Raw genomic sequence first — 55,092 nt, forward strand, 5'->3', positions numbered from 1 at the left:
CAAGCGGCCCGCCGCGGCAGCCGCATGCTCGCGAACGCCGGAATTCCGATCTCCCGGACGCCGGCGGGCTCAGCGGGCGCAGCCCTCGCCCGGCCGCGCCAGACGATAATGTCCTGCATAAATTGATATCACATCTGCGCGGGACGACATCCCAAGTCGTGCCAACCGGCCCGGCAAGCCCGCTATATCGGATGCGTGCATGCTGATCCGGCCTCTCGCGCCGCCCGAACGGCCGCGGAGACGGGAGCCGCCCCTCCGACCCTCCTGCCATTTCGGTGATGCAAGACGATGGCCATCCCCCACCAAGCTGCCGCGGCCGGCCAGCGCGTCACGACATCCGGCGCGATGCTGTATGAAGGGGGTGTCGACTATTTCCGGTCGCAGTTCTGCCATCCGCTGCTGCACGCGGACTTCGTGCCGACCACCGATGCGCCGTTCCGGGTCACGGCCAAGCTCGGCATCGTCGAAGACCATCGATCCCTGCGCCTTTACTGCACGCCGGGCATCCTCCGCCGCCGCAGCGGGCTCGGCTCCCCTGCCGCCGCGCACTCCCTGGTCATCGCCACCGGCAACAGCTGCGCGCTGCTGATCAAGGACCAGACCGTCCGGCTGAAACCGGGCGCGGCCGTCGTCATCGACGGCGGCTGCGATTTCGATCTGGTCCTGGAGAGGGATTCGGGCCGCTCCTGTCTCCTGGACTGGCTCCACATCGCCCAGGGCGCCTCGGCCGTCTTTCCCGGCCTGGAAACCTTCGCGGTGATCAGCAGCGAGGCGATCACGACCTATATCCGCTTCCACAACGAGCTGATGACCAGCGATCAGGGGACGGAGCTGACATCCATCCCGGAGGTTCCATCGTTCAACCACCTGGTCGAGATCATCCGCGCCTATCTGCTCGGGATGGCCCCGCCGAGGCCGCATGACAAGGACCGGCTGCTGCATGAGCGGATCAAGCGGCACATCACCGAGAACCTGAGCAGCCGGGACCTCTCACCGGATTCCATCGCCCGGCATTTCGAGATCTCGCCGCGAAAGCTCTACGGCCTGTTCGAGCGGATGGGCGCGTCCCTGCGCGAAACCATCACCACCCTGCGGCTGGAAGCCGCGCATCGCGATCTCGAGCTGGGCACCAGGAAGGTGGCGACCATCCTGCTCGACTACGGTTTCGGCAACGCGTCGACCTTCTACCGGCTGTACAAGAAGCATTTCGGCCGGCCGCCACGGTCCGGCCGCGGCACGGCGGCGTCGGGCCAGCGGGCCCAGCCTTAGGCCCAGAGCAGCGCGACCGTCAGCACCACGGGCAGCCAGAATAGGCTGGCCAGGCACACGCCGACCACGATCGGCTCCGGCCGCATGATCTCGTCGCTCTGGCGGCGAGAGCGCAGCTCGCCCACGCACCGGCGGAGCAAGGTGCTCTCGTTCGTCGTGTCGAGCGGCCAGGGCGCCTCGGCCTCGGCCAGGAAGGATTCCGCGATGTCGGTGACCTCCTTGCCGCCGATCCACCATTGGGCGCGCCGCACGCCGCCGTCCTTCGTCCACTCGATGACGGCGGGCCCGCTGGTCCGGTGCCGGCGGTGATGCAGGTACCAGTGCTCGATGCGGCTGCCATCCCGGTTGTGGCGGACATAGGCAGGCCCATCGATGCGATGGGCGCCGTCCGCGCTGAACCACCATTCGGATTTCAGCGTTCCGTCGGGGCGATACACGGTCAGCGGCGGATCGAGAGGGTTGCCGGACACGTACCGGTCTTCCTGCGGGCCGGCGCCGCATGCATCGCCCGCCACGCCCCGCATGCCCTCCCGATGCGGAAAATACAGGACATTGTCGTTGCCGGCTTCGCCGTATCGCTTCCGGTCTGAAATCTGCTCGGCGTCTCGATCCATGGTTCCCCGAACTCCACGCCGCCGGAATATGCGATGATTATTCCTATCCACCGGCGTCGGGAGCCAAAGAGAACGATGTCCTGATCTCTGCAGATTGATTCATATTCCGCGCACCCGACCGATCACCGCCGGTTGATGTGATGGTCGATCAACTGGCGCAGCGCCGCCGCGTCGCGGGCGCGGATGGCGGCGACCATGGCGTGGTGCTCCTGCGCGCTCAGGCGCAGTCCGGCCAGGGTGAACCAGCGGCCGGTGGTGCCGGACTGGCCGCGCTCGCGCATGTCGTGGATCAGCGCCGCCAGAACCGGGTTGCCGGCGATGTCGTAGAGCCGGCGGTGGAAGGCGTAGTTCAGCTCGGTCCGGGTCGGCGGGTCGGCGGTCTCGATCGCCTGCTCGAAGCGCCCGGCGATGCCGTCGAGCTCGACCAGGTCGGCCGCCGTCGCCCGCGCCACCACCGGCTCCGCCGCGCCGGTTTCCAGGATCGTCCGCACCGCCTTCAGATGCAGCAGCTCCTCCGGGTCCGGCGCCGCCACCCGGAAGCCGCTGTTGACCTTGTGCTCGACCAGCCGGCGATTCTTCAGCTCGACCAGCGCCTGCCGCACCTCGAAGCGGTTGGCTTCGTAGCGCTCCTGCAGGTCGATCTGCTTCAGCCACTCCCCGGCCCGGTAGACGCCGTAGAGGATGTCGTCCCGGATCGCCTCGACCAGCGTCCCGACCCGCCCGTTATCCGTGTCCTGCCGCTTCATCGTTCTTCGTCGTTCCCCGTCCGCGCTTGAGGCCCTTGTAGCATGCCCGGTTGCCGTCCGCGATTTTGACGTCTATCGTCGCGGAAAAATTGGCGCCAATTTTGGAGCAAGCCGGATGGCGGATGGCGGCGTGGCGAAGACCGGTGTCGAGACGGGCCCGGCGGCGGCCCCCGAAGCGATGGTGCGGCAGGCATCGGCGGGTCCGCTGCGCACCGGCGTCACGCCGCTGCTGTCCTGCCGGGCCGATCCGCGTTTCGGCTACAGCCTCTTCGTCCCGCCGCGGCTGCGCGGCGGCAACCGGGTGCCGCTGCTGGTGGCGGTGCATGGCAGCCTGCGGGGCGTGGACTCTTGCCGCGACGCCTTTGCCGATTTCGTCCGCTGGCACGGCGCCGTGGTGCTGGCGCCGCTGTTCCCGGCCGATCCGCTCGGCGACGGCAACGAGGATGGCTACAAATACATGGTCGAGGGCGACATCCGGTACGACCGGCTGCTGCTGGCCATGGTGGCGGAGGCCGAGGCGCGCATCGGCCTGGGCTTCGACCGCTTCTGCCTGTTCGGCTTCTCCGGCGGCGCCCATTTCGCCCATCGCTTCCTGTACCTGCACCCGGAGCGGCTGCGGGCCGTCTCGGTCGGCGCCCCCGGGTCGGTCACGCTGATCGACCCGAAGCGGGACTGGTGGGTCGGCACCCGGGACATCGAGCGGATCTTCGGCCAGGCCCCGGACCTGGAGGCGATGCGTCGCGTGCCGGTGCATCTGGCGATCGGCGACAGCGACCTGGAGACGGCGTCGATCACCCATCGCCCGGGCAGCCGGCACTGGATGGCCGACGCCAACCGCGCCGGGGCCAACCGCATCGCCCGGCTGACCAGCCTGCGCCGCAACCTGCAGGCGCAGGGGCTGGCGGTGCGGCACGACATCATCCCCGGAGCCGCCCATGATCTCGCGGCGGTGGCGGAACGGGCGCGCGACTTCTTCCACGACGTGCTCGGCCCCGGCCGGGCAACCGCTTTCGGCGCATAGCCACAAAAGGACAGGGGGCAGAATGAACCGGCTCATGCTTCTGGCCGCGGCGGCGGCGCTGGCGGCGGTCCCCGCCGCGGCCGAGACGCCGCGCGGCGGCACCATCAGCACCGTGCTGTCGGCCGATATCCGCAGCATCAATCCCGGCGTCGACCGCGACGGCGCCACCGACATCGTGCACCAGCACATCGTCGAGGGGCTGGTCGGGTTCCGCGAGGACCTGGAGGTCGGGCCGATGCTGGCCGAACGCTGGGACCTGTCGGACGACGGCAGGACCTACACCTTCCACCTGCGCCGCGGGGTGAAGTTCCAGAACGGCGCGACCATGACCTCGGCCGAGGTGAAATGGTCCTGGGACCGGCTGATGGATCCGGCGACCAAATGGCGCTGCCGCGACGTCTACACCGGCGACAACGGGCTGAAGGTCGAGAGCGTGACGGCGCCGGATGCGGACACCGTGGTCTATGTGCTGGACCGGCCGAGCGCCGGCTTCCTATACAACCTGGCGCGGATGGATTGCGGCGGCACGCCGGCGCTGCACCCGTCCTCGGTCAAGCCGGACGGCAGCTGGGACAAGCCGGTCGGCACCGGCCCCTTCATCCTGTCGGACTGGCGGCCCGGCCAGTATATCGAGCTGACCCGCTTCGACGGCTACACCCCGCGCGACGACGCCATGAGCGGCTATATCGGCCGCAAGGAGGTGTTCGTCGACAAGGTCCGCTTCAACATCATGCCGGATGCGGCGGCGAAGCTGACGGCGCTGCAGGCCGGCGCGCTGGACACCGCGCCGCTGGAATCGCAGGACCGGATCCAGATCCAGGACAACCCGGACTTCGCGGTACAGTCCAGCATCACCCCGGGCTGGGAGGCGATGATCCTGCACTCCGAGGACCCGGTGCTGCAGGACAAGCGGGTGCGGCAGGCGATCGTGATGGCGCTGGACCGCGCCGCCATCGCCGAGGCCGTCACCTTCGGCGGCTCGAAATTCTCGGCGACGCCGGTGCCGGAGTTCAGCCCCTACCACTCCCAGGCCCAGACCGACGCCCTGCCCTACGATCCGGAGAAGGCCAAGGCCCTGCTGGCCGAGGCCGGCTACAAGGGCCAGCGCATCGTCCTGACCGCGAACAAACGCTACGCCGAGATGTATGATTGCGGCGTGCTGATGCAGGACATGCTGCGCAGCGTCGGGCTGAATGTCGAGCTCGAGGTGCTGGAATGGACGGCGCAGCTGGACGCCTACCAGACCGGCAAGTTCCAGACCCAGTCCTTCTCCTACTCGCCGCGGCTGGACCCGCTGGGCCAGTGGGAGCGGATCATCGGGCCGCAGCCGCGCAAGATCTGGAAGGATCCCCGCGCCATCGACCTGCTGGCCCAGGCCAACGCCACCACCGACCGGGCGCAGATGCAGGCGGTGCTGGACCAGATCGGCCGGCTGTTCACCGAGGAGGCGCCGGCCGCCAGCCTGTACCTGCACGCCTCCGACTACGCCGTGGCCAAGCGGATCCAGGGCTTCAAGGTGTGGCCGGCCGACGCGCCGCGCTACTGGAACGTCTGGGTGACGAAATGACCGTGATCCGGGCCGCCTGCATCCAGTTGAACGTCGGCCCGGAGGTCGGCCCCAACCTCGCCGCCGCCGGCGCCCTGATCCGCGACGCCGCTTCGCGCGGGGCGACACTGATCGCCCTGCCGGAGGTGGCGGATGCGATCATCGAGGATCCGAGGCTGCTGCGGGAGTGGGCACAGCCCGAGGAGCGGCACGAGGCGCTGGCCGGCTATCGCGCCCTGGCGCTGGAAACCGGGACGGCGCTGCTGCTCGGCTCTGTCGTCGTGCGCGCCGAGGGGCCGCGCTTCGCCAACCGGTCCTATCTGCTGGGCCCCGACGGCGCGGTGCTGGCGCGCTACGACAAGATCCACCTCTACGACGCCGATTTGCCGGACGGCGAGGTGCATCGCGAGAGCGCGCAGTTCGCGCCCGGCGGCACCGGGGTGGTGGCGCGGCTGCCCGGCGGCGGCCGGCTGGGGCTGACCATCTGCTACGACCTGCGCTTCCCGCAGCTGCACCGCGCTTTGGCCAAGGCGGGGGCGGAGATCCTGGCGGTGCCATCAGCCTTCGCCTGCGCCACCGGCGCCGCCCATTGGCAGGTGCTGCTGCAGGCCCGAGCGATCGAGACCGGCTGCTTCGTCCTGGCCCCGGCCCAGACCGGCACGCACCATTTGGGCCGCCGCACCTGGGGCCATTCGCTGATCGTGTCGCCCTGGGGCGAGGTGCTGGCCGATGCCGGGACCGAGGTCGGGCTGGTGCTGGCCGATCTCGACCTCGACCAGGTCCGCGCCGCCCGCGCGGCCCTGCCGACGTTGAGCCATGACCGACTGTTCGAGGTGATGGAGGCCTGAGCGTTTCCTCGCTGCAGACAGGCGGTCACGGGCTCGCTTTCAGGTCGGCCAGTGCGACCATGAGCGTCATTGGATCGAGCGGCGAAGGCTCGAAGCCGAGACGCTCATAGAACACCCTAACCTCGTCCGACAATGCGTGCACGATCATGCCGCGGATCCCGATGATGTCGGCCGCCTGGATCACGCGCAGGCCCGCATCCCTGACCAGGGCGCGGCCAAGGCCTCCGCCCTGCAGGGACCGATCGACGGCGAGTCGACCGAGGACGACCACCGGGATCGGGTCCGGCATATTGCGGCGGAAGCCGCCGCGCGCGACGTCGAGGGCGATCGCGCTCGAGGCCAGGGCGTAATAGGCCAGCACGCGACGGCCGTCGCAGGCGACGAAGGTACGAGATGCACCGGTCGCCTGGTTCTTCAGGGCCCGGCGCTTCAGCCAGCTATCCAGGCTCTCGACTCCCGATCTGAACCCCTCGATGTCGTGATGCGGCGCCAGCGGCTCGGGCGCCGAAACCGTCATTCCTTATCCCACGGAGCTTTGGTCCGCATCATCCGGCGCAGCCGCTCATTGGGCTGGGGCGGCATGTCCAGCCGGGCCAGGAATGCAGCATAGGCCTCGGGGCTGACCACGATGACGGTCTGGTCAAGAAGGGCCTCTTCGGCGGCTGCGCGCGCCGCGTCCAGCACGAAGTCCGTACGATTCTTCCCTCGTGCCTTCGCCGCCCGGTCGATCAGGCTGCGTTCTTCGGGCTTGATGCGGATGTTCAACGTTTCACGCTTGCCGGATGCGGCGCTTGGCGTGGGCATGGCTCGACCTCCTACAGGTCAAGCCATCATAGCACAGCCGTAGTGTCAACGTCATTACGTTGCGTGCGGCGCCCTACCCCGCCGCGCGCCGGGACTCCTCGACCACGACGCGGCCGGGCTTGCCGAGTGCCTTGGCCACGGCGTCGAGGCGGCGGTCGACGGCGAGGCCGGTCAGCGCCTCCTCGTCGGCCGGCAGGGTCAGCACCACAGATTCGCCCGAGACCGAGAGGCTGGTGCGCTCGAGCAGCGAGGTGGCGCCGCCGGTCAGGGTGTGGGCCAGGCGCAGGGCCTGGCCGAGCAGCAGGACCCGGCTGCGCATCGCCTCGGTCAGCAGCTCAAGCACCGGGCCGGTCAGCGTGTCGCCGAGCGAGCCGCCGTAGCGGACATAGACCGCAGCGGCCAGGAACACGCGCTCGGCATGGTCGAGCCCGGCTACCGGCATGCGCAGCACCCGGAGCCAGGCATGCTCGGCCCGGTAGTCGGGATGCTCGAACCAGCCGATGTCGGAGAGCAGGCTGGCCGCCTGCCGCAGCCGCGCGTCGTCCGCCGTCTCCTCCGGGAACACCGACCGGGTCCATTCCGCCACCACCTCGGCATGGCCGAAGCGGTCGAGCCGGTGCGCCAGCTCGGCCGCGGCGTAGATCAGCGGGTCGCGCGCCTGGTCCTCCGGCGGCAGCAGGTCGAACAGATGGCCCTCGCGCAGGCCGAGGGCGGAGAACACCACCCGCGCCGGCTTCAGCGTCTTCAGCACGCCTTCCAGCACCAGCGCCGCCATCGGCAGCATCTCGACCCGGCGGCGCGAGATCGCGGCGCCGGACAGCGCCCCCTTGCTCTGCTTCGCCACCAGGCCGACGAACTCGGCGAGCGGCCCGGTTGGCACCGTGTACTGGTGGATGATGTGCAGCGGGTGGTTCTCGCGCTCCATGAACAGCTTGGCGATGGCGCGCCAGGCGCCGCCGACCGGGTAGAAGCTGCGGCCGGCATAGACCGGCAGCCAGTCCTGCTGACCCAGCGTGTCGAGCACGACGCTGCGCGCCTCCTTGCGCGCGCCGGTCTCGTCCATCAGCCGGAAGGGCCCGAGCGGCAAGGTCACCTGCTCGTCGATCTCGCCGCGGTCGAGCCCGACCAGCTCGAGCGAGCCGCCGCCGAGATCGCCCATCACGCCGTCGACGTCGCGGATGCCGGAGATGACGCCGAGGGCGGACAGCCGCGCCTCCTCGACCCCGCTGATCACGGTGACCGGCAGGCCGCAGCGGCGCTCGACCTCGGCGACGAAATCGGCGCCGTCGTCGGCCTCGCGCACCGCCGCGGTGGCCAGCACGTCGACCCGGTCGACGCCCATGCCTTCCAGGAGGCGGGTGAAGCGCGAGAGGTTGTCGAGCGCCTGGACCACGCCCTCGGGCGACAGCCGGCCGGCCTGGCCGAGCCCCCGGCCCAGGCCGCACATCACCTTCTCGTTGAACACCGGCACGGGCGACCGGGTGATCCGGTCATAGACGACGAGACGGATCGAATTCGAGCCGATGTCGATGACGCCCACCCGCCCCGGCCGGGACGGCACGATCGGTCCGATACGGAACACCGAGCCTCGATCCTTATTCCGCGGGCTTGACCAGGCGGCGCGGCGCCCGTTTCGCATCCTTCAAGGCGCTGCCCCGGCCGGACAGGCTGGGGTTGGTCATGAAGTACATATGCGCGCTGAAGGCATCATCCGGCGCGTCGTGCCGATGATAGCGGCCATCGGGGGCGAGCATCCAGGTGTTCGATTCATCCTTCAGATTGGCCAGCATGATCTGCTCCATCACCTGCTGGCGGACCGTGGCGTTCTCGAGCGGCACCAGGCTTTCGATCCGGCCGTCGAGGTTGCGCGGCATCCAGTCGGCCGAGGACAGGTACACCTTGGCCTGGCGCGAGGGCAGCTTCTGGCCGTTGCCGAAGCACAGGATGCGGGCATGCTCGAGGAAGCGGCCGACGATCGAATGCACCCGGATGTTGTCCGACAGGCCAGGCACGCCGGGGCGCAGGCAGCAGATGCCACGGATCACCAGGTCGATTTCCACCCCGGCCTGGGAGGCCTGGTACAGCTTGTCGATGATGCTGGCATCGACCAGGGCGTTCAGCTTGACCCAGATCTGGGCCGGCTTGCCGGCCTTGGCGTTGTCGATCTCGGCCTCGATCAGCTCCATGATCCGGCTGCGCAGGAACAGGGGCGCGATCGACAGCTTCTCCAGCTTCGCCGGCCTGGCGTAGCCGGTCATGTAGTTGAACACCGCCGCCGCGTCGCGGCCGAGGCCCGGATCGCAGGTGAAGAAGCTGAGGTCGGTGTAGATCTTGGCGGTGATGGGGTGGTAGTTGCCGGTCCCGAAATGGGTGTAGGTGCGCAGGCCGCCCTGCTCGCGCCGCACCACCATCGAGATCTTGGCGTGGGTCTTCAGATGGATGATGCCGTAGACCACCTGCGCGCCCGCCCGCTCCAGGTCGCGGGCCCAGCGGATATTGGCCTCCTCGTCGAAGCGGGCCTTCAGCTCGACCATCGCGGTGACCGACTTGCCGGCCTCCGCCGCCTCGACCAGGGCCTGGACGATCGGCGAATCCTTCGAGGTGCGGTACAGGGTCTGCTTGATCGCCACGACGTCGGGGTCGCGCGCCGCCTGGCGCAGGAACTGCACGACGATGTCGAAGCTCTCATAGGGGTGGTGGACGACGATGTCCTTGGCCCGGATCGAGGCGAAGCTGTCGCCGCCGAAATCCCGCACCCGCTCCGGGAAGCGGGCGTTGTAGGGCGAGAACAGCAGCTCCGGCCGCTCGTCGACGATCAGCTTCCTGGTGTCGCTGAGGCCGAGCAGCCGGTCCATGGCGAAGACGTCGTCTTCCTTCACCTTCAGCTTCTCGCAGACGAAGCGGCGCAGCGCGTCCGGCACGTCGGCGGAGACGGCGAGGCGGATGACGACGCCCTTGCGCCGGCGCTTCAGCGCGCTTTCGAAGGTCTTGACCAGATCCTCCGCTTCCTCGTCGATCTCCATCTCGCTGTCGCGGATCACCCGGAACACGCCGCTGGCGATCGGCGTGTAGCCGGGGAAGAGCCGGTCGAGGAACAGCTTGACCACGTCCTCGAGCAGCACGAAGCGGATCGGCGATCCGGGCAGGCGGGTGAAGCGGTCGAGCTGCGGCGGCAGCGGCACGATCGCGTCCATCTCGTCCTGCGTCTCCTCCCCGGCGTTGACCAGGGTCAGGGCCAGGCACAGGCCGAGATTGGGGATGAAGGGGAAGGGATGGGCCGGGTCGATGGCGAGCGGCGTCAGCACCGGGAACATCTCGTTGAGGAACCGCTCCTCCAGCCAGGCCTTCTCCGGCTTGGTCAGCTCGTCTCGCCCGACCACGGCGATGCCGGCGGCGCGCAGCTCCTCGCTCAGGGCGCGCCAGCAATGCTGCTGGTCGCGCATCAGCTCCTGCACCCGAGTGGTGATCTCGCCGAGCTGCTGCGCCGGGCTGAGCCCGTCCTGGCTGGGCGAGACGACGCCGAGCGCCACCTGCGCCTTCAGCCCGGCGACGCGGACCATGTAGAATTCGTCCAGGTTGGAGGCCGAGATCGACAGGAAGCGCAGCCGCTCCAGCAGCGGGTAGCCGGTGTTGTAGGCCTCCTCCAGGACGCGCTGGTTGAAGGCCAGCCAGGACAGCTCGCGGTTGATGAAGCGGTCGGGCGAATCCGCGGGGATCGTGGGCAGGGCGGGAGCGCGAACGACCTCCGGCGCCTCGGCGGAAATGGCCTCGGCGGTGCTCTGCAACATGGTCACGGGTCGCCTCCGAACCTTCATCATCGCAACAAAACTGTAATATCAAACCCTTACCGGGCTCGATTTCACCGCCACTATACACAAGCCCGAACCGGAAGCGCCATGTCCGGGCGATGAAATCACGGCTGGTACATTTTCCTGCGCGGCCGTGCCTTTCCGGGCTCTCCGCTCCCCCATCCCCGGGTCGGCGGCAAGCCGCATCAGGTCATCGCGAAGACGGGCATGCGGTCGCCGATGCCCCGGAGCGTCAGTGCCTGGGGCCGGGTGTCCACTCCTCTCGACGAGAGCAGCCGGGCCGACTCCGCGTCCCGGACGATCGCCTGGGTGGCGAAGATGCTGTCCTCGGTGGCCAGCGCCTGCACCCGCGACGCGATGTTGACGGTCTGGCCGAAATAATCCTGGCGGTCGTTGAGGTTGACCGCGAGGCACGGCCCTTCGTGGATCCCGATCTTCAGGATCAGCTCCTCCGCCCCGCGCCGCGCGTTCAGATGCCGCATGGAGTCGCGCATGCGAAGGGCGGCGGACACGGCGCGGTGCGGCACCGGGAACGTCGCCATCACGGCATCGCCGATGGTCTTGACGACGGCGCCGGATTCGGAGGCCACGATCTCGTTCAGGATCTGGAAGTGGGAGCGCACCAGGTCGTAGGCGACGAGGTCGCCGACCCGCTCATACAGGTCGGTCGATCCCTTCAGGTCGGTGAACAGGAAGGTGAGGCTCATGATCTTGAGCCTCTGCTCGACGTCGAGCGTCTCGGTCCGGTAGAGGTCGCGGAAGGTCTGGTTTGTCAGCAGCCGCTTCGCGGTCAGGAACGGCCGGCGGCGGCCCAGCATCTGGTTCAGCTCCGCGCCCGCCACGTAGACGCCCACCAGGACCCGGCCCTCCGTGCGGTTGTCCAGCGACAGGCGGAGCGGACCGGGCGACAGGGTGCTGCGGCCGACCCCCGGATGGGCGCTGGTGAAGATCATGGAGAGGTCGCGGCGCTCCGCCGTCGGCTCGCCCCCGGTCTCGACCAGATGGGCCGTATGGGTCACGGGATCGAAGATGATGACGGTTTGCGCGGGAAGCTGCAGGGCCAGGATCATCCGTTCGCCGGCCTGCAGCTCGACTGTCTCCAGCATGACCTTGCGGCTGAACTCGTCGAAGGCGCCCGGCTCGGGGAACGCCAGGCCGGAGCCGAAGAAGACCTGCCGGTGATAGTCCCAGAAGCCGAGGCTGTCCGGATCGTGGGCGGCGATGCGGCGGATCCGGGGGCTGACGGTGAAGCTGACCTCCACCGTGTCGTCCAGCGTCGGCTCGCTGGTCAGCGCGCAGAAGGCGCAATGATAGTCCTGCTGCCGCACGCTCTTCAGGGTGGCGTTGGCGTCGAGGACGCCGCCGCAGCTCGGGCAGAGGATGTTCCAAGACATCTCGAACAGGCCCAGCCGCGACGCGTGCAGCAGGGCCGCGATCACCTTCTCCTCGTCCAGGCCGCTTCCGGTCGCCACGGCCACGGCGTTGATGCGCGCGAGATCCCCGTCACGGCCGTTGTGGACGAGATCCGCGATGGCATCGACCACGCCGGGATCGGCCGAGCGGCGCAAGGCGTCGAAGAGGGCGTCGTTGTCCTGCATGCGCGGAGCATACCCCAGCCCCCCGGTCGCGGACAGGGGCGCTGCGCCCTGCGATTGGGCCCTGTTCGTTGCCTCTCCCGCTTGCGGGAGAGGTCGGGCTCGCGCAGCGAGACCGGGTGAGGGCAGATGGGCAGCTACGCTAGGATCAGCGTTTCAGGACGGAATGGAATCATGCGCTCGCCCGCTGCAAAGCAGCGCTTTCGGCGAGGCCGCTATCCCCTCACCCGGACATCCTTCGGATGTCCGGCCTCTCCCGCAAGCGGGAGAGGCAAAGGGCTCACACACCCGCCATTGGCATCGCTGATCGATATGTGCGCCGTAGCTCTGACGACCGGCCCCGCCGGCGCGCCTCAGCGCCTGCCGCCGAAGATCGAGCCGAGGATGCCGCGGACCACGGCGCGGCCGATGCTGCCGCCGATGGTGCTGGCGCCGGAGCCGCCGACGCTGCGCCCGAGGCTGCGGCCGAGCTGGGTGCCGACCGTGCTGCCGGTGTTGCGGATCACGTCCCGGAAGATGGTCTCGGCCATGCTGGGGCCTTCCTTGGCCTCGGCCTTCGCCTGGGCCTTGGCCTCGGCGGCGGCTGTCGCCTGCTGCTGCGCTTCGGCCGCCTTGACGCTCAGCTTCTCATAGGCGGACTCGCGGTCGATCGAGGCGGTGTATTTCGCATCCATGCCGCCGGCGGCGATCGCCGCCTTGCGCTCGGCATCGGTGATCGGGCCGAGGCGCGAGACCGGCGGGCAGACCAGCGCCCGCTCGACCACCTCGGGGATGCCCTTGGCGTCGAGGAAGGAGACCAGGGCCTCGCCCACCGCCAGTTCCTGCAGCGCGCGGGCGACGTCCAGACCGGCCTCGGTGCGGAAGGTGTCGGCGCTGGCCTTCAGCGCCTTCTGGTCGCGCGGGGTGAAGGCGCGCAGCGCGTGCTGCGCCCGGTTGCCGAGTTGAGCCAGCACCTTGTCCGGCACGTCGATCGGGTTCTGCGAGACGAAGTAGACGCCGACGCCCTTGGAGCGGATCAGCCGCACCACCTGCTCGACCTTCTCGACCAGCGCCTTGGGCGCGTCGTCGAACAGCAGATGGGCCTCGTCGAAGAAGAACACCAGCTTCGGCTTGTCCGGATCGCCGAGCTCGGGCAGGCGCTCGAACAGCTCGGACAGCAGCCAGAGCAGGAAGGTGGCGTAGAGCCGCGGCGCCTGGATCAGCGTCTCCGCCGCCAGCACGTTGATGACGCCGCGCCCGTCCGCGCCGATGCGGATCAGATCCATCAGGTCCAGCGCCGGCTCGCCGAAGAAGGCCTCCGCCCCCTGCTGCTCCAGCACCAGCAACTGGCGCTGGATGCTGCCGACCGAGGCCTTGGAGACGTTGCCGTAGACGCCGGTGAACTTCGAGGCGTTCTCGGCCATATGGGCCAGCAGCGCCTGCAGGTCCTTGAGGTCGAGCAGCAGCAGCCCTTCCTCGTCCGCCGCCTTGAAGGCGATGTTGAGCACGCCCTCCTGCGTGTCGTTGAGCTGCAGCAGGCGCGACAGCAGCAGCGGCCCCATCTCCGCCACCGTGGCGCGGACCGGCGTGCCCCCCTTGCCGTACAGGTCCCAGAACACGGTCGGGAAGCCCTGGTAGGCCGGCGCGCCGAGGCCCAGCGCCTTGGCGCGCTCCTCGATCTTCGGGTTGGCCGCGCCGGGCTGGCTGATGCCGGCGATGTCGCCCTTCACATCGGCGACGAAGACCGGCACGCCGGCCTGGCTGAAGCCTTCGGCCAGGACCTTGAGCGACACGGTCTTGCCGGTGCCGGTGGCGCCGGCGATCAGCCCGTGGCGGTTGCCGAGGCCGAGCAGCAGCCGGTGCTCGCGCTGGCCCTTGGCGAAATAGAGTCCGTCGGTCATGTCCGTCTCCTCGGCCCGCGGCCCCGTTAGCAGGCATCTCGGGCGCATGGTGCCTCGCGGCTGGACGGGACGCCAGATGTTGCGCAGGGTAGATCCGCAAGGAGATGCGATGAAGACCCTGATCCTGCTGCGGCATGCGAAATCCGACTGGGCCGACCCGGAGCTGACCGACCATGACCGGCCGCTGGCGGCGCGCGGCCGCGAGGCGGCGCCCCGCATGGGCGCCTGGCTGAAGGCGCATGGCCCGATGCCGGAGCTGGTGCTGTGCTCGACCGCCATCCGCGCCCGGCAGACCCTGGCGCTGGCGCTGGAGGCGCTGGGCGCCGTCCCCGAGACCCGCTTCGACCGCGGCCTCTATCTGGCCGGCGGCGCCGGAGTGCTGGCCCGGCTGCGCCAGGCGCCGGACGCGGCCGCGACTTTGCTGCTGGTTGGCCACAACCCGGACCTGGAGCAGCTGGCGCGCCGGCTGGCGACGACGGGCGACAAGGCGGCGCTGGGCCGGCTGGCGGAGAAGTATCCGACCGCCGGGCTGGCCGTGATCGAGCTGCCGGTCGAACGCTGGTCCGACACGGGTCCGGGCGGCCGGCTGTTCGCCTTCGAGACACCGAAGACAGTCGGAGGCTGAACCCGCCTGGATGTCGTGGGAGGTCAATCTTGGGCCGACAGATCGCCATAGTCATGAACGACCAGGATGAACAGAATTTCCTGACCTTCCTGCGGTCGACGTGCAACATTGCCCTATTCGAGTATTTTGCTCCGACCGAGGATGCACTGAGGGTCGAAGACTTTCACCCTGAACGTACGGGGCACTGGACCTATCGCATCTGGAATCGCAGCTACCCCTGGCATCCCACCTTTGGACAGACAGGCCCTAAGTCGCACAATCCGGATCAAGTGGGCTGGGCTTACATTTCAAATGCCCAGGCTGCGCCTGTGCTCGAATTCACGAGATCCAACCCTGCGGGGCGACCGGGACGCATCTACTGGGCTAGGACGTTCTCCGCGACCGCGCCCCTCCGATACGACGACGCGTCGTTCTCGCGCTGGGTCGACCGGGTGTGGCAGTGGGTCCGCAACAACGGGGTGAAGGCCGACAAGGGGAATCCGTCGAGCCCTTATATCCTGCCGGGAGCTGCGGCCGATTGAGCGTTCGATCCCGGTCCGGGCGGCCTGCTGGTCGCGTTCGAGACACCGAAGGCGGCCGAGCCCCAGCGCCTTGATTTTGCCCAGATCAGAGGCAGGCCATTCGAGAAAGTCACCGAAACAATCAAAGACCGCAACCGTTCCTTTCTTTAAAATTATTCATTGATCTCAGATTCCATGATGGCCTATCGGCCACACCGCAACAGCAATCCTTTCGATGAACTTATCGTAAGCTGACAGAGACTGGCGACGGAGCAATATCCGTGGGGCGTGGAAACGGCACCGCGCCCGATCGGGGCGCGGATATCAGCAGAGGATGTCCGCCATGTCGCGTCTCTCCGCCCGCCTGCTCAAGACCGGTGCGGCCCTGATCGCAGCCGCCTCGCTGGCCGGGTGCGTCGTCTATCCCGCCTATTCGCGCCCGGTCTACTACCATCCGTACTACCACCCGTACTACCGCGGCTGGTGAGCAAAGCCCCACCCGACCGTGAAGACGGCGCTCAGCGGATGCCGGCGAGGTAACCCAGCAGCGCATCCGCGTCGTCGAACACGGCGTCGAGCGGCACCGCCAGCATCGGGTTCAGCTTGGCGCCGAGAAAGGCGGCGCGGGCATCGGTGTGCAGCCCGACCAGCCGGCGCCCGGGCTTGGCCAGCTGGCGATGGGCGTAGGCCATGCCGAGCTCGAGCGCCGCGCCCTCGTCCGGCACCCGGCCGTCGAGCACGAACAGCAGCACGTCGCAGGCGAAAACCTGGTCGCGGTCAAGCTCGAAAAGGGCGCGGCGCCGCTGCTCCGGCGCCATCGACGCCCAGGGCTCGCGGCGGCTCTCGACCCCGTCGCGCTGCGGCAGGAACACCTCGAAGCCCAGCGCCTCGATCCGCTCCGCCAGCACCGCGTTGAACACCAGCTCGGCGGCCGAGAACAGCGGCCCGGCGAAGTACAGGCGCGGCATCAGCCGCGGCCGATCACGTCCAGCGCCGCCCGGTGCAGGGCCGGGGTGGCGGCGGCCAGGACCTCGCCCGAGGAGTCGAGCCCGAGCGGCTGGCCCTGCCAGTCGGTGACGACGCCGCCGGCGCCTTCGATCACCGGTACCAGCGACATGTAGTCATAGGGCTGCAGGCCGCGCTCCATCACCAGGTCGATGCAGCCCAGCGCGACCAGGGCGTAGCCGTAGCAGTCCAGGCCGTAGCGGCGATGCTTCACCGCCCCGGCCAGCCGCTCGAAGGTCTTCAGGGAGTCGCCCGAGAACACCTCCGGCGAGGTGGTGGTGAGGATGGCGTTGCCGAGGCCGCCGCAGTCGCGGGTGCGGCAGGGCTTGCCGTCGGCCAGCGACGGATGGCCGATATGGCCGACGAAGCGTTCGCCCAGCGCCGGCATCTCGATCACCCCGACCCGCGGCTTCCCCTTCTCGACCAGGGCGATCAGCGAGCCGAACAGGGGCACGCCGGCGATGAAGGCGCGGGTGCCGTCGATCGGGTCCAGCACCCAGACCAGGTCGCGGTCGATGCCCTCGCGACCATGCTCCTCGCCGAGGATGCCATGGTCGGGGTAGCGGCCGTTGATCATCTGCCGCATCAGCTGCTCGACCGATCGGTCGGCCATGGTCACCGGCGAGTCGTCGGCCTTGTCCTCGACCGCGAGGCCGGTGCGGAACCAGCGCATCGCCGCCGGACGGGCGGCATCGGCGAGGCTTTCGGCGAAGGCGACGAAGGGATCGGCGGTCATGGCGCGGACTCTGGGCTTCAAGCGGAGGGCCGCAGCCTCGCCGGAAACGAGCCGGCAGGCAAGCCTACGCGCGGAGAGCTTCCGCCAGGGCCGCGATCTCCTCCGCCCCCTTCGTGCTCGGCGCGGTTTCGACCAAAGTGCGGCCGGACAGCATCGCGGCGGCGAAGCCGGTGCGGTTGCCGATCCGGGCCGGCAGCACCGGGATGCCGAGCCGGCCGATCTCGACCTCCAGCGCGTCGGCGACCTTCGAGCGCGGCGGCACCCGGTTCAGCACGATCCGGGCCGGCACCTTCTCCTCCGCCGCCAGGTCCAGGGTCGGCTGCGTCGCCCACAGGTCCATCGGGCTGGGCTGGATCGGCACCAGGACCAACTGCGCCGCCCGCACCGCGATGCGGGCGTCGGAGGCGGCGTGCGGCGGGCTGTCGATCAGCACCAGGTCATGCGCCGCCCGGGCGCGGTCGACCTCCGCCGGCACGCGCCAGCCGGTGATCCTGAGATGGGTGAAGCCGGGGTCGGCGCCACGCGCGTCGACCCAGCGGCTGAGGCTGCCCTGCGGGTCGATGTCGACGGTGGCGACCGTGAGGCCCAGGCGGGCGAAGGCGGCGGCGAGATGCGCGACCAGCGTGGTCTTGCCCGCCCCGCCCTTCTGCTGTGCCACGGTGATCGTCCGACCGGCCATTCGCACCCTCCGTTTTGCCGAAGTGTCGCGCGGCTTTTGCTGCAGCGCAACATGAGATGTCCGCCCCAGGGATGGCGGCCTTCCCCCGAGCGCATGGCGCCGCGGCGGCGGATCGGGCTATAGAGCGGGCATGGAGAGCACCGATCAGATCAAGACCGAGATCGTCGACGACGGCCCGGCCGGCATTGCCCGCGCCGCGGCGCTGCTGCGCGAGGGCCGCCTGGTCGCCTTCCCGACCGAGACGGTGTACGGCCTGGGCGGCGACGCCACGAACGACCGCGCCGTGGCCGCGATCTTCGAGGCCAAGCGGCGGCCGAGCTTCAACCCGCTGATCTGCCACCTGGCCGATGCCGAGCAGGCCGAGGATCTGGTGCTGTTCGACGACCGCGCCCGGCGGGTGGCCGAGACGCTGTGGCCCGGGCCGCTGACCCTGGTGCTGAAGCGGCGCGAGGGCGGGCCGGTCTCGCTGCTGGCCTCGGCCGGGCTGGACAGCCTGGCGATCCGGGTGCCGGCGCATCCGGCGGCGCGGCGCCTGCTGGCCGCGGTCGGCCGGCCGGTGGCGGCGCCCAGCGCCAATGTTTCCGGCGCCGTCAGCCCGACCACTCCACACCATGTTTTGGACGGGCTGTCCGGCCGGGTGTCGCTGGTGGTGGCCGGCGGGCGCTGCGCCGTCGGGCTGGAATCGACCGTGCTGGACCTGACCGGCGACCAGCCGGTGCTGCTGCGCCCCGGCGGGGTGACGCTCGAGGAGCTGACCGCCCTGCTGGGCCCCATCGCCCTGCCGGAGAAGGATCCGGAGCGGCCGGCCTCGCCCGGCCAGCTGGCCAGTCATTACGCGCCGCGGGCGCAGGTGCGGCTGAACGCCGGCGCGATCGGGCCGGACGAGGTGCTGCTGACCTTCGGCCCCGACCTGCGCAGCGGGCCGAAGGTGATGAACCTCAGCGACAAGGGCAACCTGGCCGAGGCGGCGGCGAACCTGTTCGCCATGCTGCGGGCGCTGGACAAGACCGGCGCCGGCACCATCGCCGTGGCGCCGATCCCCGAATCCGGCCTGGGTGCCGCGATCAACGACCGGCTGCGCCGTGCCGCGGCCCCGCGATCCTAGGGAGCGACCCATGACCGACGCCGCGCTGCTGGACGCCCTGATCGCCATCGCCGGCCCGCAGGGCGTGCTGCACGAGGCGGCGGATCTCGCGCCCTATCTGAAGGAATGGCGCGGCAAGTACCAGGGCACGGCCGGGATCGTGGTGCGCCCGGCATCGACCGCCGAGGTGGCGGCGGTGGTCGCGCTGTGCGCCGGGCGCGGCATCGCCGTGGTGCCGCAGGGCGGCAACACCGGCCTGTGCGGCGGCGCCGTGGCCGAGGCCGGACAGATCCTGCTGGCCACCGACCGGCTGACCCGGATCCGCGAGGTCGATGCCGAGGGCGACCACATCACGGTCGAGGCCGGGGTGATCCTGGCCCAGGTGCAGGCGGCGGCGGAGGCGGCCGATCGGCTGTTCCCGCTGAGCCTGGGCGCGGAGGGCAGCTGCCGCATCGGCGGGAACCTGTCGACCAATGCCGGCGGCACCGCGGTGCTGCGCTACGGCAACATGCGCGACCTGGTGCTGGGCCTCGAGGTGGTGCTGCCCGACGGCCGGGTCTGGGACGGCCTTCGCGCCCTGCGCAAGGACAACACCGGCTACGACCTGAAGCAGATCTTCATCGGCGCCGAGGGCACGCTGGGCGTGATCACCGCCGCGGTGCTGAAGCTGTTCCCGCGGCCGCGCACGGTGGCGGCGGCGCTGGTCGCGGTGCCGGACCCGGCCGCCGCCGTCGCCCTGTTCGGCCGCGCCCGGGCCGAGGCCGGCGGGTCGGTCACCGGGGTCGAGCTGATGCCGCGCCTGGCGATCGACTTCGCCCTGCGCCACGTCGCCGGCACCGTCGACCCGGTGGCCGAGCCGCATCCCTGGTACGTGCTGCTGGAGCTGTCCTCCCCCGCCGCCGACGCGCCGCTGGCGGAGCAGCTGGAGACGATCCTGGCCGGCGGCTTCGAGGCCGGTCTGGTGGCGGACGCCGCGATCGCGTCGAGCGAGGCGCAACGCAAATCCTTCTGGCGTCTGCGCGAGGCGATCGTCGAAGGCCAGCGCTTCGAGGGCGGAGCGATCAAGCACGACATCGCCGTGCCGGTGGCGAAGGTGCCGGAGTTCCTGGAGCGGGCGACGGCGCTGGCGGAAACGATGGTGCCGGGCGTGCGGGTGGTGGGCTTCGGCCATCTCGGCGACGGCAACATCCATTTCAACCTGAACCAGCCGGTGGGTGCCGACCGCGCCGCCTTCATGGCGCGCTGGGAGGAGATCAGCCACCGGGTGCACGACATCGTCGCCGCCCTGGACGGGTCGATCAGCGCCGAGCACGGCGTCGGCCTGATGAAGCGCGACGAGATCGCCGAGCGGAAATCGGCGGTCGAGATCGACCTGATGCGCCGGATCAAGCGGGCGATCGACCCGGCCGGGATCATGAACCCGGGCAAGGTGGTCAAGGCGTAGGCGGCACCACCGGCCATCCCGATCGGTTTTAGAGTCATCCGCTGTCGATTCCGGCACCTCGCCGGCGACCAGGTGCGTCGACCCCATGAGGAGGACCGCCCGATGGCCAAGAGCGACACCCTGACCCCCGCGGCCGAGCTGGCCCGCGCCACCACCGTCCGGATTCCCAACGAGAGCGCCGAGTACCGCGCCGCCCGCACCGCGCTGCTGGCCGAGGAGATCGAGCTGCGGCGCCACATCGAGCGCGTCGCCGCCCAGCGCCGGGCCCTGCCGCCCGGCGGCCCGGTGACCGGCGATTACCGCTTCGAGGGGCCGGACGGCCCGACCGACCTCGCCGGCCTGTTCGGCGACAAGCAGACGCTGGTGGTCTACAGTTACATGTTCGGGCCGCAGCGCGAGCGCCCCTGCCCGATGTGCACCAACCTGCTGGATGCTTGGGATGCCAACGCCGCCGATATCGGCCAGCGCGCCGCGCTTGCCGTCGTCGCGCGCTCGCCCTTCGCCCGCCTTGCCGACTGGAAACGCGAGCGCGGCTGGCGCGACCTGCGGCTGGTCAGCGACGCCGACGGCGCCTTTTCGCGCGACTATTTCGCCATCGGGCCCGACGGGTCGGACCTTCCGGCGCTGCACGTGTTCACCCGGCGCGACGGCAGCATCCGGCACTTCTGGGCCGAGGAGATGACCGGCGACACCGCCGATCCCGGCCAGGACCCGCGCGGCGCCCCCGACCCGTCGCCATTGTGGATGGTGCTGGACTGCACCCCGGAAGGCCGGGGCACGGACTGGTATCCCAAGCTGAGCTACTGAGGGAAGCGGCCGGGCGCGGTCATCCCGGCCGCGCCCGCCTCACCAGTGGCCGCGACGCCCCCAGCCGCCGCCATGATAGTGGTGGTGCCCGCCATCATCATCGGCCAGGGCCGCGCCGAGGGCGATGCCGCCGACCGCCAGCAGGCCGGCCGCCACCGCGGCGTTGGTGTCCTGCTGCTGCCGCTCCGCCTGGGCCTGGTAGGAGAGCGGGCCCACGGAGTCGCAGGCATAGGGATCGCCATAGGAGCATTGCTGCGAGGCGTAGTTCAGCTGCATCTCGCCCGGAGTCGGCCCGCAGGCCGCCAGAGCGGCCAAGATGCCGACGATACCAACCCGCGAGAGCCGAGACCCCAACGATCCGGCAACCATACTCATCTCCAGCCGATCGGACGTCTTCCAGTCGGCACGCCGTTTTCAAATTGAGGCAATTCCATGGCAACTTCACGGCGAACCCTGGAACTGCCCACAGGGCGGCGGGATGACTTACCGGATCCGGCGCCCCTTCCGTCTCAATACACGGATGGCATAGACCATTCCGTCGATCGACTTCGCGAAGGGGTGGGAAACTACAGCGCCCGCCGCGGCGCCAGGCGCAGCCGGGCCATGGCCGGGGCCGGCATCGGCGCGGTCCGCGCCGGGCGGATGCGGAAGGCCGGAGCGGGCTTGGCCGGCGGGTTGCGGCCCTGCCTCCAGGGCTGGCCGTTGAACCAGGCGGCGCCGCGGGCCCAGGCCCACAGCAGCGCGATGCCGCCGAGATTGACCGCGAGATGCGGCAGCAGGCCCTGGCCCGCCTGGTCGAGGACGATGCCGCCGATAAAGGACAGGGCCATGCCGAGCAGGAACACCGACAGCGAGTGCCGGCCCATCACGGCCACCGGCTCCGCCCCCCGCGGGGTGATCAGGCCCGGCGCGGCGCGCAGCAGCGACATCACCACATAGGACAGAGCGAAGAAGTGCAGCAGGCGCAGCGGGCCGACATCGGTCTTCCGCGCCATCGGCTCGAGGATGTCGCGCATGCCGGCGAACAGGCCGCCGTCCAGCCGCACCAGCGACAGCGCCAGCGCCGCGCAGAAGACGAGATAGACCAGCGCCACGGTGATGCGGCCGCGCGCCGCCTGCGGCACCTCGAACCAGCCGGCGCCGTAGCCGTAGCCGGCGACGAACAGGGTCTGCCAGGCGAAGGGGTTGAAGAACCAGCCGCGGCCGGTGGTGGAATCGGCGATCAGGTTCCAGTCGCCCACGATCGCGCCGACATAGAGCACCGCCGAGGTCGCGACCACGAGGGCCGGCGAGATCCGCGCCAGCAGCACCATGGCCGGGATCGCCGCCAGCAGCAGCATGTACAGCGGCAGGATGTCGAAGTAATTCGGCACATAATGCAGCGACAGGAGATCGACCAGCGATCCGCCCGGATCCTGGAAAAAGCGGTCGATGCCGAGGCGGGAGATGTAGTTCGGCTCGCCGAACATCCGGTTCGCCACGACGATGATGGCACAGATGACGATGAACATGCCGAGATGGGCGCGGTAGAGCTGCCAGACGCGCAGCGCCACCCGGCCGAGCCCGGCCAGGAATCCGGCCCGGCCGAAGCTGCGGCCGAACGCCATGGCCGAAGACAGTCCGGCCAGGAAGATGAAAATCTCCGCCGCATCGCTCAGCCCATACATCCGCGGCGTGAACATTCCGACAATGTTCCCGGGCGTATGGTTTATAAAGATGATGATTAGCGCGAGACCACGAAAGAAATCGATCCGAATGTCCCGCGCCGGCTTCTGTGCGGTCATTTCATCACTCCGGCCACATCAGCCCGACGAGGCGATGCATTTGGGGAACGCTTCATACAGGACGAGGTTCCCTCGAAAACCAAGTCGTGAAACACTGCTGCCCGGTGGGCCGCGCGGAGGGGCGGATTGAGCATGTTTCGCCTGTGCATTGCGATCCTGCTGCTGGCCGTGGCGCCGGTGCTGGACCGGCCTGCCCGGGCCCAGGGCATGGCGCCGGCCGAGACCGTGATGTTCAAGAGCCTGTCCGGCGAGGTCATCACCGGACGCCTGTTCCTGCCGCCGGGCGCGGGCCCTTTCCCGGCCGTGGTCGGGCTGCACGGGTCGGGCGGCTATGCCCCGGCACATGACCGCTGGGCCACCCGGCTGACCGCCAGCGGCTATGCCATGCTCCTGGTCGACAGCTATACCCCGCGCGGCTATCGCGAGATCGTCTCGGTCGGCCTGTCGACGATCCCGGTCGAGCTGCGCGTCAAGGATGCGGTCGGAGCCCTAGAATACCTGCAGACCCGCAAGGAAATCAATCCCAAGCAGATCGCCGTGCTCGGCTGGTCGCAGGGCGGCACCACCGCCGTCGCCGCCACGGCGACGATGCGGCAGGCGCTGATCGCCAAGACGGCGCCGCATTTCGCCGCGGCCATCGCCCTTTATCCCCGCTGCAACCAGTACATGACCGACGCCCAGCCGGTCGGCGACACGCCGCTCCTGGTGCTGATGGGGGCGGCCGACACCGTGACCCCGGCCGCGGCCTGCGACACGCTGTTCGACGCCTGGCTGTCCAAGGGTGCCGTGGTCAGCTTGATCGTCTATCCGGGCCAGCAGCACAATTTCGATTTCACCGCCCCGACCACGGCGATGCTGGACCGGGCCCAGCCGATCGCCGACCCGCCGGCGCTGAGCCCGAGCTGGACCCCGGTCGACGATGCCGAGGTGCGGGCCCTGAGCTTCCTGGACAAGCGGCTGGGGCTTGATCTCGGCGCCGGTTCGGTGAAATCTCCCCTTTACGTAAACGGAAACCCCGCGCCATCGGGGAACCTGGGAGTCGTCCGATGACCGCCTATGCCGCGCCGATCTCCGACATGCGCTTCGTGCTGCGGCATCTGGTCGGGCTCGACCGCATCGCCGCCCTACCCGGCAAAAGCGAGACCACGCCGGAGCTGGTCGAGGCGGTGCTGGAGGAGGCCGGCCGGCTGGCCGCCGAGGTGATCGCGCCCCTGAACGCCACCGGCGACCGCGAGGGCGCCCGGCTGGAGAACGGCGTGGTGCGCACCGCCCCCGGCTTCCGCGAGGCCTATGCCCGGTACCGCGACGGCGGCTGGAACGCCCTGCCCTTCGAGGCGGAATGGGGCGGCCAGGACCTGCCCTGGGCGGTGGCGATGGCGGTGTCGGAGATGTGGCAATCGGCCAGCCTGGCCTTCGGCCTGTGCCCGGTCCTGAACCAGGGCGCGGTCGAGGCGCTGCAGGCCCATGGCTCGGACGAGCAGAAGCGGACCTACCTGCCGAAGCTGGTCTCCGGCGTCTGGACCGGCACCATGAACCTGACCGAGCCGCAGGCGGGATCGGACGTCGGCGCGGTTCGGACCAGGGCGGAGCGCCAGGCGGATGGCAGCTACCGCATCACCGGCCAGAAGATCTTCATCACCTATGGCGACCACGACATGGCCGAGAACATCGTCCATCTCGTGCTGGCCCGCACGCCGGACGCGCCGGCCGGGATCAAGGGCATCAGCCTGTTCCTCGTGCCGAAGCTGCTGCCGGACGCCGACGGCAACCCTGGCGAGCGCAACGACCTCCGTTGCGTCAGCCTGGAGCACAAGCTGGGCATCCATGCCAGCCCGACCTGCGTCATGGCCTATGGCGACGCCGGCGGCGCCACCGGCTTCCTGATCGGCCAGGAGAACCGCGGCATCGAATACATGTTCACGATGATGAACAACGCCCGGCTGACCGTCGGCCTGCAGGGCGTTGCGATCGCCGAGCGCGCCACCCAGGCGGCCGAGGCCTATGCCGCGACCCGGGTCCAGGGCAAGCCGATCGGATCCGATGCCTCGGCGCCGATCGCGGCCCATCCCGATGTCCGCCGCATGCTGCTGTCGATGCGCAGCCTGACCGAGGCGGCGCGGGCGCTGACCTACAGCGCCGGCGCGGCGCTGGACCTGGCCCGCGGCCATCCCGACCCGGCCGAGCGGGCGAAGGCGCAGGCCCGGGTCGACCTGCTGACCCCGGTGGTGAAGGGCTGGAGCACGGATGTCGGCTGCGAGGTCGCCTCGACCGGCATCCAGGTGCATGGCGGCATGGGCTATATCGAGGAGACCGGCGCCGCCCAGTTCCTGCGCGACGCCCGGATCACGCCGATCTACGAGGGCACCAACGGCATCCAGGCCAACGACCTGGCGTTCCGCAAGGTCGCGCGCGACGGCGGCGCGGCGGCGCTGGCGCTGTTCGAGGAGATGGCACAGACCATAGTGGATCTGCCCAGCGCCCCGTTCCCGTCAGCTGTGCTGATCCGCGACCGGCTGGGGGGCAGCTTGGCGGCGCTGATGGCGGCAACCGACTGGGTGGTCGAGACAGCGCCCGGCAATCCGGCCGCCGTCGCGGCCAGCGCGGTGCACTACCTCCGGATGTTCGGCCTCGTGGCCGGCGGCTGGCTGACGGCCCGGGCCGCCCTCGCCGCCCTGTCCGATGACAGCGGCCCTGAGTTCCGCGCCGCCAAGTTGGCCCAGGCCCGCTTCTTCGCCGAACAGTTCCTGCCCCAGGCCACGTGCCTGCTGCTGCCGATCACCGACGGCTGGCACAGCGTGGTTGAGTAGCCCCTCAGGCGTGGATGCCCAGCCGCTGCACCTCGGCGGCGGCGTCGCGCCATTCCTGGGCGTAGTCGACATCCTGGTAGTTCTCGAACCACGGGCCGCCGCGGGTGTAATGCACCGCCTGCGGGTATCCCTTCGCCGGCTTCGGGTACCAACCCTCGAGCCAGTTCCAGCCGGTGTCGAGCGAGCCGATCCGGTCGTCGGACAGCCATTGGAAGCGGTGCAGGAAGGCGCCGGTCTCGCGGTTCACCACCTCCGGCGTCAGCGTCGCATTGGCCGGGTGGCCGCAGTTGAACAGCATCAGGCTGGACCAGTTCTTGCGAGGATAGGCGGCCTGCGGCTTGCCGTCCATCTTCACCGCTTCCTTCGGCTGATAGTCGTGCTGCACGACCATCACCGCATAGCGGTCCTGGGCCTGGGCGAACAGGTCGGCGATGTCGGCGAACCACAGGAAGTCGCAGTCGCAGAACACCGCCCAGCCCCGATACCCGGCCAGCGCCGGCACCAGGAAGCGGCTGAAGGTGAATTCGGTCGACCCCAGCGTGTCGACCGGGCGGGTGTAGATGCCCTGGGCCCGCAGCTCCGGCAGCTTCAGGGCCGAGACCTCGACCGGCTTCGACGCGTGCTGCAGCACCGAATGACGGCAGACCTGCCACGCGATGTCCTCGCGCGAATCGTAACCGACATAGAGGCGCAGCTTCTCGCTCATTCCCACACTCCCGCCTTGCGACCGGCTCGCAATGTCTCTTCCCTAGCACGGGCCAGGGGGCACAGTCTAACGCTCCCCCTTGCGATACGGCACCATCAGCGCCTTCGGCACCGCGGCGCGGCGCGACATGGCGATCAGGGCCAGGATGCTGAGCAGATAGGGCAGCATCAGGAAGATCTGATAGGGCACCACGCCGCCGGCGAGCTGCTGCAGCCGCACCTGGAAGGCGTCGAAGGCGCCGAACAGCAGCGCGCCGAGCAGCGCCTTGCCCGGCCGCCAGGAGGCGAAGACCACCAGGGCGATGCAGACCCAGCCGCGGCCGGCCACCATCTCGAAGAAGAAGGCGTTGAAGGCCGACATGGTGAGGAAGGCGCCGCCGACCGCCATCAGCGCCGACCCGGCCATCACCGCGCCGAGGCGGACCGCGACGACGTCGAGCCCCTGCGCCTCGGCCGCCGCCGGGTTCTCACCGACCGCGCGCAGGGCGAGGCCGAGCGGGGTGCGGTACAACACCCAGGCGGTGATGGCGACGGCGGCCAGGGCCAGATAGGTCAGCGGCGTCTGCTGGAACAGCACCGGGCCGATCCAGGGCAGGTCGGACAGCCCGGGCAGCGCCACCGGCTGAAACGGCTCGATCCGCGGCGGGGTCGAGGCGTTCGGCAGCACCATGCGGTAGGTGAAGTAGGAGAGGCTGGTGGCCAGCAGCGTGACACCGATGCCGGTGACGTGCTGCGACAGGCCGAGCGGCACGGTCAGCAGCGCGTGCAGCAGGCCGAAGGCGGCGCCCACCCCGGCCGCGAACAGGACGCCGGTCCACAGGTCACCGCCCTGGTACACCCACATCCAGCCGGCCATGGCGCCGGCGGTGAAGATGCCCTCGATGCCGAGGTTCAGCACCCCGGCGCGCTCGCAGATCAGCTCGCCCAACGTGCCGAAGACCAGCGGCGTGGCGATGCGCAAAGCCGCCGCCCAGAAGCTGGCGGCGAGGAGGATGTCGAGGACCTCGCTCATGCTTCCACCGCCGGTGTCGCCCCCTCACCCTCCCGGCCTTCGGCCGGGCCCCTCCCTCTCCCCGAGGAGAGGGAAACAGCGCGGCGGCCACGCACCTCTCCCTGGGGAGAGGTCGAAATCGCACAGCGATTTCGGGTGAGGGGGACTCCTGCGCTCATCGCCACCTTACCCGGTAGCGCAGGACGATGCCGGAGAGCAGCACCGTCAGCAGCGAGGTGGCGACCACGAGGTTGGCGATGTAGCTGGAGACGCCGATCGCTCGGCTCATGCTGTCGGCGCCGACAAAGACCGCGGCCACGAACAGCGCCGCCAGCAGCACGCCCAGCGCATGCAGCTGCGCCAGCATGGCGACGACGATGCCGGCATAGCCGTAGCCAGGCGAGAGGTCCTGGGTCAGGTAGCCCTTCAGCCCCGCCACCTCCCCCACCCCGGCCAGCCCGGCCAGGGCGCCGGAGATCAGGCCGACGCGCAGCATCACCCGGCCGACCGGCATTCCGGCGAAGCGCGCCGCAGAGGGGTTGGCGCCGGTGGCCCGCATCTCGAAGCCCCAGGTGGTGCGCGCCAGCATCAGCCAGACCAGGACGGCGGCCACGACGGCGATGACCAGCCCGGCATGCACACGGGTGCGCGGGATCAGCTTCGGCAGCGCCGCGGCGTCGAGGATGGGCGCCGATTGCGGCCAGCCCATGCCCAGCGGGTCCTTCATCGGCCCTTCCAGCATCATCGAGACGAACAGCAGCACGACGAAGTTGAGCAGCAGCGTCGTCACCACCTCGTCGACGCCGAACCGGGTCTTGAGCAGGGTCGGGCCCAGCATCCACAAGCCCCCGGCCAGCGCGCCGACGGCGAGGATCAGCGGCAGCAGCGCCCAGGCCGGCCAGTCGAGCGCGCCGGAGCCGAGCGCCGTCGCCGCCAGGGCGCCGAGATAGAGCTGCCCCTCCGCCCCGATGTTCCACAGCTTTGCCCGGAAGGCGACGGTGGCGGCCAGGCCGGTCAGCATCAGCGGCGTGGCGCGGGACAGGGTCTCGGCGATGGCGAAGCGGGAACCGAAGGCGCCCTGGATCATCACGCCATAAGCCTCGAGCACCGGCGCGCCGGCCCACAGCAGCGGGATGGCGCAGAGCAGCAGCGCCAGCAGGGCGGCGCCGGCCGAGGCGCCGAGCATCAGCAGCGGCGAGGCGCGCTCGCGCGGCTCAAGCCGCATCGGCCGGCTCCTGCCCCGCCATCATCAGACCAAGGGCGCGGATGGTCAGCTGCTCCGCCGGCCAGGGCGGGGTGAGGCGGCCGCGATACATCACGGCGATGCGGTCGGACAGGGCGAACAGCTCGTCGAGATCCTCCGAGACCAGCAGCACCCCGGCGCCGCGGTCGCGCGCGGCCAGCAGCCGGCCGTGGATCTCCGCCACCGCGCCGACATCGAGGCCGCGGGTCGGCTGGCAGGCCAGGACCAGGCCGGGCGACCGCTCCAGCACCCGGCCGAGGATCAGCTTCTGGATGTTGCCGCCGGAGAGCAGCCGGGTGCGCGCCTCCGGCCCCGGGCCGCGCACGTCATAGGCGCCGATCAGCCGCCGCGCCCGGTCGCGCAGGGCGGCCCGGCGCATCAGTGCCCAGCGCTGTGCCTGGCGGCCGCGATAATCCTCCAGCGCCAGCGTCTCCCACACCGCCATGTCGCCGACCACGCCGTCGCGGTGGCGGTCCTCCGGGATGCGGCCGACCCCGGCCGCGACCATCGCCGCGGGCGACCCGACCGGCGCCGGGCGGTCGAACAGGGTGACCCGGCCGGAATCGGGCCGGGCAACGCCCGAGACCAGTTCCGCCAGTGCCGCCTGGCCGTTGCCGGAGACGCCGGCGATGCCGAGCACCTCGCCGCCGCGGAGTTCCAGCGACACGCCGTCGAGCAGCGTCCGGCCACCGGGGCCGCGCAGGGTGACGCCGTCCAGCGCCAGCACCGCCACGCCGGGTGAGGCCGGGCGCTTGCGCGTCTCCGGGACGGCGCGGCCGACCATCGCCTCGGCCAGGGCGGCGCGGTCGACCCCGGCGGTCGCCATCTCCGCCGCCACCCGTCCGGCGCGCAGCACCACGACGCGGCGGCTGATCGCCAGCACCTCGGCCAGCTTGTGCGAGATGAAGACGATGCCGAGCCCCTGCCCCGCCAGCCGGCGCAGCACCGCGAACAGCCCCTCGGCCTCCTGCGGGGTCAGCACCGCCGTCGGCTCGTCCAGGATCAGGATCCGGGCGTCGCGGTACAGCGCCTTCAGGATCTCGACCCGCTGCCGCTCGCCGACCGAGAGGCCGGAGACCATGGCGTCGAGCGGCACGGTGAGGCCCGAAGCCTCGGCCAGCGCCGCCAGCTTCGCCCGCGCCGCGCGCCGCCGCAGCGCCGGGCGCCACAGCGGCTGCGAGCCGAGCACGATGTTGTCGAAGACGCTGAGATTGTCGGCCAGGGCGAAGTGCTGGTGCACCATGCCGATGCCGGCCGCCAGCGCCGCCTGGGGCGAACCCGGGCGCAGCGGCTGCAGCGCGCCGCCCGGCCCCGCCACCTCCACTGTCCCGGCATCGGCGACGTAATGGCCGAACAGGATGCTCATCAGCGTGGTCTTGCCGGCGCCGTTCTCGCCGAGCAGCGCCAGCACCTCGCCGCGGGCGAGATCGAGGTCGATGCCGTCATTGGCGAGCAGCGCGCCGAAGCGCTTGGTGATGCCGCGCAGGCGCAGGGACGGCGTGCCCTGCGCGGCATTCGTTAGATCGGACGGCAGCGTCACAGCGTCGGCTTCGGCTCGCTGTCGTCGACCTTGACCGTGACGGCCCCGCTTTCGATCTCCTTCTGCCGGGCGGCCACCTTGTCGATGATCGCCTGGTCGACCAGCCTGGGATCGAGCGGGGCCAGCGTGGCGCCGCCCGCCTTCATGGCGCTGTAGGGGCCGTAATCCTCGGCCTTGAAGCTGCCGCCGGCCACCGCCTTGAGGGCGCGGTCGATGGTCGGCTCCATGTGCCACAGCGCGCTGGCCACCACCGTGCCGGGATATTCCGACTGGGTGTCGATGACGTTGCCGACGGCCAGCACCTTGCGCTCCTTGGCGGCGTCGGAGACGCCGTAGCGCTCGGCATACAGCACGTCCGCGCCGGCATCGATCATGGCGAAGGCCGCCTCCTTGGCCTTGGGCGGGTCGTACCAGGAGCCGATGAAGGTTATCGAGAACTTGACCTGCGGGTTGACCTCCAGCGCCCCGGCCATGAAGGCGTGCATCAGCCGGTTGACCTCCGGGATCGGGTAGCCGCCGACCATGCCGATGGTGTTGGACTTGGTCTTCAGCCCGGCGACCATGCCGGTGAGGTAGGAGGCGTCCTGGATATAGTTGTCGAAGACCGAGAAGTTCGGCTCGGCCGGCGGCAGGCTGGAGCCCATCAGGAAGGCGGTGTCGGGATAGTCCTTGGCCACCGCCCGGGCGCCGCGCTCGACCCCGAAGGCCTCGCCGATGATCAGCTTCTTGCCGGCCTCGGCATATTCGCGCATGACGCGCTCATAATCGGTGTTCGACGTGTTCTCGGAATAGACGTAGTCGATCTCGCCGCGGTCCTGCGCCGCCTTCAGCGCCTTGTGGAGGCGGCTGACCCATTGCTGCTCGACCGGCACGGTGTAGACCGCCGCCACCGCCAGCTTGTCCGCCGCGCGGGCCTGCGGCAGCGCCGCGGCCCCGACCATCGCCACCGCCGCGCCGAGCAGCGCCCGGCGATTCCAACGTCCCTGCATGAAAGCCCCCTTGGTTCTTGATTTTCTGACCAGCCAGTCAAGTGTGCAGAAACCGGCGCGGGGCGCAACAGGGCGGCGCCAGCGTTCTTGCGGCCGTCACATCCGCGGCGGCTGCATCGTCCTGTCTCCGGAGCGGCCCCGGATCGGATCGGCCGCCGAGATGGAGAACGGACATGACTTTCGTTTCCAGGAAGATCGTCGCCGCAGCGGTCCTGGCCGGGGCCCTCGGCTTCGCCGGCGGCCAGGCCTGGACGGCGGCAGTGGCGGGACAGGGCGACGCCGTCGCGCCGCTGATGGAGCAGACGCTGGCCAACATCCCGGGCAAGTCGATGACGGCGCTGACGGTCGACTACGCGCCCGGCGGCGCCTCGCCGGCGCATCACCACCACGCCTCGGCGACCCTGTTCGCCTATGTCGTGTCGGGCGCCATCCGGTCGCAGGTCAATGGCGGCCCGACCGAGGTGTTCAAGGCCGGCCAGTTCTGGGTCGAGCAGCCCGGCTCCGCCCACGGCATCAGCGAGAACGCGAGCACGACCGAACCGGCGAAGCTGGTGGTGGTCGCGGTCGGCGACACCGGCGCCACCCTGACCACCTACGACAAATAGGCCGACCGGCGGCCGGCCGCTGTCGTCCCGAGGCATTCACCTTCGATGTCGCAAGGCCGGCCTTCCTCGCCGCGAGCCTGGTCACACCAGCGGCCCTCGGGATCGCCTCCCCGGCGCCGCTGGTGCCACCCTTCGCGCTGATCGAACTTCTCGGCCTGCCACCTTTGCGGCGGCGCCGCCCAGCCTGCCGCAGAGAAGCGTGATGCAGTGGATGACATCGATCGAGCCCCAGGCGGCTCGAGGAAATTCGCGGCCTTATCGAGTATCCTACGGAGTTCCGGCGAGATTCGCGGCTCTGTACCGCTCGATCAGATACATTCCGACGGCGCCCATCGTGAGGGTGATCAGCGGCGTGACCACCTGGGACGCTCGCGTCCAGCTGATCTGAGAATCCGCCCTGTCCCTGTACTTGCTGTCCTCGCCCTTCTTGCCGATGTCGGAGAGGATCTTGGATATGCCTTCCTGGAACTTGGCTTCCGTGATCTCGTTGGCGATGGCCTGACGGGCAAGATCCCGGACCTGGCTCCTGAAGCTCTCCAACTGCAGCGCGAGGGCGCCGTCCATCTCTTGCTTGAAGCAGATGGTGATGCCCTGGTCGATGGCGACCATCGTGGCGTGGACGAACTCGTCCACGGCCTTCCTGTGCTCGGCGGGCGACACCCAGCGGCCATTGTGGGCGTCGTATTTCACAGCCGGTCCGTCGGTCTGATCCTTGGAAGCCGGCGTCCTTTGCAAGACCAGCGTGCCTTCCCCCCAAACTCCCGGCATCGAAGGGCGATACTCGGCGTGCACCATTTCCGCCGGGTTGTCCTGAATGCGGGTCCCCCCTGCGGTGTTCTCGACCTTCTGCGTCCGGACGAAAACCGGAATGTAGAACTTGCGGTCATCGTCCTTGCCGATCTCGACGAGGCCGCTCTTCGGAAACTCCTTGACCGGGCTTCCGGTCGTCGCTTTCGCCTTCGTGATCGTGTTGGGCTGGTCCTTGTTCGAGAACGCGATCGCGGGGGCGAGTTCGGACGAGGCGTCCGGCAACCTGATCGCCCAGTCGACGAATTCCGCGCTCCCCTCCCGGGCCGGCTTGACGATGGCCCCGGGCTTCACCCGCGTCACCGCGCCGCTGTCGTCGCGCTCGACCTCTCTGATCCGGAAGCTGTCCGAGCCGGGCCTCCGCAGCACCTCGACCAGTCGACCGCCGTAGGTTCCATCATAGACTTCATAGGGACCGTCGTTCGGCAGGGATTCCGTGCCTTTCGGGTCAAGCCTGTCCGGAATGAACGCTCCGTCGCTGCCGGCGGACAGGACCTTTTCTCCAGGCTCGAAGGTCGATGTGAGCAGCTGCATCTCGCCATTCCGGGCCCGTTCAATCACGACGGGCAGGCCATGGACGGAGCCGGCCAACACCCGTCGGGCCTCGTCAAGCCGACCAACGGTGCAACCGTTCTCGACCTCGTTGCTCCACTCGACCGCGCTGATCGGTGCGAGGTCCGTTCGCGAGATCCACTGGAGCTCGATCGCATTCGCTTCCGGCTCGGGCCCGGTGCTGCCCAGCTGGGCTTCGAGATCGTCAGCGGGGCGTATCTGTCTTGTCCCACAGAGCTGGGACAACCACGCCGAGAGCCTGTCGACCGATGTCGCCATCTTTTGAGCGCCTTCAATCAAGTGTCGGAGAGGTTTTGACGACGGCGCGGCCCTATCGCGGACCAACGCGCCATCTGCGACGACGAGGTTCAGCAGCCGGCTGGCCGGCCCCTGGACCGTGCCGATGCGCCCGGCCGCTGCACCGCTCCGGTCAGGCCGCAGAAGAGGACAGGATGGGACCGCCGGACCGGACCGCGGTGCGGACGGCGGCCGCGCTTGCAGCTGCAATCTCGGCCCGAAGCCAAATGGGCAATCATGTCTACGCGCATACATCTCTCCCACGCCTGGACCGGCTCTTCGGTGCCGCCATAGCCGCCTTGGGGAATGGCGCATCGACAGCTTCGGCAGACGCCTTGGATATCCCACCTGCGGCCACCGGGATATTTCAGATCAAAGACAAAATCTTTAAGATTTCGGTAAGACCATCTCATTGAATGCTAAGATTTAGCCTCCATGAGAATAATTCCGAAGGCTTACTGCAGCCCCATGATCAAGATATCGTACTAAAACCACTGAAATTTCAAATCGGAATATTCCCGATATCGGAAATTTTGTGGAAATCATCATGCGCGGCGCTGCAGACCGGCTTGGCTTGGGGCGAAGGTCGGCGCGCATGTGAACTTGAGTTGCACGGGCTGTACCGACAAGAGGCTGCAGCTCTGGCCCCGGGGCCCGCCTCGGGCTCGACCCGAGGGTGAGGAAGGGCCGGCCGGATATCGCTGGCGGCTCAGGGCCCAGCGGGCGCCGCCGTCAGCGGGCCCACATGTCTTCAGCGCCATCCGGCCTGCCGCCGGCGGCGACTTCACCCCGGTCCTGCCCGGGGTCTCCGCCAGCCCTGACCTGTCACATCCGGGGCGGCCGCCCTACCCCTTCAGCCCGATCACCTCGCGGCCGATCAGCATGCGGCGGACCTCCGAGGTGCCGGCGCCGATCTCGTAGAGCTTGGCGTCGCGCAGCAGGCGGCCGGTGGCGAAGTCGTTGATGTAGCCATTGCCGCCGAGTGCCTGGATCGCCTGCAGCGCCATCCAGGTCGCCTTCTCGGCGGCGTAGAGGATGGCGCCGGCCGCGTCCTGCCGCGTCACCCGGCCCCGGTCGCACGCCCGGCCGACGGCGTAGACATAGGCGCGGCTGGCGTTGAGGGCGACATACATGTCGGCGACCTTGCCCTGCATCAGCTGGAATTCGCCGATCGGCCGGCCGAACTGATGCCGGTCGCGGACATAGGGCAGGACGATGTCGAGGCAGGCCTGCATGATGCCGAGCGGCCCTCCGGCCAGCACCGCGCGCTCATAGTCGAGGCCGCTCATCAGCACGCGCACGCCCTCGCCGACCCGGCCGAGCACGTTCTCCTCCGGCACCTCGCAATCCTGGAACACTAGCTCGCAGGTGTTGGAGCCGCGCATGCCGAGCTTGTCGAGCTTCTGCGCGGTCGAGAAGCCCTGGAATCCTTTCTCGACCAGGAAGGCGGTGATGCCGCGTGGGCCGGCCGCGGGATCCGTCTTGGCGTAGACCACCAGCGTGTCGGCGTCGGGGCCGTTGGTGATCCACATCTTGGTGCCGTTGAGGACGTAGCGGTCGCCCTGTTTCTCGGCCTTGAGCTTCATGCCGACGACGTCGGAGCCGGCGCCCGGCTCGGACATCGCCAGGGCGCCGACATGCTCGCCCGCCACCAGCTTCGGCAGGTAGCGGCGCTTCTGATCCTCGGTGCCGTTCAGCCGGATCTGGTTGACGCAGAGGTTGGAATGGGCGCCGTAGGACAGGCCGACCGAGGCAGAAGCGCGGGAGATCTCCTCCATCACCACCATGTGCTCGAGATAGCCCATGCCGGCGCCGCCGTACTCCTCATCGACCGTGACGCCGAGGACGCCGAGGTCGCCCATCTTGCGCCACAGGTCCATCGGGAACTGGTTGTCGCGGTCGATATCGGCGGCGCGCGGCACGATCTCCGCCACGGCGAAGCCGCGCACCGAATCGCGCAGCATGTCGGCGGTATCGCCGAGCATGAAGTCGAGGCCTTGCGGCTCATTGGGGATCATGGGCGTCGCTCCCGGTGGCGGTGTTTCCCGGCACTGTAGCGCAGCCCGCGCCCCAAAAGAAAAACCTCGCGGTGCCTAAGCGCCGCGAGGCTGTGCTTGCTGCTGGATCGGGGTCCCGGACGCCCGTGGGCCAGGCGTCCGGGCCGATCCCCCCGACCGGCCGAAGCCGATCAGAGCACGAAGTCGCCGATCACCAGGGTGGCAGCACCCTTGACCTGGACCTCGAAGTCGGCATGGCCGTCGCCATTGACGTCGCCGCTGAGGATCCCGCCCTGGAAGTGCAACTGCCCGGCCACACCGGTGAAGTTGGCCCCACCGATGAAGGTGAAGGCCTGGTCACCGGCCGCCTTGGTGCTGGCGTCGATGAAGTGCAGGTCGATCTTGTCGCCCTGGGCATGGCTGAAGTCGGTGATCACGTCCCGGCCCGCGCCGACCACGCTCTGTGCGATCGACTGGAACCGGAAGGTGTCCGCGCCCGCGCCACCGATCAGGGTGTCGGTCCCCGAATTGCCGTCGAGGACGTCATTGCCCCCCTTGCCTTCGAGGGTGTCGTTACCCGCCCCGCCGCTGAGGCCGTTGACGGACTCGTTGCCGATCAGGCGGTTGTTCAACGCGTTGCCGAGCCCATTCCTGGCCGTGCCCAGGAGCGTCAGGATCTCGGTATTGTCGGTCAAGCCGTAGTCGATGGACGAGAACACCTGATCGGTGCCGCCATTCGCCAGTTCCTGGACCCGATCCCCATAGTTCTCGACATAGTAGACGTCGTTGCCGATGCCACCGATCATGATATCGGCACCGGCGCCGCCGGAGAGCTGGTCGTTGCCGAGGCCACCAGTGATGACGTCGTTGCCGGCATCGCCCCAGAGCAGGTCGCTGCCCGTGCCGCCACTGACGCGGTCGGCACCGGCGCCACCATGGATGATGTCGTTGCCGAGATAGCCGTTCAGGATGTCGGCATTGGCGGTGCCGTTGACGGTGTCGGCCGAACCGACCGCGTCGCCGGCAATGTTGGCCAGGGAGTTGGAGCCCAGGGCAACAACGTTCAGGACGGAGCCGAGCAGACCGCTGACGACGCTGAGCGGGCCGACATTGGTCAGGCCGCTGACATCGATGCTGAACACCGCATCGCCGAGCGAGGACAGGATGGTGTCGAGCGCCTGCTCGAGACCGACGCCGCCGCCGAGCAGGCTGCCCAGGATGCCGTCGAGGTCGATGATGCCGCCGAGGCCGTCGCCGCCCAGCAGGCCGCCGACCACGCCCTCGACCGTCGCCAGCACGCCGCCGAGGATGCCCTCGACCGCGCCGCCGAGATTGCCGAGGTCGAGGCCGCCGAGGGTCCCGCCCAGGACGTCGCCGCCGAGCAGGCCGTCGAGCAGGCCGGTGACCGTACCGAGCACGCCGCCCAGCAAATCGCCGCCCAGCAGGTCGCCGCCCAGCAGGCCGCCGAGCAGGTTCTCGACCGTGCCGACGACGCCGCCCAGCAGGTCGCCGCTGAGCACGCCGCCCAGCAGGTCCCCGCCCAGCAGGTCGCCCAGTACGCCGGTGATGCTGCCGAGCAGGTCGCCGCCCAGCAGGTCGCCGCCGAGCACGCCGTTGAGCAGGTCGGTCACCGTGCCGAGCAGACCGCCCAGCAGGTCGCCGTCGAGGATGCCGCCACCGACGCCGCCGAGCAGATCGCCGCCCAGCAGGCCGTTCAGCAGATCGCCGACCGAGCCGAGCAGGCCGCCGAGCAGGTCGCCGCCCAGCAGGTCGCCGCCGAGCACGCCGCCGACGACGCCCTCGACCGACCCGATCAGGCCGCCGAGCAAGTCGTCGCCGCCCGCGATGCCGCCCAGCAGGCCGCCGAGCAGGTCGCCGCCGCCGAGCACGCCGCCCAGCAGGCCCTGGACCAGACCGACTACGCCGCCGAGCAGATCGCCGCCCAGCAGGTCGCCACCCAGCAGGTCGCCGCCCAGGATGCCGCCAAGCAGGTCGTTCACCGTGCTGAGCAGGCCGCCGAGCAGGTCGCCGCCGAGGAGACCGCCAAGCAGGTCGCCACCGAGCAGATCGCCACCGAGCAGGCCGTTCAGCAGGTCGCCGACCGTGCCGAGCACGCCACCGAGCACATCGCCGCCCAGCAGGTCGCCGCCGAGCAGATCGCCGCTGAGAATGCCGCCGAGCAGGCCCTGGACGGTCTCAACCAGACCGCCGACGACGCTGCCGAGATCGGCGTTCAGCACGCCGCCGAGCACATCGCCGCTGAGAATGCCGCCGAGCAGGCCGCTCACCGCCTCGAGCACGCCACCGGCGGTGCCGCCCAGCAGATCGCCCTGCAGGATGCCGCTCAGCAGATCCTCGACCGAACCGAGCAGGCCGCCGGCCAGGTCGCCGGGGAGCACGCCGCCGAGCAGGCCATCGAGCAGGCCGTCGACCAGGGTAAAGACGCCGCCGAGCAGGCCGTCGGCATCAGTGCCGCCGAACACCAGGCCGTCCAGGGAGCCCAGGACGCTCTTCACCGTGCCGATCACGCCGCTGAGGGAGTCGTCGCCCAGAAGATTCCCGAGCAGACCGTCATCACCAAGCAGCCCGCCCAGAAGGCCGTCGCTGCCAAGCAGGCCGCCGAGGAGACCGTCATTGCCCAGCAAACCGCCGAGCAATCCGTCATCTCCGAGCAGGCCGTCAAGAAGACCCATGATTTCCTCCTCCAAGAAACTCTCGCCAAGCCGACAGCCCGGCCGCCGCCCACAGGGCTAGCCAGCCGGCATTCAGGCAAAAAACGATAGAGCTGTCCATGGAAATTCCCGTTTTTTACTTCTCAATGACGAAATAGACCGATGAATTTGAACCTGCATAAGCTCCATCTCTAAGATAGGTTTTATCATTTCTTTAGTAGGGACATTTAATTATTTGATTTAATAATATTATTTCCTGTGAAACTTCATGAGAGACCGTCTGCTGCGGAAAAAAGCCTTTTGGTCCGACAGGATCGAACGGATGCGCTCCGTCTCGAATCGTGCCGGCGGTTCCCGGAACGGCGCCCGCCCCGATGCAAAGCCGCAGGAAACGGCGGGAAATTCCCGGTCGGCGGATCCGCAGCGGCGATCGGCGCGGCCTTGCCGCGACCTGCCGCCGCATGGCGCGGCTGCGGCATTGCTTGTCCCGGGTGGAGAATGACGGACCGGCGACCGGGTCGACCTGCCAGGGCCGGCAGGTCCGCGATTCGCCGACCGGGCCGAGCCGAGTCGCGAGGCGATGGTCGCATTGCCGCGACGGGCGGGGTAGAATCATCGCGTTCCGTGAGAACGGCTGGACAGCAGCCGGGATCGCCTCTTACAACCCTGAGTATTCATGCCGGGATATGCACTGCACTTGCGCAGCGGCACTAGAACCGGTGAGGGAGGATATATTGAGCGTGGAATCCACAGGTATCAGCGAAGCCGATCTGCGCGAGGCCCTGAAGAAGCTGGCGGTGGCGAGCGACCTGCGCTTCGGCCAGGTGGTCGGGCTGGCGGCCGTGGTGGCGATGCTGCCGGGCGTCGAGGCGATCCCGGTCGAGAAGATCGAGGAGGTCGTCGAGCGGCTGACCCGCGGCGTTCCCGGCGGCCAGAACCTGAAGGTCCCGGCGGTCAACATCGCCCGCAACGTGATCACCGCCGCCGCCGAGGCGAAGAGCTCCGGCACCGCCTGAGACGGCCGGCCCATCCCGTCGCCGGCCGGATAGCGGCGCGACGGGATGGGCCGTGTCAGAGCAGGACCAGCGCGGCCAGGCCGAGGAAGGCGAAGAAGCCGACCACGTCGGTGACGGTGGTCAGGAACACGGCGCTGGACACCGCCGGATCGATCCCGAAGCGCTGCATCGCCAGCGGGATCACGGTGCCCGAGAAGGCGGCGGCCAGCAGGTTGATGATCATGGCCGCGCCGATCACCAGCGCCAGCCGCGGATCCCCGAACCACAGCCACACCACGCCACCGGCGATCGCGGCGAAGAGCAGGCCGTTGATCACGCCGACCAGCACCTCCTTCCACAGGATGCGGACGGCGTTGCTGTCGGTCAGCTCGCGCATCGCCAGCGCCCGCACCGCGACGGTCAGGGTCTGGGTGCCGGCATTGCCGCCCATCGAGGCGACGATCGGCATCAGCACCGCCAGCGCCACCACCTGGCTGATCACGTCCTCGAACAGGCCGATCACCGACGAGGCCAGGACCGCGGTCAGCAGATTGACGAACAGCCAGGAGAAGCGCGAGCGGGTGGTGGCGGCGACGTCGCGGTAGAGGTCGCTCTGCTCGCCGATGCCGCCGAGGCGGAAGATGTCGGATTCCGCCTCCTCGTCGATGACGTCGACCACATCGTCCAGGGTGATGACGCCGAGCAGCTTGCCGTTCTGGTCGACCACCGGCGCCGAGACCATGCCGTAGCGCCGGAACAGCAGCGCCACCTCCTCCTGGTCCATCTCGGCCGGAATGGGATGGATGTCCTCCAGTTCCAGCTCGGCCAGCTTCGCCGGGCGCCGGCCGCGCAGGAAGCGCGACAGCGGCAGCTGGCCGCGGGGGTTGCCGTGCAGATCGACCAGGAACAGGCTGTAGAACTCGTCCGGCAGGTCCTCGGCGGTGCGCAGCCAGTCGATGGTCTTGCCGACGGTCCAGTAATCCGGCACCGACACCAGCTCGCGCTGCATCAGCCGGCCGGCGGAGTATTCCGGGAAGTCCAGCCCTTCGAGCAGGACCCGCCGCTCCTCGGCCGGGATGTTGGCCAGGACCGCGTCGCGCTCACCCTCGTCGAGAGTCTCGATCAGGGCCAGCGCGTCGTCGGAATCGAGCTCCTGCAGCGCCGCCGCGACATCCTGCGGCCCGAGCAGATCCAGGACCTCCTGACGGACGTCCTCATTCAGCCACGCCAGCGCCTCGGCGTCGGTGGTCAGCTGAATCCGGATCAGGCCGACGACGACGCGCCGGTCGTCCGGATGCAGCGCCTCGAGCAGCGTCGCCAGGTCGGCGGAGTGGAGCGGCGCCAGCCGCTCCTCCACCTCGGCGAGGCGATGGTCGTCGAGCGCCTGCTCGATCTCCTGCACGAAGCCGGGCGGCAGGCCGTATTCCTGGGCGTCCGCAGTCTGGCCGTCGGGCGCCGCCGTCACCTCACACCGACAGGGCTTCGAGCGCCACGTGCGACGCCTGCCGGGCATGGGCGTCGATCGGGCAGACCGCCCCCGCCAGCTGCGCGTCAACCGTGGCGATCGCGGTGACGTTGACCAGGCCGCGCACCGTCACCGACGGGGTGACGATATGCGCCGGCCGGGCGACGCCGAGCAGCATCGGGCCGATCGAGATCGCCTCGCCCAGCACCTTCAGCATGTTGAAGGCGATGTTGGCGGCGTCGAGCGAGGGCAGCACCAGGAGGTTGGCGCTGCCGGTCAGCTTGCTGTCCGGGAAGATCCGCTGGCGCACCTCCTCGGACAGCGCGGCGTCGGCATGCATCTCGCCCTCGACCTCGAGGTCCGGCGCCTGCTCGCGGATCAGCGACAAGGCGTGGCGCATCTTCACCGGCGACGGCCCGTCCATGGTGCCGAAGTTGGAATGCGACAGCAGCGCCACCTTCGGCACGATGCCGAGGCGCCGCACCTCCTCCGCCGCCAAGAGCGTGGTCTCGGCGATCTGCTCCGGCGTCGGGTCCGGGGTGATGTAGGTGTCGGCCAGGAAGAAGGTGCCGCGCGGCAGCACCAGGGCGCTGAGCGCGGCCGGGGTGGTCACCCCCGGCGCCAGGCCGATGACGCTGAGGACGTCGCGCAGATGCGGCCGGTACGGGCCGTAGCTGCCGCAGACCATGGCGTCGGCCTCCTGCTTCTGCACCATCAGCGCCGCGATCACGGTCGAGTTGGTGCGCACCACGGTGCGGGCGACGTCGGGCGAGACCCCACGCCGGGCCAGCAGCTGGTGGTAGAGGCGCCAGTATTCGGTGTAGCGAGGGTCGCTCTCGGGATCGACAAGCTCGACGTCGCGGTCGAGCTTCAGCCGCAGGCCGAGCTTCTCGATCCGGCGCTCGACCACGCCGCGGCGGCCGATCAGGATCGGCTTGGCCAGCTGGTCGTCGAGCACGATCTGGACCGCGCGCAGCACCCGCTCGTCCTCGCCCTCGGCATAGACGACGCGCTTGGGCTCGGCCTTCGCCAGGGTGAACACCGGCCGCATCACCAGGCCGGAGCGGAACACGAATTCCTCCAGCTTGCCGGTATAGGCGGCGAAATCGGTGATCGGCCGGGTGGCGACGCCGGAATCCATCGCCGCCTTGGCCACTGCCGGCGCGATCTTGATGATCAGCCGCGGGTCGAACGGCTTCGGGATCAGGTATTCGGGGCCGAAGCTGAGCTGCTGGTCGCCATAGGCGGTGGCGACGATGTCCGACCCCTCCTGCATCGCCAGGTCGGCGATGGCCTGCACCGCGGCGATCTTCATCGCCTCGTTGATCGCGGTGGCGCCGACATCGAGCGCGCCGCGGAAGATGAAGGGGAAGCACAGGACGTTGTTGACCTGGTTCGGATAATCCGACCGCCCGGTCGCCATCACCGCGTCGGGGCGGATGGCCTTGACCTCCTCCGGCATGATCTCCGGCGTCGGGTTGGCCAGCGCCATGATGATCGGCCGGTCGGCCATGCGCTTGACCATCTCGGCGGTCAGCACCCGCGGCGCCGACAGGCCGAGGAAGATGTCGGCGTCGCCGATCACCTCGGCCAGGGTCCGGGCCTCGGTCTTGCGGGCGTAGCGCTGCTTGCGCGGGTCCATCAGCTCGTTGCGGCCGTCCCAGACCACGCCGGCGATGTCGGTGACCCAGATGTTCTCGATCGGCAGCCCCATGTCGACCAGGAGGTCGAGGCAGGCCAGCGCCGCGGCGCCGGCGCCGGAGGTGACCAGCTTGACCGATTTCAGGTCCTTGCCGACGACGCGCAGCCCGTTGGTGATGGCGGCGGCGACGATGATGGCGGTGCCGTGCTGATCGTCGTGGAAGACCGGGATCTTCATCCGGGCCCGGGCCTTCGATTCGACCTCGAAGCACTCCGGCGCCTTGATGTCCTCGAGGTTGATGCCACCGAAGGTCGGCTCCAGCGCCACGATGATGTCGACCAGCTTGTCCGGGTCGGTCTCGTTGACCTCGATGTCGAAGACGTCGATGCCGGCGAACTTCTTGAACAGGACGCCCTTGCCCTCCATCACCGGCTTGGACGCCAAGGGGCCGATGTTGCCGAGGCCGAGGACCGCGGTGCCGTTGGTGATGACGGCGACGAGGTTGGCCCGGCTGGTGACGCGCGATGCCTCCTGCGGGTCGGCGACGATCGCCTCGCAGGCCGCGGCGACGCCCGGGGAATAGGCCAGCGCCAGGTCGCGCTGCGTCGCCAGCGGCTTGGTCGGCGCCACCGCGATCTTTCCGGGTGTCGGGAGACGGTGGTAGTCGAGCGCGGCTTCGCGCAGATCGCTGGACATCACGGGATCCGGGACAGCGTTACGGGTCGAGCCGTTATAGGCAGCGTTCCGCCCGGGCGGAAGGGCCGCGAAATGCGAAAGGCCCGCCGGTGAGGGCGGGCCTTGCGAAGAATGGTGCGGTCGAGAAGACTCGAACTTCCACGGGGGTTAGCCCACAGCGACCTCAACGCTGCGCGTCTACCAATTCCGCCACGACCGCACGGCAGGCGCGCCCACGAGGGGCTTGCCTTCCGAGGTGCGGGGGGATTAGCAGATCGGATGCGCCCGATCAAGCAGCCCGATGAGATGATCGCGATTCCGTCTTCCATCCTCGCCGAAACCGCGGTTCCGGGCGGTCCGGACCGGTCCGGGCCCGACTGGCGCATCGACGACGGCGCCGTGCCCTATCCCGAGGCGCTGGCGGCGATGGAGGCTCGGGTCGCGGCGATTCGCGCCGGCACTGCGCCGGAGTTGGTGTGGCTCCTGGAGCATTCGCCGCTCTACACAGCCGGCACCAGCGCCCAGGACACCGACCTGCTGACGCCCGACCGCTTCCCGGTCCACCGCACCGGCCGCGGCGGCCAGTACACCTATCACGGGCCGGGGCAGCGGGTCGGCTACGTCATGGTCGACCTGAAGCGGCGCAACCCGGATGTCCGCGCCTATGTGCATTCCCTGGAGGAGTGGCTGATCCGCGCTTTGGCGCGGTTCCAGGTGAAGGGCGAGCGGCGCGAGGGCCGGGTCGGTATCTGGGTCGAACGCGACGGAGTCGAGAAGAAGATCGCCGCGATCGGCGTGCGGATCCGGCACTGGGTGACCTTCCACGGCGTGGCGCTGAACGTCGATCCCGACCTGTCGCATTTCGCCGGCATCGTGCCCTGCGGCCTGGCGCAATACGGCGTCACTTCGCTGGTCGATCTCGGTCTGCCGGTGACCATGGCGGATGTCGACCTGGCCCTGCGCGAGGCCTGGGACGAGGTGTTCGAGGGGTAGTCAGAAGCCCTGGAACAGGAAGTCCAGGGCGTCGACGATCGCCGAGTGCTGGTCGGCCAGAGAGGCGATGGGACTACCCAGTTCGGAAGCTCGAACCGCCCCCACATGCGTCGTCTGCAGAAAGTATCTCTGGCCGTCGATCGAGAGGATCGGCTCCAGCCGTTCTTGCTGCCCGCCTTGGTAGGCAGATAGCGGGATCAGCGGAACCACGACCCGTGTGGCGAGATGGTCGTGGAACTCCGACTGCACGTTCAGCACCAGCCTGCCGCCAAGCCTGCTCACGCGATGCACATCGAACCGCATCAGAAGAGTCGCAGCGATTCCAGGGTCAGCCCGTGCTGCTCGACCCATTCGTTGTGGCTCTTGATCGCCTCGGCGTTCCGCTGCTTCCAGAGCTCGCCCTCATGACGGCGCACAGCCTCGACGATAGCGTCTTCGGCAATCCTGGAGATATTGAGGCCGTATTCCTTGGCCCGCCGGGTCGCCTCTGCCGAGAGGGTCAGGTTGGTTGCGCGGCGTGGGGCGCGCCCTTCGTCGATCATCGTCATAACCATAATATGCGCATTCACGATGCGCATCACAAGCCTGCACTCGATCAGCCTTCTGCTCGGTGAGCGAGATCGACCCGATCAGAATCGACGGTACTTGGCGAAAATCAGCCCTTCCCGCTCGACCCGCTCATTGTAGCTCCGGATCGCCTCGGCGTTCTCCTCCTTCCAGCGCTCCGCTTCTTTCCGGCGCCTGGCCTCGTCGGCCGCGTCCTTCGGGTCACGATCTTTCGTCTGGTTCCGCTCGGGCATCTGATACGCTCCCCCGTGCGATCGCCGCAGTCCCGAGTCCCATCATGCTCCTCCAGGCCGAAGCCATCACCCTCAAGATCGGCGGCCGGGCGCTGTTCCAGGATGCCAGCTTCACCGTCCAGCCCGACGACCGGATCGGCCTCGTCGGCGACAACGGCAGCGGCAAGTCGACGCTGATCCAGGCGCTGCTCGGCGAGATCGAGCTGGACCGCGGCCGCGTCGCGCGGCGGCGCGGCCTCCTGGTCGGCCATGTGCCGCAGGCGGTGCCGGCCGGGTTGCTGCCCCTGACCCTGCACGAGGCAATGGTGACGGCCCTGCCCGAGGCGGCGCGGGACGACCAGTCCTGGCGCGCCGACATGGTGCTGGACGAGCTGGGGATCGAGCCCGAGCAGTGGCACCAGCAGAAGGTCGCCGAGCTGTCCGGCGGCTGGCAGCGGCTGCTGCTGGTGGCGCGGGCGACGCTGGCCGACCCGGATCTGCTGATCCTGGACGAACCGACCAACCATCTTGACGTCGGCAAGGTGATGCGGCTGGAGCGCTGGCTGACCGAGCATCTGCGCCTGCCCTTCATCCTGGTGTCGCATGACCGCGAGTTCCTGGACCGGGTCACCGCCCGCACCATCATCCTGCGCGGCGATCGGGTGCGGACCTACGGCACATCGTTCTCGCAAGCGCGACAGGAGCTGATCCGCGAGGACCTGGCGGCGCTGCAGCAGGCCGAGCGCGACGAGAAGGAGGTCGAGCGGCTGGAGCGCGCCGCCAAGCGGCTGATGCTGTGGGCCAATCTGAAGGGCCACAACCCCGGCATGGCCCAGCGCGCCAAGGCGGTGGCGTCCCGCGCCGAGCAGCGCCGGGCGGAGGCGACGGTGGCGCATCGCGAGGCCCGGCGGGACATCAACCTCGACAGCAGCAAGGTGCAGCGCGCCACGCTGGTGCGGCTGAAGGACCATGTCGTGCGCACCGAGACCGGGCGCGAGCTGCTGCGCATTGAGCAGGAGTTCATCCACCGCGGCGACCGCATCGCGATCCTGGGCCTGAACGGCACCGGCAAGTCGCACCTGATCCGCGACCTGATGGCGGCGATCACCCGGGCCGTGGCAGGCAACGCGCCGCTGGGCCAGTCGATCACCGCCAACCCGCAGCTGCGGCCGGGCTATCTCGACCAGCACCTGTCCGACCTGCCGCGGCAGATGCCGGTGAACCGGGCGCTGCAGGCGGCCTCAACCCTGCGCGACGCCGAGCTGGTGCGCGAGCTGCACAATATCGGCATCCCGATCGAGAAGCAGGCGACGCCGATCGCCAATCTCAGCTACGGCGAGCAGCTGCGCGTCACCTTCCTGCTGCTACGGCTGCGCCAGCCCAACATCTACCTGCTGGACGAGCCGACCAACCACCTGGACATCGCCGGGCGGGAGCGGCTGGAGGACCTGCTGTCGCGCGACGACACGACCTGCGTCTTCGTCACCCACGACCGCCGGATGCTGCGCGGCATCGGCACGCGCTACCTGGAGATCCGCAACCGCCGGCTGATCGAGGTCGACGGCCCGGACGAGTTCCTGGAACGGGCCGCCGCCGCGGCTTGAACCGGCCGGGACCATGCCCGGCCGGCCCCGTCGCCCACCCTCGCATATGCGGCTAGGAAAGCACTCCGATCCATGGTTAGGATGGGTCGTTCCGAGGGGCGGCCATCCGTTCGGAGCGGCCACCGAGACGGCTGCCAGCCGAGGACACATAACGGGCGATTTCAAGCCGACGGAGTGCGCATGTCCGACGTCATCGATCAGATCCGGGACGCCTACGACACGGTCCCGTATGACTCCCATTCCTTCCCGGCCACCTCCCCGGACCATCTCGAGACGGTCGCGCATCTCTTCGGCCTGTCGGCGCCACCGGTTGCGACCAGCCGGGTGCTGGAGCTGGGCTGCGCGTCCGGCGGCAACATCCTGCCGCTGGCGCTCCGGTATCCGGAGAGCCGCGTGGTCGGCATCGACCTGTCGCCGGTCCAGATCGCCGCGGGGCGGAAGGCCGCCGCCGAGCTCGGGCTGACCAACATCGAGCTGCACCAGGGCGACCTGGGCGAGATCGCGCCGACGCTCGGGGTCTTCGACTACATCATCTGCCATGGCGTCTACAGCTGGGTGCCGCCGGAAGTGCAGGAGGCGATCCTTCGCGTCTGCCGCGAGAACCTCGCCTCCGACGGTGTCGCCTTCATCAGCTACAACTGCTATCCCGGCTGGAAGGCGAAGGAAGTGGTGCGCGACGCCATGATCCTGCGCGGCCGCCATGCGGAGTCCAAGGAACAGCCGCTCGCCTATGCGCGGGGGATGATCGATTTCCTCTCCGGCGTCACCGATCCCAACAGCCTGATGGGCCGTATCGTGGCGGAGCAGAGCGGCACGCTGAAATCGTTCCATGAATCCTACCTCCAGCACGAGTTCCTCGAGCTCTACAACTCGCCCTGTTATTTCGGAGCCTTCGTCGCGGCAGCGGAGACGGCCGGGCTGGCCTATCTCGGCGATGCGGTGCCGTCATCGATGTTCGTCGCCAATTTCGGCGCCTCCGTCGCCGCTCCGCTGCTGAAGGAATGCGGCGACAGCCAGATCCGGCTCGAGCAGTATCTCGACTTCGTCAGCAACCGGACCTTCCGCCAGACCCTTCTGGTCCATGCCGACCGGGCCGGGGACATCTCCTACCGCCTCGATGGCGAGCGGCTGCGGGCGTTCCATGTCGCCGCCTTCCTGCCGCCCCAGGGCGATGCGGTGCTGGATGATGCGCCACGGCCCTATGGCCCGCCGGGCAGCCGCCCCCTGATCCTGCCGCAGCGATCGCTCAAGGCCGCGGCGGCGGCGCTGACGGCAGCCTGGCCGGGAACGCTGGATTTCCGGTCGCTGATGGCGGCGGTCGAGGCCGCCCTTCCCGGCGAGATGCCGGCAGAAGCGGAGGCGGAGGTGACCGACCTGATCGAATTGCTGGTGATGCAGGATCGCGGGAAGGTCCGGCTGAGACCGGTGGCCAAGCCGGAACCGGCCTATGCGGTGCCCGAAGCGTGGCGGCGCTATGCGGCCTGCACGGGGAAGGCGGGGATGGCCCGCATCGCCAACGCCTGGCACGAATCGGTCGTCCTCGACGTGGTCGAACGCTGCTTGATCGTGAATCTCGACGGAACGCAGGAGGACGAGGCCCTGGTCGAGCGGCTCGTCGAAAGCGTCGCGACGGGCGATCTGTCCTTCAAGATTGCCGACCGGACGGCGAACGACCCGGACGAGATCCGGCGCTGCGCCGAGGAGCATCTCGACCGGGTCATCGCCCGGTTCCCCCAGCGGTTCGTGTTCTGAGCGGCATGGGCGCGGCCTCAACCGATGCCGCCTCCAGCGCCACCCGCGTGGCCAGGGTCAACGGTTGCGGGAGCGCGTCGAGGGTGAACCAGCCGGTCGCAGCCAGTGCTGCCGGCTCGCGGTTGACCGGATCACCCGCCGCGATGACGGCGCGATAGACCGGAGCCACCCAATGGCTGCCGGCGGCGCGGTCGATCTGGTCGACCAGGCACAGCAGCCCGTCGAGCCGCAGCGTCACGCCCAACTCCTCCTCGATCTCGCGCAGCACCGCAGCCTCGATCGTCTCGCCGAAATCGACCTTGCCGCCGGGCAGGCCCCAATGCCCGGCCTCCGGCTCGCGCCGCCGCTGCACCAGCAGCAGCCGGCCGGCGGCGTCGCGGATGAAGGCGCCGACCCCGAGCCGCGGAGCCTCCGTCATAGCGTCGGCCCTTGGGCGAAGCCGGGATGGTCGGGCGGCTCCGCCTCCGTCGCCTGGATCCGGTCGACCAGCGCCATTCCCGGCCCATGCCGGCAGGCGGCGGCCACCCGGTCGACCGCCTCGGCCGGGCCGGACAGCAGCGCCTCGACCGAACCGTCGCGGCGGTTGCGGACCCAGCCGTCGAGCCCGGCCGCTTCGGCCTGGCCAGCCAGCCAGGCGCGGTAGCCGACGCCCTGGACCCGGCCGGTGATGCGCAGCGACAGCGCCTTGCGGTCCCCGCTCATGCCTCCTCCTCTTCCGGCAGATCGCCGCCATAGAGCGCGGCGGCGACCAGGCGGATGGCGAAGCGCGCCTCGGCCTCAAGCCGCTCGGCCTCGAACCAGTGCATGTCGACCGTCAGCGTCGGCGGGTCGGAGACGTGCAGCGCCCGGTTGCGGGCCCGGCGCAGCACGTCGAAGCGCTCGTCCAGCCCGGCCTCGGCGAACAACGTCCCAGCGTTGAGATACGGGTCGACGACCCGGCCGGACGCGATCGCCTGCTCGCGGAGATGCGCCTCGATCACCGCGACCGCCAGGATCACGGTGGCGACCCAGGCGCCGGCACCGAACACGGTCTCGAGCTCGACCAGCAGCGCCTGGGTGTGCTCGCCGACGGGGCTTCCTCCCGGCGCCGCCATGACGTCGGCGAACCAGCGGGTGCGGGCCTCCGCCTCGTCGCCAGCGGGTTTCACTGGGCGAAGATCTCCTCGCATTTCTTCAGGTCGCCCTCGATTCGCGTCTTCTCCGCGCTGGGCGGGCGGTTCGGGCCGGCCATGTCCTTGATCCGGGTGCAATAGTCGGCCCAGGCGCCCATCGCCCGGTCGTCGACCCGGATCATGAACGGGTCGGTCGGGCCCGGCGGCGGATGCAGATCGTCGCCCTTGATCGAGGCGATCGGCGGCGGCGGCCCCGGATTGTCCGGCGGGGTGAAGCCGTCGCCGCAGCCCGCCAGCAACAGCACCGGCAGGACGATACGGATGACTCGGTTCATGGCTCTCTCCCGGCCCTCAGGCCGCTGCGAATTCCAGGATCTTCTGGTCGACCGCCAGGCTGTCGCCCGGTTTGGCATGCAGGGCGCCGACCACGCCGTCGCGCTCGGCCCGCAGGATGTTCTCCATCTTCATCGCCTCGACCACCGCCAGCTCCTGCCCGGCGCGCACCGGGTCGCCGGCGGCGACCGCGAGCGAGACCAGCAGGCCCGGCATCGGCGACAGCAGGAAGCGCGACATGTCGGGCGGCACCTTGACCGGCATCAGCTCGGTCAGGGCCGCGGCGCGCGGCGTCAGCAGAACCAGGTCGGCCTCGCCGCCGGCATGGGTCAGGCGCAGCCCCACCGGGCGGCGGTCGACCTGCGCCACCATGCGGGCGCCGTCCACCGTGCCGTCGAACAGCGTCTCGCCCGGCCGCCAATGGCCCTGGATGGCGAAAGACCGGCCGTCGAGCGTCACGCGCCAACCATCGGCATCCGGCGCCACCGTCACCGGCCGGTTCTGTCGGCCGGAACGTAGCACCCAGTCCCGCGCCCCCGCCGCGGCGCCCCGCAGGACGGCCTGGCGGTGCAGCAGGGCGGCGCCGAGAGCGGCGACGCGGTCGGCGGCCTCGCCCGCCGGCGCGGTGCCATGAAAGCCGTCCGGGAACTCCTCGGCAATGAAGCGGGTGGTCAGCCGGCCCTCGACGAAGCGAGGATGGTGCATCAGCGCCGCCAGGAACGGGATGTTGTGGCTGACGCCGCGGATGACGAAGCCGTCCAGAGCGCTGCGGATCGAGGCGATCGCCGCGTTCCGGTTCGGCCCGATGCCGACCAGCTTGGCGATCATCGGGTCGTAATGCATCGAGATCTCGCCGCCCTCGTCGACGCCGGTGTCGACCCGGACCCCGGGTCCCTCCTCCGGCGCGCGGTAGCGGATCAGCCGGCCGATCGAAGGCAGGAAGCCGCGCAGCGGGTCCTCGGCATAGACCCGAGCCTCGATCGCCCAGCCGTCGAGCCGCACATCCTCCTGCCGGAACGGCAGCTCCTCGCCGGCGGCGATGCGGATCATCAGCTCGACCAGGTCGAGCCCGGTCACCGCCTCAGTCACCGGATGCTCGACCTGCAGCCGGGTGTTCATCTCCAGGAAGTAGAAGGAGCGGTCGGCGCCGACGATGAACTCGACCGTGCCGGCCGAGCGGTAGCCGACCGCCCGGGCCAGGGCGCAGGCCTCCGCCCCCATGGCGCGGCGCATCGCCTCGTTGACGAAGGGCGACGGCGCCTCCTCGATCACCTTCTGGTGGCGGCGCTGGATCGAGCATTCGCGCTCGCCGAGATAGACGGTGTTGCCGTGGCTGTCGGCCAGCACCTGGATCTCGATGTGGCGCGGCTCCTCGATGAACTTCTCGGCGAAGATCCGGTCGTCGCCGAAGGCGGAGCGCGCCTCGTTACGGGCGGAGCGGAAGCCCTCGCGCGCCTCGTCATCGTTGCCGGCGACGCGCATGCCCTTGCCGCCGCCACCGGCCGAAGCCTTGATCATCACCGGATAGCCGATGCGGCGGCTGACCTCGACCGCCTCCTCCTCGTCGGCGATCGGCGCCAGATGGCCGGGCACGGTCGAGACGCCGGCGGCCTGGGCCAGCTTCTTCGATTCGATCTTGTCGCCCATCGCCTCGATCGCGTGGACACCCGGGCCGATGAAGGCGATACCTGCCGCCTCCAGCGCCGCGCAGAAGCGCGGATTCTCCGACAGGAAGCCGTAGCCGGGGTGCACCGCCTGGGCGCCGGTGGCGCGGCACGCCTCGACGATGCGGTCGATCACCAGATAGGACTGGGCCGAAGGCGCCGGGCCGATCGGCACCGCCTCGTCGGCCATGCGGACATGCACCGCATCGGCGTCGGCCTCGGAGTAGACGGCCACGGTCTTGATGCCCATGCGCCGCGCTGTGCGGATGACGCGGCAGGCGATCTCGCCGCGATTGGCGATCAGGATCTTGTCGAACATCGTCCCTTCGGAGGCGGTCGGGCCATGGCGCAACATTGCGTCCCAGTCATGCCGCACCGCAACTGGAAAGCGGCCGAGGGTCACTCCCCCGCCGGCGGCAGCACCCGGCCGGCGACCGGCGAGGACAGGATCAGCGAGGAGGTGGTGGCGCCGAAGGCGGCGAGGCGCAGCAGGATCTCGTCGAGATGCTGGATCGACCGGGCCACCAGCTTGAACACATAGGCGTCCTCGCCCGCGACCTCGTGGCACTCCACCACCTCGGGCACGGTGCGGGCGAAGGCCTCGACTGCCGGGAACGCCTCCGCCCGGCAACGCAGCCGGACGAAGGCGGACAGGCCGTAGCCGAGCCGGCCGCGGTCGACCTCGGCCCGGAAGCCCTTGATGATCCCCTGATCCTCCAGCCGCTTCACCCGCTCGGCCACCGCCGGCGGCGACAGGCCGACCAGCCGGCCGAGCTCGGCATAGCTGGCGCGGGCGTTTTCCTGCAGCGCCAGCACCAGGGTGCGACCGATGGCATCGAGGCGGAGTTTCGCATCCATCCGAATCGCCCCCGTTGGTTTCGCTCTCGCATTGGTTTAATCGAAGGGCCGGCGAACCACCATTCGCGATCGCCCTGTTGTAACACGACGTAACACGAGGCCGGCGGCACCCCATACGTGATGACCGATCCCTTCCTGTTCGCCAAAGGCGTCGCGCTCGGTATCGCCATTGCCGCGCCGGTCGGCCCGATCGGGGTCCTGTGCATCCGCCGGACGCTGATCCACGGCACCCGCTTCGGCATCCTGACCGGCATCGGCGCTGCCTTCGCGGACGGGCTGTTCGGCCTGATCGCCGCCTTCGGCATGGTGGCGATGAGCGCCTGGCTGATCACGCTGAAGGACGCGCTGCACCTGATCGGCGGCACCGTCCTGGCCGCGCTGGCCGTGCGCACCCTGCTGCATGCCGGCCATATCGAGCGCGACCCGGAGACCGGGCGGACCGAGAGCAGTGAGATCACGGCGGTGGCCACCGCCTTCCTGCTGACGCTGAGCAACCCGATGACGATCCTGACCTTCGCCACCGCCTTCACCGCGGTCGGGCTGGCCGAGACGCTGTCCATCGCCTCCGGCTTGATCCTGGTCGCCGGGGTGCTGGTCGGCTCCGCCTCCTGGTTCACGGCGCTGAGCTTCATCGTCTCGGCCACCGGCGGCCGCCTGACCCCGCGGACGCTGCTGTGGATCGACCGCGTCGCCGGGGTGCTGCTGCTGCTGTTCGCCGCCTATATGTTCCTGGCGCTGTATCTGCGCTGGTGAGAGCCTGGCCGCTGCGCTTCGTTCTCCCGCATTGACAAGCCGCGCCGCTCTGGACGAGTGTGGCCCGCCCTGCGGGAAAGGCTCGAGACTAACCCGCCCGGAGACATCACACGGACGCGTCCTGGAATGAATCTTTCGACCCTCCGCGCCGGCGCGGCGCTGCTCCCGCTCTTGTTCGCCGTCCCGGCGATCGCGCAGCAGGCATCGCCCCCGGCGAAGCCGGCGGAGGCGCCCGCGGCTCCTGCCCAGCCGGCTCCGGCCCAGGCTGCGCCACAGGGCCAGCAGGCCCCGATGCCAAAGGAGTTCCGCATCGACGCCGGCGGCTGGAAGGGTGGCGCCGTCCCCAACCCGACCAACAAGCAGTTCAGCCATTGCGACGTGTCGAAGGCCTATGATGGCGGGCTGACCCTGGCGTTCACGCTGAACCCGAACTACCAGCTCAACGTCGCCGTCGTGAAGCAGAACTGGGGCCTGAAGGAAGCCGACAAGGGCAAGGGCCGCATCCGGGTCGATGCCACCTACGACAAGCCGTTCGACGTCGTTCCGGTCTCCCCGGTCGCCTATGTCCTGCCGGTCGGGCAGGACGCCGATCTGATGCAGCTGCTGGCCAAGGGCAGCAAGGCGATCGTGACCACCCCGAAGGGCGAGTTCACCTTTGCGCTCACCGGCACCGGGGCCGCCCTCGGCGGGCTGCGGGACTGCATCGAGACCGCGCGCAAGCTGATCGCCCAGGCCCAGGGCAATGCCGGCGGCCAGCAGGGCCAGCAGCAGGGGGGCGGCGACCCGCGCACCCTGATCGGCGCCCAGGGCTTCGGCATGCCGGTCGGCGCGCTGCAGGACATCCTGAACGGCGCCGGGATCAAGGATGTCGGCATCGCCGACCCGCGCAAGCTGCCGCGCGACCCGCTGCAGATCAACCAGGCCTGGCAGGTCGGCACCGACGGCAAGGTCGTCGGCGGCCTGCACCAGGAGCCGCGCGGCGACGCAGTCGAGATCGACCAGTTCGCCAAGCGCTATCTCGAGATCATGAAGTCGGTGTGCGGCACCGACTGGCAGAGCAGCGACCAGCCGGCCGCGATCGAAGGCCCCTACGCTGTCAAGCGGGCCGAGTTGAGCTGCACGATGAACCAGCAGAAGATCGCGGCGTCGCTGGTCTTCACCCTCGACGATAACTACTACAGCGCCTTCTTCCACCAGGCGCTGCAGACCGACAAGGCGCTGGCGGACGACGCCTCCGGCAAGCTGGCCACCTTCATCCAGACGCAGATGGCGGCGGTCGAGGCGGAGAAGCAGAAGCAGGAGAGCGGCCAGGCCGCCCCGGCTGAGACGCCGGCCACGCCGCCGGCCGACGGCACCCAGCCGCCCGCGGCCACTCCGGCACCGGCGACGCCGCCTTCCGGCAACTGACCGGTCTTATCCCGGAACTCGACGCGAGGGCGGATCCATCCCGGATCCGCCCTTGTTGTTTCCGGCAGGAACCGGTCAAGATCACGGGAGGATGGAGATGCCGATGACGCGAACCGATTCCCGCCCTTCGGCCGAGCCGGACGCCCGGACCAGCCTGACCGGTCCGGCCGATATCGCGGCGCTGGTCGCGTCCGACCACCGCGACCCGTTCGGCGTGCTCGGCCCCCATCCAGACGGCAACGGCACGGTGCTGCGCTGCCTCCGCCCCGACGCGGCGGCGGTCGAGGCGATCGACCCGGACAGCGGCGCGGTGCTGGCCCGGCTGGAGCGGCGCCACGCCGACGGGGTGTTCGACGGCCGCATCGCCCGCCCCTTCCCGCAGCGCTACCGGCTGCGCGTCGACTACGGCACTGCCGGCGGAATGTGGGAGATCGAGGACCCCTACCGCTTCCCGTCCAGCTTCGGCGAGCTCGACCTCCACCTGCTCGGCGAGGGCATGCATCTGGAGCTCTACGAACGGCTGGGCGCCCATCCGCGGACGCTGGACGGGGTGGACGGCACCGTCTTCGCCGTGTGGGCGCCGAATGCCCGCCGCGTCGCCGTGGTCGGCGACTTCAACAACTGGGACGGGCGGCTGCATCCCATGCGGCTGCATCCCGGCATCGGCGTGTGGGAGATCTTCCTGCCCGGAATCGGCCCCGGCGCGTCGTACAAGTTCGAGATCCGCGGCCCGGACGGCGACCTGCTGCCGCTGAAGACCGACCCCTTCGCCTTCCGCGCCGAGCATCCGCCGAAGACCGCCTCGATCGTGCACGGCCTGCCCGACCCCAGCTGGGACGACGCCGAGTGGCTGGCCGGCCGCGCGGCGGCACAGCGGCGCGACGCGCCGATCAGCATCTACGAGGTGCATCCGGGATCCTGGCGCCGGGTGCCGGAGGAAGGCGGCCGGCCGCTGTCCTGGCGCGAGCTGGGCGACCAGCTGGTGCCCTACGCCGCCGGCCTCGGCTTCACCCATATCGAGCTGCTGCCGGTCAGCGAATACCCGTTCGACGGGTCCTG

At 69.6% G+C, this 55,092-nt stretch carries 52 protein-coding genes and 1 tRNA gene (1 of these 53 running past the window's edge); 20 read left to right on the top strand and 33 right to left on the bottom strand.

Going from position 1 to position 55,092, the window contains the following annotated elements; translation table 11 throughout:
* Positions 1–288 precede the first annotated feature (288 nt).
* Positions 289–1,269 carry a helix-turn-helix transcriptional regulator gene (locus tag FFK22_RS11240; protein WP_138888520.1) on the top strand — a complete coding sequence of 327 codons (981 nt, stop codon included), beginning with the start codon at positions 289–291 and terminating at the stop codon, positions 1,267–1,269.
* Here FFK22_RS11240 and FFK22_RS11245 read toward each other — a convergent pair.
* Both FFK22_RS11245 and FFK22_RS11250 read right to left on the bottom strand, forming a co-directional pair.
* Complete coding sequence (locus FFK22_RS11245) at positions 1,266–1,883, bottom strand: hypothetical protein (RefSeq protein WP_138888519.1); 618 nt, start codon at positions 1,881–1,883, stop codon at positions 1,266–1,268. The genes FFK22_RS11240 and FFK22_RS11245 overlap by 4 nt on opposite strands.
* Positions 1,884–2,005: 122 nt before the next feature.
* Positions 2,006–2,629 carry a GntR family transcriptional regulator gene (locus FFK22_RS11250; protein WP_138888518.1) on the bottom strand — a complete coding sequence of 208 codons (624 nt, stop codon included), beginning with the start codon at positions 2,627–2,629 and terminating at the stop codon, positions 2,006–2,008.
* Between the two features lie 115 nt (positions 2,630–2,744).
* Between FFK22_RS11250 and FFK22_RS11255 the strand changes: the two genes are divergently transcribed.
* From FFK22_RS11255 to FFK22_RS11265, 3 genes are read left to right on the top strand one after another with little or no spacing between them, the layout of a single operon-like run.
* Entirely contained in the window at positions 2,745–3,650 is a 906-nt protein-coding gene (locus FFK22_RS11255) for a hypothetical protein (RefSeq protein WP_221938526.1), read from the top strand.
* Between the two features lie 22 nt (positions 3,651–3,672).
* Entirely contained in the window at positions 3,673–5,217 is a 1,545-nt protein-coding gene (locus FFK22_RS11260) for an ABC transporter substrate-binding protein (protein WP_186002414.1), read from the top strand.
* Positions 5,214–6,044, top strand: a complete 831-nt coding sequence (locus tag FFK22_RS11265; RefSeq protein ID WP_138888516.1) for a carbon-nitrogen hydrolase family protein — start codon at positions 5,214–5,216, stop codon at positions 6,042–6,044. Before FFK22_RS11260 ends, FFK22_RS11265 begins: the two co-directional genes overlap by 4 nt.
* Positions 6,045–6,069: 25 nt before the next feature.
* On the opposite strand, the gene FFK22_RS11270 is transcribed toward FFK22_RS11265, so the two are convergent.
* The 6 genes from FFK22_RS11270 to FFK22_RS11295 all read right to left on the bottom strand — a co-directional run bounded on the left by FFK22_RS11270 (position 6,070) and on the right by FFK22_RS11295 (position 14,132).
* Positions 6,070–6,561: a GNAT family N-acetyltransferase gene (locus tag FFK22_RS11270; protein ID WP_138888515.1), complete on the bottom strand. Its 492-nt coding sequence runs from the start codon at positions 6,559–6,561 to the stop codon at positions 6,070–6,072.
* A complete protein-coding gene (locus FFK22_RS11275) occupies positions 6,558–6,848 on the bottom strand; it encodes a DUF1778 domain-containing protein (RefSeq protein ID WP_138888514.1) in 291 nt (96 codons plus the stop codon). The genes FFK22_RS11270 and FFK22_RS11275 overlap by 4 nt, the downstream gene beginning before the upstream one ends.
* Positions 6,849–6,921: 73 nt before the next feature.
* The gene (locus tag FFK22_RS11280; RefSeq protein WP_221938527.1) at positions 6,922–8,430 is read right to left on the bottom strand and encodes a Ppx/GppA family phosphatase; all 1,509 of its coding nucleotides are present in this window, start codon (positions 8,428–8,430) and stop codon (positions 6,922–6,924) included.
* Between the two features lie 13 nt (positions 8,431–8,443).
* Positions 8,444–10,636 (bottom strand): RNA degradosome polyphosphate kinase, encoded by a 2,193-nt coding sequence (locus tag FFK22_RS11285; RefSeq protein ID WP_138888575.1) that lies wholly within the window; start codon positions 10,634–10,636, stop codon positions 8,444–8,446.
* 206 nt (positions 10,637–10,842) lie between these two features.
* Positions 10,843–12,255 (bottom strand): adenylate/guanylate cyclase domain-containing protein, encoded by a 1,413-nt coding sequence (locus tag FFK22_RS11290; protein ID WP_138888512.1) that lies wholly within the window; start codon positions 12,253–12,255, stop codon positions 10,843–10,845.
* Between the two features lie 350 nt (positions 12,256–12,605).
* Positions 12,606–14,132 (bottom strand): helicase HerA-like domain-containing protein, encoded by a 1,527-nt coding sequence (locus FFK22_RS11295; protein WP_138888511.1) that lies wholly within the window; start codon positions 14,130–14,132, stop codon positions 12,606–12,608.
* Between the two features lie 109 nt (positions 14,133–14,241).
* On the opposite strand from FFK22_RS11295, the gene FFK22_RS11300 reads away from it, so the two are divergent.
* The 3 genes from FFK22_RS11300 (at position 14,242) to FFK22_RS42845 (ending at position 15,744) form a co-directional block, all read left to right on the top strand.
* The gene (locus FFK22_RS11300) at positions 14,242–14,757 is read left to right on the top strand and encodes a histidine phosphatase family protein (protein WP_138888510.1); all 516 of its coding nucleotides are present in this window, start codon (positions 14,242–14,244) and stop codon (positions 14,755–14,757) included.
* A gap of 29 nt (positions 14,758–14,786) precedes the next feature.
* Positions 14,787–15,278 (top strand): hypothetical protein, encoded by a 492-nt coding sequence (locus tag FFK22_RS11305; protein ID WP_138888509.1) that lies wholly within the window; start codon positions 14,787–14,789, stop codon positions 15,276–15,278.
* Positions 15,279–15,600: 322 nt separating this feature from the next.
* On the top strand, positions 15,601–15,744 hold the full coding sequence (locus tag FFK22_RS42845; RefSeq protein ID WP_186002415.1) for a hypothetical protein: 144 nt from the start codon (positions 15,601–15,603) through the stop codon (positions 15,742–15,744).
* Positions 15,745–15,775: 31 nt separating this feature from the next.
* On the opposite strand, the gene FFK22_RS11310 is transcribed toward FFK22_RS42845, so the two are convergent.
* From FFK22_RS11310 to parA, 3 genes are all read right to left on the bottom strand, one after another.
* Positions 15,776–16,225, bottom strand: a complete 450-nt coding sequence (locus FFK22_RS11310) for a nucleoside 2-deoxyribosyltransferase domain-containing protein (RefSeq protein ID WP_138888508.1) — start codon at positions 16,223–16,225, stop codon at positions 15,776–15,778.
* Entirely contained in the window at positions 16,225–16,998 is a 774-nt protein-coding gene (gene hisN, locus FFK22_RS11315) for a histidinol-phosphatase (protein WP_138888507.1), read from the bottom strand. The genes FFK22_RS11310 and hisN overlap by 1 nt, the downstream gene beginning before the upstream one ends.
* 64 nt (positions 16,999–17,062) lie before the next feature.
* Positions 17,063–17,677 carry a ParA family partition ATPase gene (parA, locus tag FFK22_RS11320; protein WP_138888506.1) on the bottom strand — a complete coding sequence of 205 codons (615 nt, stop codon included), beginning with the start codon at positions 17,675–17,677 and terminating at the stop codon, positions 17,063–17,065.
* Positions 17,678–17,807: 130 nt separating this feature from the next.
* On the opposite strand from parA, the gene FFK22_RS11325 reads away from it, so the two are divergent.
* From FFK22_RS11325 to FFK22_RS11335, 3 genes are all read left to right on the top strand, one after another.
* Positions 17,808–18,782, top strand: coding sequence for an L-threonylcarbamoyladenylate synthase (locus tag FFK22_RS11325; protein ID WP_138888505.1), 975 nt, complete (start codon positions 17,808–17,810; stop codon positions 18,780–18,782).
* A 10-nt stretch (positions 18,783–18,792) separates the two neighbouring features.
* On the top strand, positions 18,793–20,205 hold the full coding sequence (locus tag FFK22_RS11330) for an FAD-binding oxidoreductase (protein WP_138888504.1): 1,413 nt from the start codon (positions 18,793–18,795) through the stop codon (positions 20,203–20,205).
* Positions 20,206–20,307: 102 nt separating this feature from the next.
* Positions 20,308–21,012, top strand: coding sequence for a DUF899 family protein (locus FFK22_RS11335; RefSeq protein WP_138888503.1), 705 nt, complete (start codon positions 20,308–20,310; stop codon positions 21,010–21,012).
* Between the two features lie 39 nt (positions 21,013–21,051).
* Here FFK22_RS11335 and FFK22_RS11340 read toward each other — a convergent pair whose 3' ends face one another.
* Complete coding sequence (locus FFK22_RS11340) at positions 21,052–21,327, bottom strand: hypothetical protein (RefSeq protein WP_138888502.1); 276 nt, start codon at positions 21,325–21,327, stop codon at positions 21,052–21,054.
* Positions 21,328–21,578: 251 nt separating this feature from the next.
* Positions 21,579–22,796: an OpgC family protein gene (locus FFK22_RS11345; protein WP_138888501.1), complete on the bottom strand. Its 1,218-nt coding sequence runs from the start codon at positions 22,794–22,796 to the stop codon at positions 21,579–21,581.
* Between the two features lie 132 nt (positions 22,797–22,928).
* Here FFK22_RS11345 and FFK22_RS11350 point away from each other — a divergent pair, with 132 nt between their 5' ends.
* Positions 22,929–23,846 carry a dienelactone hydrolase family protein gene (locus FFK22_RS11350; protein ID WP_306770098.1) on the top strand — a complete coding sequence of 306 codons (918 nt, stop codon included), beginning with the start codon at positions 22,929–22,931 and terminating at the stop codon, positions 23,844–23,846.
* The gene (locus FFK22_RS11355; protein ID WP_138888499.1) at positions 23,843–25,603 is read left to right on the top strand and encodes an acyl-CoA dehydrogenase; all 1,761 of its coding nucleotides are present in this window, start codon (positions 23,843–23,845) and stop codon (positions 25,601–25,603) included. The genes FFK22_RS11350 and FFK22_RS11355 overlap by 4 nt, the downstream gene beginning before the upstream one ends.
* A gap of 4 nt (positions 25,604–25,607) precedes the next feature.
* Here the strand turns inward: FFK22_RS11355 and FFK22_RS11360 are convergent, their stop codons facing one another.
* From FFK22_RS11360 to FFK22_RS11380, 5 genes are all read right to left on the bottom strand, one after another.
* Positions 25,608–26,309, bottom strand: a complete 702-nt coding sequence (locus FFK22_RS11360; RefSeq protein WP_138888498.1) for a glycosyltransferase — start codon at positions 26,307–26,309, stop codon at positions 25,608–25,610.
* A 66-nt stretch (positions 26,310–26,375) separates the two neighbouring features.
* On the bottom strand, positions 26,376–27,320 hold the full coding sequence (locus FFK22_RS11365; RefSeq protein ID WP_138888497.1) for an ABC transporter permease: 945 nt from the start codon (positions 27,318–27,320) through the stop codon (positions 26,376–26,378).
* A 154-nt stretch (positions 27,321–27,474) separates the two neighbouring features.
* On the bottom strand, positions 27,475–28,524 hold the full coding sequence (locus FFK22_RS11370) for an ABC transporter permease (protein WP_138888496.1): 1,050 nt from the start codon (positions 28,522–28,524) through the stop codon (positions 27,475–27,477).
* Positions 28,514–30,082, bottom strand: a complete 1,569-nt coding sequence (locus FFK22_RS11375) for an ABC transporter ATP-binding protein (protein ID WP_221938529.1) — start codon at positions 30,080–30,082, stop codon at positions 28,514–28,516. The genes FFK22_RS11370 and FFK22_RS11375 overlap by 11 nt, the downstream gene beginning before the upstream one ends.
* Complete coding sequence (locus tag FFK22_RS11380; RefSeq protein ID WP_138888495.1) at positions 30,079–31,071, bottom strand: BMP family protein; 993 nt, start codon at positions 31,069–31,071, stop codon at positions 30,079–30,081. The genes FFK22_RS11375 and FFK22_RS11380 overlap by 4 nt, the downstream gene beginning before the upstream one ends.
* A gap of 173 nt (positions 31,072–31,244) precedes the next feature.
* Here FFK22_RS11380 and FFK22_RS44405 point away from each other — a divergent pair, with 173 nt between their 5' ends.
* Positions 31,245–31,676 carry a cupin domain-containing protein gene (locus FFK22_RS44405; protein WP_138888494.1) on the top strand — a complete coding sequence of 144 codons (432 nt, stop codon included), beginning with the start codon at positions 31,245–31,247 and terminating at the stop codon, positions 31,674–31,676.
* 267 nt (positions 31,677–31,943) lie between these two features.
* Here the strand turns inward: FFK22_RS44405 and FFK22_RS11390 are convergent, their stop codons facing one another.
* From FFK22_RS11390 to FFK22_RS42850, 3 genes are all read right to left on the bottom strand, one after another.
* Positions 31,944–33,314, bottom strand: a complete 1,371-nt coding sequence (locus FFK22_RS11390) for a hypothetical protein (RefSeq protein ID WP_138888493.1) — start codon at positions 33,312–33,314, stop codon at positions 31,944–31,946.
* 863 nt (positions 33,315–34,177) lie between these two features.
* Positions 34,178–35,350: an isovaleryl-CoA dehydrogenase gene (locus FFK22_RS11395; protein WP_138888492.1), complete on the bottom strand. Its 1,173-nt coding sequence runs from the start codon at positions 35,348–35,350 to the stop codon at positions 34,178–34,180.
* Between the two features lie 170 nt (positions 35,351–35,520).
* On the bottom strand, positions 35,521–38,022 hold the full coding sequence (locus FFK22_RS42850; RefSeq protein ID WP_186002416.1) for a calcium-binding protein: 2,502 nt from the start codon (positions 38,020–38,022) through the stop codon (positions 35,521–35,523).
* A gap of 719 nt (positions 38,023–38,741) precedes the next feature.
* Between FFK22_RS42850 and FFK22_RS11410 the strand changes: the two genes are divergently transcribed.
* Positions 38,742–39,017, top strand: coding sequence for a hypothetical protein (locus tag FFK22_RS11410; RefSeq protein WP_138888491.1), 276 nt, complete (start codon positions 38,742–38,744; stop codon positions 39,015–39,017).
* 55 nt (positions 39,018–39,072) lie between these two features.
* Here the strand turns inward: FFK22_RS11410 and mgtE are convergent, their stop codons facing one another.
* From mgtE to FFK22_RS11425, 3 genes are all read right to left on the bottom strand, one after another.
* Positions 39,073–40,461 (bottom strand): magnesium transporter, encoded by a 1,389-nt coding sequence (mgtE, locus tag FFK22_RS11415; protein ID WP_221938530.1) that lies wholly within the window; start codon positions 40,459–40,461, stop codon positions 39,073–39,075.
* 1 nt (position 40,462) lies between these two features.
* Positions 40,463–42,799: an NADP-dependent malic enzyme gene (locus FFK22_RS11420; protein WP_138888489.1), complete on the bottom strand. Its 2,337-nt coding sequence runs from the start codon at positions 42,797–42,799 to the stop codon at positions 40,463–40,465.
* A 112-nt stretch (positions 42,800–42,911) separates the two neighbouring features.
* A tRNA-Leu gene (locus tag FFK22_RS11425) sits at positions 42,912–42,998 on the bottom strand.
* Between the two features lie 59 nt (positions 42,999–43,057).
* Between FFK22_RS11425 and lipB the strand changes: the two genes are divergently transcribed.
* The gene (lipB, locus tag FFK22_RS11430) at positions 43,058–43,771 is read left to right on the top strand and encodes a lipoyl(octanoyl) transferase LipB (protein ID WP_221938531.1); all 714 of its coding nucleotides are present in this window, start codon (positions 43,058–43,060) and stop codon (positions 43,769–43,771) included.
* Here lipB and FFK22_RS11435 read toward each other — a convergent pair whose 3' ends face one another.
* The 3 genes from FFK22_RS11435 to FFK22_RS11445 are packed head-to-tail and all read right to left on the bottom strand — an operon-like array spanning position 43,772 to position 44,571.
* Positions 43,772–44,074, bottom strand: coding sequence for a CcdB family protein (locus FFK22_RS11435; RefSeq protein WP_186002417.1), 303 nt, complete (start codon positions 44,072–44,074; stop codon positions 43,772–43,774). It lies immediately after the preceding gene.
* On the bottom strand, positions 44,074–44,349 hold the full coding sequence (locus tag FFK22_RS11440; RefSeq protein WP_221938532.1) for a type II toxin-antitoxin system CcdA family antitoxin: 276 nt from the start codon (positions 44,347–44,349) through the stop codon (positions 44,074–44,076). Before FFK22_RS11440 ends, FFK22_RS11435 begins: the two co-directional genes overlap by 1 nt.
* Before the next feature lie 51 nt (positions 44,350–44,400).
* Positions 44,401–44,571: a type II toxin-antitoxin system CcdA family antitoxin gene (locus FFK22_RS11445; RefSeq protein WP_138888487.1), complete on the bottom strand. Its 171-nt coding sequence runs from the start codon at positions 44,569–44,571 to the stop codon at positions 44,401–44,403.
* Positions 44,572–44,615: 44 nt separating this feature from the next.
* Between FFK22_RS11445 and FFK22_RS11450 the strand changes: the two genes are divergently transcribed.
* Together FFK22_RS11450 and FFK22_RS11455 are read left to right on the top strand one after the other, a co-directional pair.
* Positions 44,616–46,154: an ABC-F family ATP-binding cassette domain-containing protein gene (locus FFK22_RS11450; RefSeq protein ID WP_138888486.1), complete on the top strand. Its 1,539-nt coding sequence runs from the start codon at positions 44,616–44,618 to the stop codon at positions 46,152–46,154.
* 180 nt (positions 46,155–46,334) lie between these two features.
* Positions 46,335–47,906 (top strand): methyltransferase regulatory domain-containing protein, encoded by a 1,572-nt coding sequence (locus tag FFK22_RS11455; RefSeq protein WP_186002418.1) that lies wholly within the window; start codon positions 46,335–46,337, stop codon positions 47,904–47,906.
* On the opposite strand, the gene FFK22_RS11460 is transcribed toward FFK22_RS11455, so the two are convergent.
* The 6 genes from FFK22_RS11460 to FFK22_RS11485 all read right to left on the bottom strand — a co-directional run bounded on the left by FFK22_RS11460 (position 47,872) and on the right by FFK22_RS11485 (position 51,873).
* The gene (locus FFK22_RS11460) at positions 47,872–48,324 is read right to left on the bottom strand and encodes an NUDIX domain-containing protein (protein ID WP_138888484.1); all 453 of its coding nucleotides are present in this window, start codon (positions 48,322–48,324) and stop codon (positions 47,872–47,874) included. The genes FFK22_RS11455 and FFK22_RS11460 overlap by 35 nt on opposite strands.
* Positions 48,321–48,608 (bottom strand): acylphosphatase, encoded by a 288-nt coding sequence (locus FFK22_RS11465; protein ID WP_138888483.1) that lies wholly within the window; start codon positions 48,606–48,608, stop codon positions 48,321–48,323. Before FFK22_RS11465 ends, FFK22_RS11460 begins: the two co-directional genes overlap by 4 nt.
* On the bottom strand, positions 48,605–49,054 hold the full coding sequence (locus FFK22_RS11470) for a hypothetical protein (protein WP_138888482.1): 450 nt from the start codon (positions 49,052–49,054) through the stop codon (positions 48,605–48,607). Before FFK22_RS11470 ends, FFK22_RS11465 begins: the two co-directional genes overlap by 4 nt.
* Positions 49,051–49,353: a hypothetical protein gene (locus FFK22_RS11475; protein ID WP_138888481.1), complete on the bottom strand. Its 303-nt coding sequence runs from the start codon at positions 49,351–49,353 to the stop codon at positions 49,051–49,053. The genes FFK22_RS11470 and FFK22_RS11475 overlap by 4 nt, the downstream gene beginning before the upstream one ends.
* A 16-nt stretch (positions 49,354–49,369) precedes the next feature.
* Positions 49,370–51,334, bottom strand: a complete 1,965-nt coding sequence (locus FFK22_RS11480) for an acetyl/propionyl/methylcrotonyl-CoA carboxylase subunit alpha (RefSeq protein ID WP_138888480.1) — start codon at positions 51,332–51,334, stop codon at positions 49,370–49,372.
* Positions 51,335–51,414: 80 nt separating this feature from the next.
* Complete coding sequence (locus FFK22_RS11485; protein WP_138888479.1) at positions 51,415–51,873, bottom strand: Lrp/AsnC family transcriptional regulator; 459 nt, start codon at positions 51,871–51,873, stop codon at positions 51,415–51,417.
* Positions 51,874–51,993: 120 nt separating this feature from the next.
* Between FFK22_RS11485 and FFK22_RS11490 the strand changes: the two genes are divergently transcribed.
* The 3 genes from FFK22_RS11490 to glgB all read left to right on the top strand — a co-directional run.
* On the top strand, positions 51,994–52,626 hold the full coding sequence (locus tag FFK22_RS11490) for a LysE family translocator (RefSeq protein WP_138888478.1): 633 nt from the start codon (positions 51,994–51,996) through the stop codon (positions 52,624–52,626).
* Between the two features lie 126 nt (positions 52,627–52,752).
* Complete coding sequence (locus FFK22_RS11495; RefSeq protein WP_138888477.1) at positions 52,753–54,033, top strand: hypothetical protein; 1,281 nt, start codon at positions 52,753–52,755, stop codon at positions 54,031–54,033.
* A gap of 103 nt (positions 54,034–54,136) precedes the next feature.
* Positions 54,137–55,092, top strand: the beginning of a protein-coding gene (gene glgB, locus FFK22_RS11500; RefSeq protein WP_221938533.1) for a 1,4-alpha-glucan branching protein GlgB. It continues 1,288 nt past the right edge of the window; only the first 956 of its 2,244 coding nucleotides appear in the window; its start codon is at positions 54,137–54,139; its stop codon lies beyond the right edge, outside the window.

Origin of the sequence: Mycobacterium sp. KBS0706 (assembly GCF_005938675.2) — a bacterium.
Lineage (GTDB): Bacteria > Pseudomonadota > Alphaproteobacteria > DSM-16000 > Inquilinaceae > Inquilinus.

What these genes read in the sequence shown, in the direction of transcription:
- FFK22_RS11240 (WP_138888520.1), top strand. Translation starts at nt 289, where the DNA reads ATGGCCATCCCCCACCAAGCTGCCGCGGCCGGCCAGCGCGTCACGACA.
- FFK22_RS11245 (WP_138888519.1), bottom strand. Translation starts at nt 1,883, where the DNA reads ATGGATCGAGACGCCGAGCAGATTTCAGACCGGAAGCGATACGGCGAA.
- FFK22_RS11250 (WP_138888518.1), bottom strand. Translation starts at nt 2,629, where the DNA reads ATGAAGCGGCAGGACACGGATAACGGGCGGGTCGGGACGCTGGTCGAG.
- FFK22_RS11255 (WP_221938526.1), top strand. Translation starts at nt 2,745, where the DNA reads ATGGCGGATGGCGGCGTGGCGAAGACCGGTGTCGAGACGGGCCCGGCG.
- FFK22_RS11260 (WP_186002414.1), top strand. Translation starts at nt 3,673, where the DNA reads ATGAACCGGCTCATGCTTCTGGCCGCGGCGGCGGCGCTGGCGGCGGTC.
- FFK22_RS11265 (WP_138888516.1), top strand. Translation starts at nt 5,214, where the DNA reads ATGACCGTGATCCGGGCCGCCTGCATCCAGTTGAACGTCGGCCCGGAG.
- FFK22_RS11270 (WP_138888515.1), bottom strand. Translation starts at nt 6,561, where the DNA reads ATGACGGTTTCGGCGCCCGAGCCGCTGGCGCCGCATCACGACATCGAG.
- FFK22_RS11275 (WP_138888514.1), bottom strand. Translation starts at nt 6,848, where the DNA reads ATGCCCACGCCAAGCGCCGCATCCGGCAAGCGTGAAACGTTGAACATC.
- FFK22_RS11285 (WP_138888575.1), bottom strand. Translation starts at nt 10,636, where the DNA reads ATGTTGCAGAGCACCGCCGAGGCCATTTCCGCCGAGGCGCCGGAGGTC.
- FFK22_RS11290 (WP_138888512.1), bottom strand. Translation starts at nt 12,255, where the DNA reads ATGCAGGACAACGACGCCCTCTTCGACGCCTTGCGCCGCTCGGCCGAT.
- FFK22_RS11295 (WP_138888511.1), bottom strand. Translation starts at nt 14,132, where the DNA reads ATGACCGACGGACTCTATTTCGCCAAGGGCCAGCGCGAGCACCGGCTG.
- FFK22_RS11300 (WP_138888510.1), top strand. Translation starts at nt 14,242, where the DNA reads ATGAAGACCCTGATCCTGCTGCGGCATGCGAAATCCGACTGGGCCGAC.
- FFK22_RS42845 (WP_186002415.1), top strand. Translation starts at nt 15,601, where the DNA reads ATGTCGCGTCTCTCCGCCCGCCTGCTCAAGACCGGTGCGGCCCTGATC.
- FFK22_RS11310 (WP_138888508.1), bottom strand. Translation starts at nt 16,225, where the DNA reads ATGCCGCGCCTGTACTTCGCCGGGCCGCTGTTCTCGGCCGCCGAGCTG.
- hisN (WP_138888507.1), bottom strand. Translation starts at nt 16,998, where the DNA reads ATGACCGCCGATCCCTTCGTCGCCTTCGCCGAAAGCCTCGCCGATGCC.
- parA (WP_138888506.1), bottom strand. Translation starts at nt 17,677, where the DNA reads ATGGCCGGTCGGACGATCACCGTGGCACAGCAGAAGGGCGGGGCGGGC.
- FFK22_RS11325 (WP_138888505.1), top strand. Translation starts at nt 17,808, where the DNA reads ATGGAGAGCACCGATCAGATCAAGACCGAGATCGTCGACGACGGCCCG.
- FFK22_RS11330 (WP_138888504.1), top strand. Translation starts at nt 18,793, where the DNA reads ATGACCGACGCCGCGCTGCTGGACGCCCTGATCGCCATCGCCGGCCCG.
- FFK22_RS11335 (WP_138888503.1), top strand. Translation starts at nt 20,308, where the DNA reads ATGGCCAAGAGCGACACCCTGACCCCCGCGGCCGAGCTGGCCCGCGCC.
- FFK22_RS11345 (WP_138888501.1), bottom strand. Translation starts at nt 22,796, where the DNA reads ATGACCGCACAGAAGCCGGCGCGGGACATTCGGATCGATTTCTTTCGT.
- FFK22_RS11350 (WP_306770098.1), top strand. Translation starts at nt 22,929, where the DNA reads ATGTTTCGCCTGTGCATTGCGATCCTGCTGCTGGCCGTGGCGCCGGTG.
- FFK22_RS11355 (WP_138888499.1), top strand. Translation starts at nt 23,843, where the DNA reads ATGACCGCCTATGCCGCGCCGATCTCCGACATGCGCTTCGTGCTGCGG.
- FFK22_RS11360 (WP_138888498.1), bottom strand. Translation starts at nt 26,309, where the DNA reads ATGAGCGAGAAGCTGCGCCTCTATGTCGGTTACGATTCGCGCGAGGAC.
- FFK22_RS11365 (WP_138888497.1), bottom strand. Translation starts at nt 27,320, where the DNA reads ATGAGCGAGGTCCTCGACATCCTCCTCGCCGCCAGCTTCTGGGCGGCG.
- FFK22_RS11370 (WP_138888496.1), bottom strand. Translation starts at nt 28,524, where the DNA reads ATGCGGCTTGAGCCGCGCGAGCGCGCCTCGCCGCTGCTGATGCTCGGC.
- FFK22_RS11380 (WP_138888495.1), bottom strand. Translation starts at nt 31,071, where the DNA reads ATGCAGGGACGTTGGAATCGCCGGGCGCTGCTCGGCGCGGCGGTGGCG.
- FFK22_RS44405 (WP_138888494.1), top strand. Translation starts at nt 31,245, where the DNA reads ATGACTTTCGTTTCCAGGAAGATCGTCGCCGCAGCGGTCCTGGCCGGG.
- FFK22_RS11390 (WP_138888493.1), bottom strand. Translation starts at nt 33,314, where the DNA reads ATGGCGACATCGGTCGACAGGCTCTCGGCGTGGTTGTCCCAGCTCTGT.
- FFK22_RS11395 (WP_138888492.1), bottom strand. Translation starts at nt 35,350, where the DNA reads ATGATCCCCAATGAGCCGCAAGGCCTCGACTTCATGCTCGGCGATACC.
- FFK22_RS42850 (WP_186002416.1), bottom strand. Translation starts at nt 38,022, where the DNA reads ATGGGTCTTCTTGACGGCCTGCTCGGAGATGACGGATTGCTCGGCGGT.
- FFK22_RS11420 (WP_138888489.1), bottom strand. Translation starts at nt 42,799, where the DNA reads ATGTCCAGCGATCTGCGCGAAGCCGCGCTCGACTACCACCGTCTCCCG.
- lipB (WP_221938531.1), top strand. Translation starts at nt 43,058, where the DNA reads ATGCGCCCGATCAAGCAGCCCGATGAGATGATCGCGATTCCGTCTTCC.
- FFK22_RS11435 (WP_186002417.1), bottom strand. Translation starts at nt 44,074, where the DNA reads ATGCGGTTCGATGTGCATCGCGTGAGCAGGCTTGGCGGCAGGCTGGTG.
- FFK22_RS11440 (WP_221938532.1), bottom strand. Translation starts at nt 44,349, where the DNA reads ATGCGCATCGTGAATGCGCATATTATGGTTATGACGATGATCGACGAA.
- FFK22_RS11445 (WP_138888487.1), bottom strand. Translation starts at nt 44,571, where the DNA reads ATGCCCGAGCGGAACCAGACGAAAGATCGTGACCCGAAGGACGCGGCC.
- FFK22_RS11450 (WP_138888486.1), top strand. Translation starts at nt 44,616, where the DNA reads ATGCTCCTCCAGGCCGAAGCCATCACCCTCAAGATCGGCGGCCGGGCG.
- FFK22_RS11455 (WP_186002418.1), top strand. Translation starts at nt 46,335, where the DNA reads ATGTCCGACGTCATCGATCAGATCCGGGACGCCTACGACACGGTCCCG.
- FFK22_RS11460 (WP_138888484.1), bottom strand. Translation starts at nt 48,324, where the DNA reads ATGACGGAGGCTCCGCGGCTCGGGGTCGGCGCCTTCATCCGCGACGCC.
- FFK22_RS11465 (WP_138888483.1), bottom strand. Translation starts at nt 48,608, where the DNA reads ATGAGCGGGGACCGCAAGGCGCTGTCGCTGCGCATCACCGGCCGGGTC.
- FFK22_RS11475 (WP_138888481.1), bottom strand. Translation starts at nt 49,353, where the DNA reads ATGAACCGAGTCATCCGTATCGTCCTGCCGGTGCTGTTGCTGGCGGGC.
- FFK22_RS11480 (WP_138888480.1), bottom strand. Translation starts at nt 51,334, where the DNA reads ATGTTCGACAAGATCCTGATCGCCAATCGCGGCGAGATCGCCTGCCGC.
- FFK22_RS11485 (WP_138888479.1), bottom strand. Translation starts at nt 51,873, where the DNA reads ATGGATGCGAAACTCCGCCTCGATGCCATCGGTCGCACCCTGGTGCTG.
- FFK22_RS11490 (WP_138888478.1), top strand. Translation starts at nt 51,994, where the DNA reads ATGACCGATCCCTTCCTGTTCGCCAAAGGCGTCGCGCTCGGTATCGCC.
- FFK22_RS11495 (WP_138888477.1), top strand. Translation starts at nt 52,753, where the DNA reads ATGAATCTTTCGACCCTCCGCGCCGGCGCGGCGCTGCTCCCGCTCTTG.